61 protein-coding genes, 5 tRNA genes and 1 rRNA gene (1 of these 67 running past the window's edge) are annotated in these 57,671 nt (G+C 29.0%); 19 read left to right on the top strand and 48 right to left on the bottom strand.

From position 1 onward, the window contains the following. From ACUSRV_RS15130 to ACUSRV_RS15105, 6 genes are all read right to left on the bottom strand, one after another. Positions 1–315: the 5' portion of a HAMP domain-containing sensor histidine kinase gene (locus ACUSRV_RS15130; RefSeq protein WP_490142803.1), read on the bottom strand. Its footprint begins 1,512 nt before the window's first position; the window shows 315 of its 1,827 coding nt (coding positions 1–315); the start codon lies at positions 313–315; its stop codon lies beyond the left edge, outside the window. Between the two features lie 362 nt (positions 316–677). Beyond that, entirely contained in the window at positions 678–1,445 is a 768-nt protein-coding gene (locus tag ACUSRV_RS15125) for a nitroreductase family protein (RefSeq protein ID WP_490142802.1), read from the bottom strand. Between the two features lie 78 nt (positions 1,446–1,523). After that, complete coding sequence (gene speB, locus ACUSRV_RS15120) at positions 1,524–2,378, bottom strand: agmatinase (RefSeq protein WP_490142801.1); 855 nt, start codon at positions 2,376–2,378, stop codon at positions 1,524–1,526. Then, positions 2,365–3,219, bottom strand: coding sequence for a polyamine aminopropyltransferase (gene speE, locus ACUSRV_RS15115; RefSeq protein ID WP_490142800.1), 855 nt, complete (start codon positions 3,217–3,219; stop codon positions 2,365–2,367). Before speE ends, speB begins: the two co-directional genes overlap by 14 nt. Positions 3,220–3,298: 79 nt before the next feature. Next, a complete protein-coding gene (speD, locus tag ACUSRV_RS15110) occupies positions 3,299–3,721 on the bottom strand; it encodes an adenosylmethionine decarboxylase (RefSeq protein ID WP_490142799.1) in 423 nt (140 codons plus the stop codon). A gap of 329 nt (positions 3,722–4,050) precedes the next feature. Continuing rightward, positions 4,051–5,502, bottom strand: coding sequence for an aminotransferase class I/II-fold pyridoxal phosphate-dependent enzyme (locus ACUSRV_RS15105; protein WP_490142798.1), 1,452 nt, complete (start codon positions 5,500–5,502; stop codon positions 4,051–4,053). A 265-nt stretch (positions 5,503–5,767) separates the two neighbouring features. On the opposite strand from ACUSRV_RS15105, the gene ACUSRV_RS15100 reads away from it, so the two are divergent. From ACUSRV_RS15100 to ACUSRV_RS15085, 4 genes are all read left to right on the top strand, one after another. Next, a complete protein-coding gene (locus ACUSRV_RS15100; protein WP_490142797.1) occupies positions 5,768–6,739 on the top strand; it encodes an L-threonine 3-dehydrogenase in 972 nt (323 codons plus the stop codon). A gap of 137 nt (positions 6,740–6,876) precedes the next feature. Next, positions 6,877–8,088, top strand: a complete 1,212-nt coding sequence (locus ACUSRV_RS15095; RefSeq protein WP_490142796.1) for a glycine C-acetyltransferase — start codon at positions 6,877–6,879, stop codon at positions 8,086–8,088. Positions 8,089–8,117: 29 nt separating this feature from the next. After that, positions 8,118–9,080 (top strand): L-threonine 3-dehydrogenase, encoded by a 963-nt coding sequence (locus tag ACUSRV_RS15090; RefSeq protein ID WP_490142795.1) that lies wholly within the window; start codon positions 8,118–8,120, stop codon positions 9,078–9,080. Positions 9,081–9,240: 160 nt separating this feature from the next. Next, positions 9,241–10,470 (top strand): aminopeptidase, encoded by a 1,230-nt coding sequence (locus ACUSRV_RS15085; protein WP_490142794.1) that lies wholly within the window; start codon positions 9,241–9,243, stop codon positions 10,468–10,470. Between the two features lie 16 nt (positions 10,471–10,486). Here ACUSRV_RS15085 and ACUSRV_RS15080 read toward each other — a convergent pair whose 3' ends face one another. After that, a complete protein-coding gene (locus tag ACUSRV_RS15080) occupies positions 10,487–10,954 on the bottom strand; it encodes a methylated-DNA--[protein]-cysteine S-methyltransferase (protein WP_490142793.1) in 468 nt (155 codons plus the stop codon). Positions 10,955–11,063: 109 nt separating this feature from the next. After that, the gene (locus ACUSRV_RS15075; RefSeq protein ID WP_490142792.1) at positions 11,064–11,264 is read right to left on the bottom strand and encodes a hypothetical protein; all 201 of its coding nucleotides are present in this window, start codon (positions 11,262–11,264) and stop codon (positions 11,064–11,066) included. A gap of 170 nt (positions 11,265–11,434) precedes the next feature. Here ACUSRV_RS15075 and ACUSRV_RS15070 point away from each other — a divergent pair, with 170 nt between their 5' ends. After that, positions 11,435–11,980, top strand: coding sequence for a glutathione peroxidase (locus ACUSRV_RS15070; protein ID WP_490142791.1), 546 nt, complete (start codon positions 11,435–11,437; stop codon positions 11,978–11,980). A gap of 62 nt (positions 11,981–12,042) precedes the next feature. On the opposite strand, the gene ACUSRV_RS15065 is transcribed toward ACUSRV_RS15070, so the two are convergent. The 6 genes from ACUSRV_RS15065 to ACUSRV_RS15040 form a co-directional block, all read right to left on the bottom strand. Then, positions 12,043–13,035, bottom strand: coding sequence for an isocitrate/isopropylmalate dehydrogenase family protein (locus ACUSRV_RS15065; RefSeq protein ID WP_490142790.1), 993 nt, complete (start codon positions 13,033–13,035; stop codon positions 12,043–12,045). Positions 13,036–13,058: 23 nt separating this feature from the next. Next, the gene (locus tag ACUSRV_RS15060; RefSeq protein WP_490142789.1) at positions 13,059–14,984 is read right to left on the bottom strand and encodes an aconitate hydratase; all 1,926 of its coding nucleotides are present in this window, start codon (positions 14,982–14,984) and stop codon (positions 13,059–13,061) included. Positions 14,985–14,989: 5 nt separating this feature from the next. Then, on the bottom strand, positions 14,990–16,153 hold the full coding sequence (gene nifV, locus ACUSRV_RS15055; RefSeq protein ID WP_490142788.1) for a homocitrate synthase: 1,164 nt from the start codon (positions 16,151–16,153) through the stop codon (positions 14,990–14,992). Positions 16,154–16,528: 375 nt separating this feature from the next. Next, the gene (gene rlmH, locus ACUSRV_RS15050) at positions 16,529–17,008 is read right to left on the bottom strand and encodes a 23S rRNA (pseudouridine(1915)-N(3))-methyltransferase RlmH (protein WP_490142787.1); all 480 of its coding nucleotides are present in this window, start codon (positions 17,006–17,008) and stop codon (positions 16,529–16,531) included. A gap of 12 nt (positions 17,009–17,020) precedes the next feature. Next, entirely contained in the window at positions 17,021–17,812 is a 792-nt protein-coding gene (locus ACUSRV_RS15045; protein ID WP_490142786.1) for an MBL fold metallo-hydrolase, read from the bottom strand. Between the two features lie 88 nt (positions 17,813–17,900). Beyond that, complete coding sequence (locus ACUSRV_RS15040) at positions 17,901–19,370, bottom strand: M1 family metallopeptidase (RefSeq protein WP_490142785.1); 1,470 nt, start codon at positions 19,368–19,370, stop codon at positions 17,901–17,903. Positions 19,371–19,472: 102 nt separating this feature from the next. On the opposite strand from ACUSRV_RS15040, the gene ACUSRV_RS15035 reads away from it, so the two are divergent. Both ACUSRV_RS15035 and ACUSRV_RS15030 read left to right on the top strand, forming a co-directional pair. Then, positions 19,473–20,525: a DnaD domain protein gene (locus ACUSRV_RS15035; protein WP_490142784.1), complete on the top strand. Its 1,053-nt coding sequence runs from the start codon at positions 19,473–19,475 to the stop codon at positions 20,523–20,525. A gap of 8 nt (positions 20,526–20,533) precedes the next feature. After that, on the top strand, positions 20,534–21,529 hold the full coding sequence (locus ACUSRV_RS15030) for an ATP-binding protein (RefSeq protein ID WP_490142783.1): 996 nt from the start codon (positions 20,534–20,536) through the stop codon (positions 21,527–21,529). Positions 21,530–21,567: 38 nt separating this feature from the next. Here the strand turns inward: ACUSRV_RS15030 and ACUSRV_RS15025 are convergent. The 34 genes from ACUSRV_RS15025 to rpmH all read right to left on the bottom strand — a co-directional run bounded on the left by ACUSRV_RS15025 (position 21,568) and on the right by rpmH (position 46,274). Then, positions 21,568–21,642, bottom strand: a tRNA-Thr gene (locus ACUSRV_RS15025). Positions 21,643–21,667: 25 nt separating this feature from the next. Then, a tRNA-Asp gene (locus ACUSRV_RS15020) sits at positions 21,668–21,744 on the bottom strand. A 5-nt stretch (positions 21,745–21,749) separates the two neighbouring features. Continuing rightward, positions 21,750–21,825, bottom strand: a tRNA-Val gene (locus ACUSRV_RS15015). A gap of 6 nt (positions 21,826–21,831) precedes the next feature. After that, positions 21,832–21,906 (bottom strand) — tRNA-Glu (locus ACUSRV_RS15010). 17 nt (positions 21,907–21,923) lie between these two features. Next, positions 21,924–21,999: transfer RNA gene (locus tag ACUSRV_RS15005), tRNA-Lys, on the bottom strand. Positions 22,000–22,117: 118 nt separating this feature from the next. Further along, entirely contained in the window at positions 22,118–23,401 is a 1,284-nt protein-coding gene (locus tag ACUSRV_RS15000; RefSeq protein WP_490142782.1) for an adenylosuccinate synthase, read from the bottom strand. A 280-nt stretch (positions 23,402–23,681) separates the two neighbouring features. After that, positions 23,682–23,888 carry a DUF1858 domain-containing protein gene (locus ACUSRV_RS14995; RefSeq protein WP_490142781.1) on the bottom strand — a complete coding sequence of 69 codons (207 nt, stop codon included), beginning with the start codon at positions 23,886–23,888 and terminating at the stop codon, positions 23,682–23,684. A 179-nt stretch (positions 23,889–24,067) separates the two neighbouring features. Beyond that, complete coding sequence (locus tag ACUSRV_RS14990) at positions 24,068–24,556, bottom strand: ferritin-like domain-containing protein (protein WP_490142780.1); 489 nt, start codon at positions 24,554–24,556, stop codon at positions 24,068–24,070. A gap of 38 nt (positions 24,557–24,594) precedes the next feature. Then, positions 24,595–25,923 (bottom strand): replicative DNA helicase, encoded by a 1,329-nt coding sequence (gene dnaB, locus ACUSRV_RS14985; RefSeq protein WP_490142779.1) that lies wholly within the window; start codon positions 25,921–25,923, stop codon positions 24,595–24,597. Between the two features lie 21 nt (positions 25,924–25,944). Continuing rightward, entirely contained in the window at positions 25,945–26,394 is a 450-nt protein-coding gene (rplI, locus tag ACUSRV_RS14980) for a 50S ribosomal protein L9 (RefSeq protein ID WP_490142778.1), read from the bottom strand. A gap of 1 nt (position 26,395) precedes the next feature. Next, complete coding sequence (locus tag ACUSRV_RS14975) at positions 26,396–28,393, bottom strand: DHH family phosphoesterase (RefSeq protein ID WP_490142777.1); 1,998 nt, start codon at positions 28,391–28,393, stop codon at positions 26,396–26,398. A gap of 9 nt (positions 28,394–28,402) precedes the next feature. Continuing rightward, positions 28,403–29,344: a YybS family protein gene (locus ACUSRV_RS14970; protein WP_490142776.1), complete on the bottom strand. Its 942-nt coding sequence runs from the start codon at positions 29,342–29,344 to the stop codon at positions 28,403–28,405. A 6-nt stretch (positions 29,345–29,350) separates the two neighbouring features. Continuing rightward, a complete protein-coding gene (locus ACUSRV_RS14965) occupies positions 29,351–29,671 on the bottom strand; it encodes a MazG-like family protein (RefSeq protein ID WP_490142775.1) in 321 nt (106 codons plus the stop codon). An 87-nt stretch (positions 29,672–29,758) separates the two neighbouring features. Continuing rightward, complete coding sequence (rpsR, locus tag ACUSRV_RS14960; RefSeq protein WP_490142774.1) at positions 29,759–29,986, bottom strand: 30S ribosomal protein S18; 228 nt, start codon at positions 29,984–29,986, stop codon at positions 29,759–29,761. 18 nt (positions 29,987–30,004) lie between these two features. Beyond that, complete coding sequence (locus tag ACUSRV_RS14955) at positions 30,005–30,439, bottom strand: single-stranded DNA-binding protein (protein WP_490142773.1); 435 nt, start codon at positions 30,437–30,439, stop codon at positions 30,005–30,007. A 25-nt stretch (positions 30,440–30,464) separates the two neighbouring features. After that, a complete protein-coding gene (rpsF, locus tag ACUSRV_RS14950; RefSeq protein WP_490142772.1) occupies positions 30,465–30,749 on the bottom strand; it encodes a 30S ribosomal protein S6 in 285 nt (94 codons plus the stop codon). Positions 30,750–31,063: 314 nt separating this feature from the next. After that, positions 31,064–32,248 (bottom strand): aminotransferase-like domain-containing protein, encoded by a 1,185-nt coding sequence (locus ACUSRV_RS14945; RefSeq protein WP_490142771.1) that lies wholly within the window; start codon positions 32,246–32,248, stop codon positions 31,064–31,066. 103 nt (positions 32,249–32,351) lie between these two features. Then, on the bottom strand, positions 32,352–32,540 hold the full coding sequence (locus ACUSRV_RS14940; protein ID WP_490142770.1) for a DUF951 domain-containing protein: 189 nt from the start codon (positions 32,538–32,540) through the stop codon (positions 32,352–32,354). An 11-nt stretch (positions 32,541–32,551) separates the two neighbouring features. Further along, the gene (locus ACUSRV_RS14935; protein WP_490142769.1) at positions 32,552–32,815 is read right to left on the bottom strand and encodes a putative Se/S carrier protein; all 264 of its coding nucleotides are present in this window, start codon (positions 32,813–32,815) and stop codon (positions 32,552–32,554) included. Positions 32,816–32,866: 51 nt separating this feature from the next. After that, positions 32,867–33,457, bottom strand: a complete 591-nt coding sequence (gene yedF / locus ACUSRV_RS14930; RefSeq protein ID WP_490142768.1) for a sulfurtransferase-like selenium metabolism protein YedF — start codon at positions 33,455–33,457, stop codon at positions 32,867–32,869. Positions 33,458–33,549: 92 nt separating this feature from the next. Then, positions 33,550–34,578, bottom strand: a complete 1,029-nt coding sequence (locus ACUSRV_RS14925) for a DUF5711 family protein (protein ID WP_490142767.1) — start codon at positions 34,576–34,578, stop codon at positions 33,550–33,552. A 48-nt stretch (positions 34,579–34,626) separates the two neighbouring features. After that, complete coding sequence (locus ACUSRV_RS14920; protein WP_490142766.1) at positions 34,627–35,925, bottom strand: helix-turn-helix domain-containing protein; 1,299 nt, start codon at positions 35,923–35,925, stop codon at positions 34,627–34,629. A 153-nt stretch (positions 35,926–36,078) separates the two neighbouring features. Next, positions 36,079–37,227 (bottom strand): aminotransferase class V-fold PLP-dependent enzyme, encoded by a 1,149-nt coding sequence (locus tag ACUSRV_RS14915; protein ID WP_490142765.1) that lies wholly within the window; start codon positions 37,225–37,227, stop codon positions 36,079–36,081. A gap of 12 nt (positions 37,228–37,239) precedes the next feature. Then, positions 37,240–38,121: a ParB/RepB/Spo0J family partition protein gene (locus tag ACUSRV_RS14910; RefSeq protein ID WP_490142764.1), complete on the bottom strand. Its 882-nt coding sequence runs from the start codon at positions 38,119–38,121 to the stop codon at positions 37,240–37,242. A gap of 1 nt (position 38,122) precedes the next feature. Beyond that, positions 38,123–38,896, bottom strand: a complete 774-nt coding sequence (locus tag ACUSRV_RS14905) for a ParA family protein (protein WP_490142763.1) — start codon at positions 38,894–38,896, stop codon at positions 38,123–38,125. 51 nt (positions 38,897–38,947) lie between these two features. Continuing rightward, positions 38,948–39,739 carry a nucleoid occlusion protein gene (gene noc, locus ACUSRV_RS14900; RefSeq protein ID WP_490142762.1) on the bottom strand — a complete coding sequence of 264 codons (792 nt, stop codon included), beginning with the start codon at positions 39,737–39,739 and terminating at the stop codon, positions 38,948–38,950. Positions 39,740–39,915: 176 nt separating this feature from the next. Continuing rightward, positions 39,916–40,635: a 16S rRNA (guanine(527)-N(7))-methyltransferase RsmG gene (gene rsmG / locus ACUSRV_RS14895; protein ID WP_490142761.1), complete on the bottom strand. Its 720-nt coding sequence runs from the start codon at positions 40,633–40,635 to the stop codon at positions 39,916–39,918. Then, complete coding sequence (mnmG, locus tag ACUSRV_RS14890) at positions 40,628–42,523, bottom strand: tRNA uridine-5-carboxymethylaminomethyl(34) synthesis enzyme MnmG (protein WP_490142760.1); 1,896 nt, start codon at positions 42,521–42,523, stop codon at positions 40,628–40,630. The genes rsmG and mnmG overlap by 8 nt, the downstream gene beginning before the upstream one ends. 47 nt (positions 42,524–42,570) lie before the next feature. Beyond that, a complete protein-coding gene (mnmE, locus tag ACUSRV_RS14885; RefSeq protein ID WP_490142759.1) occupies positions 42,571–43,950 on the bottom strand; it encodes a tRNA uridine-5-carboxymethylaminomethyl(34) synthesis GTPase MnmE in 1,380 nt (459 codons plus the stop codon). Between the two features lie 149 nt (positions 43,951–44,099). Then, positions 44,100–44,735, bottom strand: coding sequence for an RNA-binding cell elongation regulator Jag/EloR (gene jag / locus ACUSRV_RS14880; RefSeq protein ID WP_490142758.1), 636 nt, complete (start codon positions 44,733–44,735; stop codon positions 44,100–44,102). A gap of 6 nt (positions 44,736–44,741) precedes the next feature. Continuing rightward, entirely contained in the window at positions 44,742–45,413 is a 672-nt protein-coding gene (locus tag ACUSRV_RS14875) for a YidC/Oxa1 family membrane protein insertase (RefSeq protein WP_490142757.1), read from the bottom strand. A 27-nt stretch (positions 45,414–45,440) separates the two neighbouring features. Next, the gene (yidD, locus tag ACUSRV_RS14870; protein WP_490142849.1) at positions 45,441–45,650 is read right to left on the bottom strand and encodes a membrane protein insertion efficiency factor YidD; all 210 of its coding nucleotides are present in this window, start codon (positions 45,648–45,650) and stop codon (positions 45,441–45,443) included. Between the two features lie 66 nt (positions 45,651–45,716). Beyond that, complete coding sequence (rnpA, locus tag ACUSRV_RS14865) at positions 45,717–46,067, bottom strand: ribonuclease P protein component (protein WP_490142756.1); 351 nt, start codon at positions 46,065–46,067, stop codon at positions 45,717–45,719. Positions 46,068–46,139: 72 nt separating this feature from the next. Continuing rightward, on the bottom strand, positions 46,140–46,274 hold the full coding sequence (gene rpmH, locus ACUSRV_RS14860; RefSeq protein ID WP_490142755.1) for a 50S ribosomal protein L34: 135 nt from the start codon (positions 46,272–46,274) through the stop codon (positions 46,140–46,142). 555 nt (positions 46,275–46,829) lie between these two features. Here rpmH and dnaA point away from each other — a divergent pair. The 12 genes from dnaA to ACUSRV_RS14800 all read left to right on the top strand — a co-directional run. After that, positions 46,830–48,149 carry a chromosomal replication initiator protein DnaA gene (dnaA, locus tag ACUSRV_RS14855; RefSeq protein ID WP_490142754.1) on the top strand — a complete coding sequence of 440 codons (1,320 nt, stop codon included), beginning with the start codon at positions 46,830–46,832 and terminating at the stop codon, positions 48,147–48,149. 243 nt (positions 48,150–48,392) lie between these two features. Next, the gene (dnaN, locus tag ACUSRV_RS14850) at positions 48,393–49,496 is read left to right on the top strand and encodes a DNA polymerase III subunit beta (RefSeq protein ID WP_490142753.1); all 1,104 of its coding nucleotides are present in this window, start codon (positions 48,393–48,395) and stop codon (positions 49,494–49,496) included. 93 nt (positions 49,497–49,589) lie between these two features. After that, a complete protein-coding gene (locus tag ACUSRV_RS14845) occupies positions 49,590–49,796 on the top strand; it encodes an RNA-binding S4 domain-containing protein (protein ID WP_490142752.1) in 207 nt (68 codons plus the stop codon). A gap of 13 nt (positions 49,797–49,809) precedes the next feature. Then, positions 49,810–50,916: a DNA replication/repair protein RecF gene (gene recF, locus ACUSRV_RS14840; RefSeq protein WP_490142751.1), complete on the top strand. Its 1,107-nt coding sequence runs from the start codon at positions 49,810–49,812 to the stop codon at positions 50,914–50,916. Between the two features lie 36 nt (positions 50,917–50,952). Next, on the top strand, positions 50,953–52,854 hold the full coding sequence (gene gyrB / locus ACUSRV_RS14835; RefSeq protein WP_490142750.1) for a DNA topoisomerase (ATP-hydrolyzing) subunit B: 1,902 nt from the start codon (positions 50,953–50,955) through the stop codon (positions 52,852–52,854). Positions 52,855–52,870: 16 nt separating this feature from the next. After that, positions 52,871–55,294 carry a DNA gyrase subunit A gene (gene gyrA, locus ACUSRV_RS14830; RefSeq protein WP_490142749.1) on the top strand — a complete coding sequence of 808 codons (2,424 nt, stop codon included), beginning with the start codon at positions 52,871–52,873 and terminating at the stop codon, positions 55,292–55,294. A 92-nt stretch (positions 55,295–55,386) separates the two neighbouring features. Further along, a complete protein-coding gene (locus tag ACUSRV_RS14825) occupies positions 55,387–55,665 on the top strand; it encodes a YtxH domain-containing protein (protein ID WP_490142748.1) in 279 nt (92 codons plus the stop codon). Then, positions 55,665–55,925 carry a DUF948 domain-containing protein gene (locus tag ACUSRV_RS14820; RefSeq protein ID WP_490142747.1) on the top strand — a complete coding sequence of 87 codons (261 nt, stop codon included), beginning with the start codon at positions 55,665–55,667 and terminating at the stop codon, positions 55,923–55,925. Before ACUSRV_RS14825 ends, ACUSRV_RS14820 begins: the two co-directional genes overlap by 1 nt. A gap of 15 nt (positions 55,926–55,940) precedes the next feature. Continuing rightward, positions 55,941–56,258, top strand: coding sequence for an STAS domain-containing protein (locus tag ACUSRV_RS14815; protein ID WP_490142746.1), 318 nt, complete (start codon positions 55,941–55,943; stop codon positions 56,256–56,258). A gap of 2 nt (positions 56,259–56,260) precedes the next feature. Next, positions 56,261–56,668, top strand: coding sequence for an anti-sigma B factor RsbW (rsbW, locus tag ACUSRV_RS14810; RefSeq protein WP_490142745.1), 408 nt, complete (start codon positions 56,261–56,263; stop codon positions 56,666–56,668). Next, complete coding sequence (locus ACUSRV_RS14805; RefSeq protein WP_490142744.1) at positions 56,668–57,438, top strand: SigB/SigF/SigG family RNA polymerase sigma factor; 771 nt, start codon at positions 56,668–56,670, stop codon at positions 57,436–57,438. Before rsbW ends, ACUSRV_RS14805 begins: the two co-directional genes overlap by 1 nt. Before the next feature lie 143 nt (positions 57,439–57,581). After that, positions 57,582–57,671: ribosomal RNA gene (locus ACUSRV_RS14800) — 16S ribosomal RNA — on the top strand; the annotation flags it as partial.

Genomic DNA, 57,671 nt, shown 5'->3' with positions numbered 1-57,671 from the left:
TCCTTCTTTGTCTTCTGTTATATTGTTATTTGCTATATTAAATGATTCTAAAAATAAAATATTGTTTTCATAAAACCTATCGATTCCATCTTTGGCATCAATATAAAGATATTCACTTGTAGCCATATGTTGAGCATTTAGATATCTCAACATATTTGTAGAAGCATTTATACTTTTATAGTTATCTACCATCAGGCCATCTATAGATTTACTCAAAGAATATAAATTTACTATAGATGATACTCCAATAGCAGCTATTGCAAGTATTAAAAAAATATAAAGAACTGTTATCTTACCTCTTAAACTCTTTATCATTTTATCTCCTTCTTTACAAAATTTTACATATTATATAATAATAAAAAAAATCAGCGATTATCAAGTCCCTGATTTTTTTACTGTGCCATATTAATACTTTTAAACTTTCGCTATTCATTTTTTTTCATAACTTCCACAATAATCTTTAGCGTGTCTAAAGATGTAATTACTTCTGCCCCAAATTCTTTAGCTAACCTTAAGTGATCCTTAGTTGACTAAAATTACAAGATTTACATTTTCTTCATTGAATATTTTCAAAGCATCTTTTCCATCGTCTCGTTCTAAAGCCTTATATTCATCTTGATCATTAATGGTTTAAATTAATTTATATTTTTTGGGGTATACGTGAAACATTTATTAAATCAATCTTTTAGTATTATGCTTGTTTCATAAGATTTACCTAATTTATCTTTTAATCCAAGTTTTTTTGTATATATATCCTTTTCGTAGTGATCACATGCTATATAAATATGTCTTAATACTATTCCCATATCTATTTTATTCATGTGTTCTGATTTATTTTTATGCATTCCTATTTTTCTGTATAAGTTTATACATCCATTTCCTTGATAAAAAGTCCATGGTTGTGAATTCTTAAAAGATGGAGCTAATCTAGCAGCTTCTAATATATCTTTCCACTTGTCCTCTATTTTTTTACATATATCTTTTTTGCTTCTTCTTTTAAACTCATCTATATCTTTTCTAAATAATTTTTCATTTTTATCTGCATAGCCAAAAGCTATCATTATGACAGGTATATGACCATCTCTTATATCTATACTTTCTTCTATAATTTTTTTATTAAAAGATGAATCTATCCAACATGTTCCTAATCCCAATGTTACTAACTCTAATAATACCTTTTGTAGTGTATATCCTGTATTTTGTAAATATCCATCTTTTTCTTCTGATGTTACAATCATATAATAGGGAGAATTTAACCTAAATGTTTTATTCTTTTTAACTTTATCTTCTCTCTCTACTATATGTACTTCTATATCTATATCTTTATCTAAACCATCTAAATTCTCTTTTATATCTTTTATTACTTGCATTAAATCATTATTTATTCTTTTATTAGAGTACTTTTTTATAGATTTCCTATAATAAATTGCATCATATATGTCCATACTTAGCCCCCTTAACCAAGTTATAATTGATTTTATTTAAAAATTTTCAACAAAAAGACGGGATTATAATCCCGCCTTTTATTTATCTATAGCTAGTACTAATTCTCTAAGCACCTTACACGCTACAGCAGTTGAAGTTCCACTTGGATCATAGTGAGGAGATAATTCTACTACATCCGCCCCAACTATGTTTAAATCTTTTATATCATTTATAGCATCCATCATTTCTTTAAATGTTATTCCTCCTGGTTCTATTGTTCCTGTTCCAGGGAATATAGATGGATCTAGTATATCTAAATCTATAGTTATATATACAGGTTTGTCTTTAAGTTCTTTTACAGCTTCCTTCAAACCTTCACATGAAAACTTTGTAAGTTTGGTATGTTTTTTTGCCCATTCAAACTCTATTTTTTCTCCAGATCTTATTCCAAATTGATATATCTTTCCGTCTCCTAAAAGATCCCACGCCATTTTTATTACTGCAGCATGAGATAGCTTTTCTCCCATATAGTTTTCTCTTAAATCTGTATGAGCATCAAAATGTATTATGTGTAAATCTGGATATTTTTCATATATTGCTTTTATCGGAGAATATGAGACTAAATGTTCTCCTCCTATCATAACAGTTTTTTTTCCATCTTCTACTATGTTTTTAGAAAAATCATATATTTCATCTAAAACCTTTTGAGGATTTCCAAATGGAAAATCTAAATCGCCTGCATCAAATACATTTACATCCTCTAAATCTTTATCTAGATATGGACTATAAGTTTCAAGCCCATATGATTCATTTCTCATTATGTTTGGAGCAAATCTAGTTCCTGGTCTGAATGATGTTGTTCCATCAAAAGGCGCTCCAAATACTACTATTTTTGATTCATTATATTCATTATCAAACCCTATAAAAGTAGATACATTTTTATTCAGCTTCATTTTCTAGCATCTCCCTAACATAGCTTGGTAATGCAAAACATCCTACATGTAAATCTGTGTTATAGTACTTAGTTTTTATTCCTAGTGAATTCCATTTATTAGCATCTAAATCTTTTATAGGATCTAAATCCTTAGATGCAAATCCAAATAACCAATGCCCTGATGGATACGTTGGTATATGACATTGATATACCTTTGATATAGGGAATATATCTTTTATTTTATTATGAGCTCTTCTCATTTCTCTAGCATTGTGGGCAAAGTAAGGACTTTCATTTTGGTTAACTAATATACCTTTTTCTGTCAATGCCTTAAAGCAGTTTGTATAAAATTCTGTTGTAAATAGCCCTTCGCCAGGTCCTATTGGATCAGTAGAGTCTACTAATATTAGATCATACATATTTTCTTTTCCCTTAACAAATTCTATACCATCTTCAAAATATAAGTTAACTCTTGGATCTTCTAATTTTTCAGCTGTTATTGGTAAATACTTTTGAGATACTCTTACAACCATCTCATCTATTTCTACCATATCTATCTTTTCTATTGTAGAATATCTAGTTATTTCTCTTACAGTGCCGCCATCTCCGCCACCTATAACTAATACATTCTTTATTTGAGGATTAGTTGCCATAGCTACGTGAGAAATCATATCATGATATACAAACTCATCCTTTTCGTTAACCATAACAAGTCCATCCAAAGTAAGCATTTTTCCGAATTCTACTGTGTCTATTACATCTACTTTTTGAAAGTCACTTTGTCCAGAAAATAAAGTTTCTTTAACTTTTGAAGAAAATCTAACATTTTCTGTCCATTCTTCTGTGTACCATAATTCCATGAGAAATTCCTCCGTCCATTAGTTTATACATTGGTTTTATAATTACTATATATATTATTGGTTATTATTTTGTATATTATTACTCATTTACTATTGGTTTATGACATACAACTACATCTTCTTGTATTCCAGAAAATCTCTTAACCTTATCAACTATACCTCTAGCAACTTCTGTAGTTTCACTTCTTTCAGCTTTTAATGTTCTTTCTAAATAATCAAATGCATCCCATGGATTTACTGTATCTCCACAAGTAAATAAGTCTACTGAAGCATATCCATACTCTGGCCAAGTGTGTATTGTTAAATGAGATTCTTGTATTATAACAGCCCCACTTACTCCCCATGGATTAAACATGTGGAATACACTTTCAACAACTGTGGCTTTAGATGCTTCAGCTGCTTCTACCATATATTTTTCTACTAATGTATGATTATTTAATATATCCTTATCACAGTTATAAAATTCAACTAATATATGTCTTCCTAATTGTTCTATTTTCATTTTTATTCTCTCCTTTACATTTATATAAATTTTATTCTTTTCATAATGTGTCTTAGTGTATTTATTATTTGAAATATTATAAAATTAATTATTGTATTATTTTCCACTTTTAAGTTATTAAACAAAATAATAAGCCCTATTATGTTATTTAACAAAGGCTTTTATTTGAAATTTATTTTGTTTCATTTTAGTAAACTAATAGTTATTTAATGTGTTTCATTTTGGTAAACTAAAAGTTTCTACATATTAAATATAATGTTTTTTGAAAATTTGTCAAGGGTTTTTACAAAAATAAAGGAATAAAGTTATAAAACTTTATTCCTTTACTTTTACATACCTAATACCTTTATAGTTTCAACATCTGGATCTTCTGTATCTGACAGCATACTATGCTGAGTTTTTAAGAATTTTATATAGCTTATTATTTCTTTATTTATTCTCTCCCCTGGAGTTACTATCGGTATTCCCGGTGGATAAGCCATGATTGATTCTCCGCTTATTTGTCCCTCTGCATCATCAAGCTTTATTACTTTTTTTCTAGTATAAAAAGCATCTCTTGGACTTACTACTATCTCTGGATTTTCTAAGGCTATATTTTCAAATTCTATAGGTTTAGTCTTATACTTACTAGATATATCCTCTAAAGCTTTAACTAATGCAATTATGCTTTCTTCTGTATCACCAACACTTATTATTGCTAATACGTTACATACATCTCCTAGCTCTAATTGTATATTATATTCATCTCTTAATATATCGTATACTTTAAATCCTGTAAGCCCTAAACCTTTTACACAAACACTTAACTTCGTTTCGTCAAAATTATATACACCAGGATTTCCTATTAGTTCTTTTCCAAAAGCATATAATCCATCTATTTTATTTATTTCTTCTCTAGCTTTTCTTGATAATTTTAAAACTCTATCTAAAATTTTATCTCCCTCTGTTGCAAGGGCTTTTCTAGCCACGTCCAAACTAGACATAAGAAGATAAGATGCACTTGTTGTTTGCGTTAGATTTAATGTAGTTCTAACATGTGTTTTATCTACAAGACCTTCATTTAATAAAAGTACTGAACTTTGAGTTAAAGATCCACCTGTTTTGTGTACACTAACAGCTGCCATATCTGCTCCAAGACTCATAGCTCCCCTAGGTATTTCCTTATGAAATCCAAAATGAGCTCCGTGTGCTTCATCTACTAATACAGCTAACCCATGATTATGAGCCCTTTTTATTATCTTTTTTAAGTCAGAAGTTGCTCCATAATAAGTAGGATTTATAAGAAACACAGCTTTCGCATCTGAATTTTCAGCTATAGCCTTTTCTATTTTTTCAACTGAAACTCCCATGCTTATTCCTAAGTTGTAATCTACTTCTGGTTGAACATAAACAGGTATAGCACCACATAATATAATTGCATTTATAGCTGATTTATGAACATTTCTAGGTATTATTATTTTATCACCAGGCTTACACATGGCCATTATCATAGCCTGAACACCTGATGAAGTTCCGTTTACTAAAAAGAATGCATGGTCAGCACCATATGCATTAGCCATTAAGTTTTCTGCTTCCTTTATAACACTTATAGGATTACTTAAGTTATCTAAACATTTCATAGAGTTAACATCTATTTCTAAAACAGTGCTTCCTACGTAATTTCCAAACTCTTTTAATCCATTTCCATGTTTGTGCCCTGGCACGTCAAAAGGTGTGACATTTCTCTCATGATAAGATTTTAATGCATCGAATAATGGAGTTGTATTTTGGTCTATAATCATCTTATCTTAACCCCCTTTGTGTCTAGAATTTTTCAAATTAGCTTTAATATTAATATTTCTGTACTCAATTGTCAATACTCATTAACTAAAATTAATATCATAGTTTGTATCATCCCTGTATAGTATGTATTCTTATAAATTTTTATTAATCTATTTGTATAAATATAGAATATTTTTGACTACGATTATTGTTTACAATCATCATTTAGGAAACTTACAATATATCTAAAGGCCTTATTTTTATTTTAGTGGGGGGATTAGTAATATGAAAAAAATACTTATAACTGGTGCACTTGGTCAAATTGGATCTGAGTTAACAATAAAATTGAGAAATGAATATGGTAAAGATAATGTTATAGCTACAAGCATAAGAATGCGTGAAGATAATGATGTTGTAAATAGCGGTCCTTTTGAAATATTAGATGTTGTAGATATTAAATCAATGGGAAATATAGCTAATAAATATAATGTAGATACTATTATACATCTGGCATCCTTGTTATCAGCTGTAGGTGAACAAAAACCTCTTCATACTTGGGACTTGAATATGGGCGGACTTATTAATGCCCTTGAAGTGTCTAAAGAACTTAACTGTCAATTTTTTACTCCAAGCTCTATAGCTGCATTTGGCCATAATTCTCCAAAAGATTACACTCCACAAGATTCTATACAAAGACCTAGCACTATGTATGGAGTAACTAAAGTCGCTGGAGAGCTATTGTGCGATTACTATTTTAATAAATTTGGAGTAGACACAAGAGGAGTCAGATTTCCAGGCCTTATATCTTATATGACACCTCCTGGAGGGGGTACAACTGATTATGCAGTAGATATATACTATGAAGCCCTAAAAAATAAAAGTTACGATTGTTTTATAGCTAAAGATACAAAAATGGATATGATGTATATGCCTGATGCTCTGCAAGCTATAGTAGATTTAATGGAATCTGACCATGAAAAACTAGTACATAGAAATGCATTCAATATAACTGCTATGAACTTTACACCTGAAGAAATATCAGATGAGATAAAAAAACATATACCAGACTTCGAAATAGCTTATAATGTAGATCCTATTAGACAATCAATAGCAGATTCTTGGCCTAATTCGATAGATCCAACTTGCGCTATGGTTGAATGGGGATTCAAGGTAAATTATGATTTAGCTAAAATGACTGATGACATGTTACAAAAGCTAAGAGAAAAAGGTATAAGTTCAGAAGTTAGTCTTGCTTAATAAATTAACATAGGATAGCGTTCTAGCTATCTTATTTTTTGTCGATATTAAAAGAAATAAAAATTTTAAAAACGTTTATTATTTTTTAATGTGGGTAATTATATAATAGATAATTAAATCTAAAAGGAGTGATAAAAATGGCTAATAATTCAAATTCAAAGCATAACGCTTTAGAGTTATTTTTAGATGCAAATCTGAATGACTTAAAAGATAAGGGCCTTTACAATACAATAGAACCTTTACAAGGACCTAATGGCCCTACAATACATATAAACGATAAAGAACTTATAAATCTATCTTCAAACAATTATCTTGGGTTAGCTAGTGATGATAGATTAAAAAAAGCTACTATAGAAGCTACTCAAAAATATGGTGCTGGTGCTGGTGCTGTTAGAACAATAAATGGAACATTAGACATACATGATGTTTTAGAAAAGAAAATAGCTCAATTTAAAGGTACTGAAGCAGCTATTGCTTTCCAATCAGGATTTAACTGTAATATGGGGGCTATTCAAGCTGTTATGGATAAAAATGATGCTATATTATCTGATGAATTAAATCACGCATCTATAATAGACGGTTCTAGATTATCTAGAGCAAAGGTAATAAGATATAAACATTCAGATATGAATGACTTAAGAGCTAAAGCTAAAGAAGCAGTAGAAAGTGGTCAGTACAAAAAAATAATGATAATAACAGATGGTGTATTTTCAATGGACGGAGATATAGCTAAACTTCCTGAAATTGTTGAAATAGCTGAAGAGTTTAATCTAATTACATATGTAGATGATGCTCATGGATCAGGCGTAACAGGAAAAGGTGCTGGGACAGCTAAACATTTTGGATTATCGGATAAAATAGATTTTCAAATAGGAACTTTATCTAAAGCTATAGGAGCTGTAGGTGGATATGTAGCAGGTTCTCAAAAGCTTATTGATTGGTTAAAAGTTAGAGGTAGACCATTCTTATTCTCTACTTCATTAACTCCAGGAGCTGCTGCTGCTGCAACAGAAGCTATAAATATTCTAATGGAAAGTGATGAATTAGTTAAAAAAGTTTGGGAAAATGGAAACTACCTAAAAGCAGGTCTTAAGAAATTAGGATTTAATATAGGAAATAGCGAGACACCTATAACTCCTTGCATAATAGGTGATGAAGCTAAAACACAACTATTTAGTAAGAAATTATATGAAGAAGGTGTTTATGCTAAAGCAATAGTATTCCCTACTGTTCCTCAGGGAACTGGTAGAATCAGAAATATGCCAACAGCAGCTCATACTAAAGAAATGTTAGATAAGGCATTAGTTATCTATGAAAGAGTTGGCAAAGAATTAGACATTATAAAATAAAATTAAATTTAACTTAGGAGGATATTATCATGAAAAAAATACTTGTAACTGGATCTCTTGGTCAAATCGGTTCTGAATTGACAATGAAATTAAGAAAAGAATATGGTAATGATAATGTTATAGCTACAGATATAAGAAAAATAGAAAATAATGAAGTTGCAAATAGCGGTCCATTTGAAATACTAGATGTTACTGATATGGATAAAATGGGAAGTATAGCTAAAAAGTATAATGTAGATTCTATTATTCATCTAGCATCATTATTATCAGCTGTAGGGGAAAGAAATCCCTTATTTGCTTGGCAGTTAAATATGGGCGGACTTGTAAATGCATTAGAGGTTTCTAAGGAAATTAATGCTCAATTCTTTACACCAAGTTCTATAGCTGCATTTGGTCCTAATTCTCCAAAGGATCTAACTCCGCAAGATACTATACAAAGACCTAATACTATGTATGGTGTAACTAAAGTTGCTGGAGAATTATTATGTGACTATTACTTCAATAAGTTTGGTCTAGATACAAGAGGAGTTAGATTCCCAGGTCTTATATCTTATGTAACTCCTCCTGGTGGTGGTACAACTGACTATGCAGTAGATATATACTATGAAGCACTTAAAAAGAAAAGTTATGATTCTTTCATAGCTGCTGGAACTAAAATGGATATGATGTATATGCCTGATGCACTACAAGCTATAGTAGATTTAATGGAAGCCGATCCTAAAAAACTAATACACAGAAATGCATTTAATATAACTGCTATGAGTTTTGAACCTGATGAAATAGCAGCATCAATAAAGAAATTTATACCTGAGTTCGAAATGAGATATGATGTCGACCCTGTAAGACAAGCTATAGCTAATTCTTGGCCTAACTCAATAGACCCATCTGCCGCTATAAATGAATGGGGATTCAAATATGATTACGACTTAGATAAAATGACTGAAGATATGCTTAAAAAGCTTAAAGAACAAGGTATAGGATCTGGTAAGTAATTTGTTATATAAAATAATTAAGGTAGCTTTTTAGCTACCTTTTTATTTTATATAACAATACTAAAACTTATAAATTATTTCCAATAAATGTATATAATCTATGACATTAAATTTAATTAATGTTATATTGTTTTTAATAATAATTTAAGGAGGTAGCTATATGAATTTTGAGAAAAATTTAGAAAAGTATGCTGAGCTTGCAGTTAAAATTGGTGTAAATGTTCAATCTGGTCAAACTCTTGTTATAAATGCACCTATAGAGACTGCAGAATTTGTTAGAAAAATAGTAAAAAAAGCCTATGAATGTGGAGCAAAAAATGTACATATAGACTGGGCAGACGAAGAATGTACTTTGATAAAGTATTTAAATGCCCCTGATGAAGCCTTTAATGAATATCCTATGTGGTTAGCTAAAGGATATGAAGATATGGCAAAGGAAGGTGCAGCATTTTTAAGTATATACGCTCAAAATCCAGATTTATTAAAAGATGTAGACCCTACAAGAGTGGCTAATGCTCAGAAGGCTTCTGGTATTGCAAGAAAAAAATGGAGAGAATATGTATTAGCTGATAAGTGTAGATGGAGTATAGTTTCTGTTCCAACTAAAGAATGGTCAGCTAAAATTTTCCCAGGACTTTCAGAAGAAGAAAGAACTCAAAAACTATGGGATGCTATATTCAAAGTAACAAGAGTAGATCAAGAAGATCCTATAGAATCTTGGAAAAATCATACTATTGATTTAGAAAAAAGAATGAATTTCCTAAATGAAAAGAAATTTAAAAAACTATATTTTAAATCACCTAAAACAGATTTAACTATAGAATTACCTAAAGGCCATATATGGAGTGGAGGTGCTTCTAAAGATCCTAATGATATAGACTTTATAGCAAATATACCTACTGAAGAAATATTCTCTATGCCTTCAAAATTTGGTGTTAATGGTGTAGTTTCAAGTACTAAACCTCTTATATACGGTGGAAATACTATAGAAAACTTTACTTTAACCTTTAAAGATGGCAAAATAGTTGAATTTACTGCTCAAAAAGGATATGAAACTTTAGCTAATTTAATAGATACAGATGAAGGATCTCATTATTTAGGAGAAGTAGCTTTAGTTCCATTTAGATCTCCTATATCAGATACTAATATAATTTTCTATAATACCCTTTACGATGAAAATGCATCTTGTCATCTTGCTATAGGCTCTGCTTATCTTGGTTGTATAGAAGGTGGTACTAACATGAGTAAAGAAGAAAAAGAAGCTAATGGAGTTAACGATAGCTTAACTCACGTAGATTTCATGATAGGTTCTTCTGATATGAATATAATAGGAGAAACTTATGATGGAGAAAATATACAAGTATTCAAGGACGGTAACTGGGCATTTTAACAAAAAAGACATAGGTTTATCTATGTCTTTTTTCATGTTCTAACAACCATTCTTTTCGCCACAATTCTCCTGCATATCCTACTAGTTTTCCGTTACTTCCTATAACTCTATGACAAGGTATAATTATACCTATATTGTTTTTATTATTTGCATTTCCTACTGCCCTACAAGCTTTTTCATTTCCTATTCTTATAGCCATATCTTTATATGTTGCTGTCTCACCGTAAGGTATATTACATAATTCATTCCAAACTTTATTTTGAAATTCTGTTCCATCAAAAAATAAGTCTAAATCAAAATCTTTTCTAATCCCTTTAAAGTATTCATCTAATTGCTTGTATGCTTCTTTAAGTATATTAGGAACATCTTTATTTATACAATCTTTATCTTCAACAAAATCTACTGATAATATTTTATCCTTTGATCCAGTTATCATTATTACCCCTATAGGTGAATCATAATATATTTCATAAATATTTTTCATATAGCACCTCTTCATTAATGTTATATTATTATATTATCAAATATATATAAAAAAAACTATATTCCTGAATAAGTTGATTATTACATTAAGTTACACTATATCTTAACTTTTAATATACTTTTTTTTCATGTCCATACAGTCTAATAACATGTTCGTTATTTAGTGTTAAATCATGTGTAATATGCTTTATTACAAAATTTTTCTTACCATCCTCTAGATGAATAAATATTTGCTCATTTTCCTTGAATTTCCATTCACTAGTAAATGTAGCTATTTTTTCCCCATTTATTAAACATACTATATAATTCATTTTATCATCTCCCCTGTTATCTTTATTTATTATATAATTTATCGCCCTTATACTATTTTACCTTTAGTTTATTTTATATCAAGTTGTTTAATTAATATTATATTGGGTAAATTATTAATATATGGGATTTTATTTATGTGCCCTTTAAAAAAATAAATGGAGGTATCGTTATGTCAGTTTATGATTTTAAAGCAACAACAATAGATGGAGATGAAATATCACTTGATCAATACAAAGGTAAAGTATTGATTATAGTTAATACTGCAAGTAAATGTGGATTTACTCCTCAATATGAAGGACTTGAAGCAATATATAAAAAATATAAATCACAAGGCCTTGAGATATTAGGTTTTCCAAGCAATCAATTTGCTGAGCAAGAACCTGCTAATAATAGCGAAGTAAAAAACTTCTGTTTAATCAACTATGGAGTTACTTTCCCATTATTTGAAAAGACAGATGTAAGAGGGGATAATGCTCATCCGCTATTTAAATATTTAAGCGAATCAGTTCCTTTTAAAGGATTTGACTTAAATCATCCAATTGGTCAAGGTTTATCTGATGTTTTAGAAAAAAACTTTCCAGAATTATTAGAAGGAAACTCAGTAAAATGGAACTTTACTAAGTTTTTAGTAGATAGAAACGGAAATGTAGTCGATAGATTTGAGCCTACTTCAGAGCCTAAGGACCTTATGGAGCATATAGAAAAGTTACTTTAAATAAAATTTGCCTTAAAATGATTTTAATTATTTTAAGGCAAATTTTTTATTTATATAATGTTTTAAATATACTTACAAATTTCATTAGCAAACTCATCAGTACTAGAACTACCTCCAAGATCTATTGTTAATTTTTCTCCTCTTAAAAATACCTCTGACAAAGCATCTTCAATCTTTTTTGCATTATCATACTCGCCTAAATATCTAAGCATCATAACTGCAGACTGAATAAGGGCAGTAGGATTAGCCTTATTTTGACCTGCTATCTGAGGCGCACTTCCATGTACTGCCTCAAATATAGCATATTCCTTACCAATATTAGCCCCAGGTATTATACCAAGTCCTCCAACAAGACCTGCACATAAATCAGATAATATATCCCCGTAAAGATTTGGCATTACCATAACATCGTATTTTTCTGGATTTAAAACAAGGTTCATAGCAGCCGCATCTACTATTAAATCATCCGATTCTATATCGTATTTTGATGCTACATCTCTAAATACATCTAAAAATAACCCATCTGATAACTTCATTATATTTGCTTTATGAACTGCCGTTAGTCTGTCTCTATTGTTATCTTTTACATAGTTACAAGCAAAGTCTACTATTCTTTCACTTGCTCCTCTTGTTATTATTTTTATGCTTTCAGCTCCATAGTTTCCGAGCCTGTGCTCTATTCCCGCATATAAGTCTTCTGTATTTTCTCTAACTATTACCAAATCTACATTTTCATATCTGCTCTTTATACCTTTAAAACTTTTTACAGGTCTTAAATTTACATATAAATCTAGTTCTTGTCTAAGAGTTACATTTACACTTCTAAAACCCTTGCCAACAGGAGTAGTTACTGGGCCTTTTATTGCAATCTTATTCTTTTTTATAGTGTCTATTACATGTTTTGGAAGGGGAGTACCATATTCATTCATCACACCTTCTCCTGCATTTACTACTTCCCATTCTATATTAACTCCAGTAGCTTCCACTACCTTTGTCATAGCCTTTGATACCTCTGGTCCTATTCCATCCCCTGGTATGAGCGTCACTGTGTACATACTACAATCCTCCAATCCTTTAGTTACTCTGTTTTCATCTTTGTATAGTTTAACTTTCCTCCAGATTTTAGTATCTCTACTTCCTTTGATGATAAGTCTAATTTAACCTTAAATGAATTTCTTTTAGTCGTATTTTTTATTTCTAATTCATTAGAATCTAGCTTATCTAATATATCTACTATTTCCAATTTATCTAAAAGATCTAATCCTTCATAATCTTTATCATCAGAAAATTCCATAGGAATTATTCCACTATTTATTAGATTTGCTTTATGAATTCTTGCAAAGCTCTTTACTATTACCCCCTTAACTCCAAGGTAAAGAGGTGCTAAAGCTGCATGTTCTCTACTTGAACCTTGACCATAATTTTCTCCTCCAACTATAAATCCTCCATCATTATCCTTTGCTCTTTTAGGAAATTCTGTATCTATAGTGTTAAAGCAATAATTTGAAAGATGAGGTATATTACTTCTAAATGGAAGTAATTTTGAATCAGATGGCATTATATGGTCTGTTGTAATATTATCCTCTACTTTTAATATAATTTTCCCTTCTAATCTTTCTCCTAATTTTGTATTAACAGGGAATGGTTTTATATTAGGGCCTCTAACAACTTCTACATCTTCTCCATTAGTTGATGGTTTTACAATCATACTATCATCTATTAAAAACCTATCTATATTTAAGTTTTCAAACTTAACATCAAATTTTGTTGGATCTGTTAATTTTCCATGTATAGCACTTACTGCTGCTACTTCTGGACTTACTAAGTATACATTTGCTGATAATGTTCCACTTCTTCCATAGAAATTTCTATTAAATGTTCTTAGGGAAACTGCATCTGTTCCAGGAGATTGACCCATTCCTATACATGGACCGCATGAGTTTTCTAAAATTCTAGCTCCTGAACTTATTATATCCGCCAAGGCTCCATTTCTAGCCAACATCTCCATAACTTGTCTAGATCCTGGTGCTATAACTAAACTAACATCTTTGTGTACCTTTTTTCCTTTTAATATCTGAGCTACCTTCATTAAATCTTCATAAGAAGAATTCGTACAACTTCCTATTGCAACTTGATCTATTTTAATTTCTCCAATATTTTCAATCTCATCTACATTATCAGGACTATGAGGTATAGCTGCTAATGGTTTTAGCTTAGATAAATCTATAGTAATTTCTTCATCGTATGTTGCATCATCATCTGCCTTTAATTCTGTCCATTCATCTTCTCTATCTTGAGACTTAAAGAATTCTAATGTTTTTTCATCACTTGGAAATATTGAAGTTGTAGCCCCTAGCTCTGCTCCCATATTCGTTATTGTCGCTCTTTGTGGCACTGATAATTTTTTTAATCCATCTCCACAGTATTCAAAAATCTTACCTACTCCACCTTTAACAGTTACCTTTCTAAGTACATCTAATATAATATCCTTAGAAGATACCATATTATTTAGTTTGCCTATTAAATTTACTTTGCAAACCTTTGGTGCATTTATATAATATGTTCCTCCAGCCATTGCCAAAGCAACATCAACGCCTCCTGCTCCAATGGCTATCATTCCCACCCCACCAGCAGTTGGAGTATGACTATCAGATCCTAGAAGTGTATCGCCAGGAGTTGAAAACCTCTCTAAGAATACTTGATGACAAATCCCATTTCCTGGTTTTGAGAAATATACTCCATGTTTGTCTGCAACTGTCTGTATGTATTTGTGATCATCTGCATTTTCAAATCCTTGTTGTAACATATTATGATCTACAAATGCTACACTCCTCTTTGTTTTTACCTTTTCTATATCCATAGCTTCTAGTTGAAGATATGCCATAGTTCCTGTTGAGTCTTGTGTTAGCGTTTGATCTATTTTTATCCCTATTGAATTACCAGGGGTAAGATTTCCTTCTACTAAATGTTTTCTTAAAATTTTATAAACCAAATTTTCTCCCAATGTTCTTACCCCCTATTCAAATTTTTATTATTTAGTAAGTCATAATATATCTGAACTATTTCTTTATCAAATAGACTTCTCTTAATTCCTATAGAAAAAGATCTAACCTTTTCTAATAATTCATTTGCTATAACATCTGAAATCTCAATATCGTATTCTTGAAATTTATTTACTATAGCAGCTTTTCCTGAATGTTTACCTATTACAATTTGTCTCTCAAGCCCTACTTCACTTGGATCAAATGCTTCGTAGTTTGTAGGGTTCTTCAAAGCTCCATCTGCATGTATACCTGACTCATGTCTAAACATATTGCTTCCAACTATTGCCTTCCATGCAGGAAGTTCTCTTCCCGATGCTCGTGAAACATATTCAGATAACTCTTTAAATTTTCTAGTATCTATATTTATTCCATATCCATAGACATGTTTAAGGGACATTAATACTTCTTCTAAAGCTGCATTTCCAGCTCTTTCACCTAATCCATTTACTGTAACACCTATATGGCTTGCTCCTCCTGCTACCCCAGCTAAAGCATTTGCAGTTGCCATTCCAAAATCATTGTGAGTATGCATCTCTATATCAAATTTAGTTCTTTCATATAATGTTTCTATATTTTTTCTAATTGTAAATGGCTCCATTACACCTACAGTGTCACAGTATCTAAATCTATCTGCTCCTGCACTTTTCCCAGCTTCTATAAATTGTGTTAAAAAATCTAAATCTGCTCTAGATGCATCTTCTCCATTTACAGATACATATAATCCATTTTTCTTTGCATACTCAACAGACTTTACCATGTTTTCTATTACCCATTCTCTAGATGTTTTTAATTTATTCTTTATATGAATATCAGATACTGATACTGATATAGCTACAGCATCTACACCACAATCAATAGATTGTTCTATATCTTTTATTACTGCCCTATTCCATGCCATAATACTAGGCTTTAAGTTTCTTTTACATATAGCTTTAATTGTATCCTTTTCATCTCCACCCATAGCTGGTATTCCAACTTCTAATTGATTTATTCCAAGGTCACTTAACATTTGCGCTATCATAACCTTTTCATGATTTGCAAATACAACACCTGCAGTTTGTTCCCCATCTCTTAACGTTGTATCTACTATTTTTATTTTCTTAGAATTTAACTTATTTATTATACACATACTTATCTTTACCCCCTTAGTTTTATTAGATATTATGTAAGTCATAAAATATACATATTTGGTCTTTAAATATTCAATTCATTATTTATTTTTGAATGTTTGTCTAAATTTCAATTCATTTTTCAGCTCATTTTGTTTCAAATTAATTTGCTTGTTTTTCCCTTAAACACATTATATTTCAGTTTTTCTAAATGTGCAATATGTTTTTTCAATTTTTTTAAAAATATAAATAAATGAATCTTATTTTAATAATCTTTCATTTTTAAAAATTCGACATTAAGAGATTATTAAACAAATAATATGATTTCTATATGCAAAAAGGGACTAACTTTATTAAAGTTAGTCCCTTTTAAATACAATATGTTTACATAAAAATTATTTATGATATGGTTCATTTTTAATTATTCTAAATCCTCTATACACTTGTTCTAACAAAATAAGTCTCATAAGTTGATGAGGAAATGTCATTTTTGAAAACGACAACTTAAAATCAGATCTATCTAAAACATCTTTAGATAAACCCAAGGATCCACCTATTACAAAGGCTATATTACTATTTCCACTTATACTTAAGTTACTCATTTTATGAGCTAATTCTTCAGACGATAAGTTTTTTCCATCTATAGCTAAAGCTATTACATAGCTGTTATTCTTTATATTACTTAATATTTTTTGACCTTCTTTATACTTTATTATATCCATTTCTTTTTCACTTAAGTTTTCTGGTGCCTTTTCATCATCTACCTCTACTATATCTAATTTACAGTATTTAGATAATCTCTTACTAAACTCATCTATACCTAATTTAATATATTTTTCCTTTATTTTTCCTACACTTATTATTTTTATATTCATATAGATACTCCTCTACACAGCATATAATCCCGATAGTTCTTCTCTTAATAAGACCTTAAGTCTTACATCTTTATCAACCTTTATATTATTTTCACTCAGTATCCCTTTAGATGTTTCATATGCTAGTTCAGGGAAGTTATTTTCTTTGCTTAAATGAGCAAGTAATATTGTCTGTGCTCCCTTATTTATTAATTCAATACAGAAATTTGCAGCATCTTCATTAGATAGATGACCTTTATTCGATAATACCCTTCTTTTGAGATAGTAAGGATAAGATCCCATCATTAACATATTTTCATCATAATTTGATTCTAAAATTACTAATTTAGAATCAAATATATTTTCCCTTATATTATCATTTATACAGCCTAGGTCAGTTGCTATTGATATTTTCTCTTTACCATTATGAAAGCTATATGCTACAGGTTCTGCTGCATCATGATCTATCGAGAAGGGTTTTATAAGAATGTCCTCTATTTCAAATGGTTTATTAGTTTCAAATATTTTTATATTATGCTCTTTTACATTTCCTATTTTATCTTTCATTGATTCCCACGTATTTCTATTAGTATATATAGGTATATCGTGTTTTCTAGACAATATTCCAGCGCCTTTTATATGATCTGAATGTTCATGGGTTATAAGTATTCCCTTTACAGTTTTTATATCTATATCAGCCTTAGATAAATTTGTTTCTATTCTTTTTCCACTTAATCCCGCATCTATTAATAAATTAGTGTTTTTATCTCCTACATAATGACAGTTACCACTGCTTCCACTTCCTACTGAACAATATTTAAACATAATGTTCTCCTTTCCGTCATGCCATAGGATATATTATACCAAAAAAACAAGCCCTTGAATAAAAATTCAAAGACTTATTAATGGAAATTTATTTATATTGACTTATCATTTTATTTATATCTATTCCTCTCTTGCTCCAAATTTTAACAAATTCATCTCCACTTACGTTTTTAAAAGAATACATTTTGTAGTATTGCTGAAGAGTTTCAAAAAACAGATCATCTCCAATATCTTTTCTTATATTATCAAATACTACTGCTCCTTTAGTATATACCCCTAAGCTATAATCTATAGAATCTTTGTACTCTGTAGTAGGTTTAAATATATCTTCTACTGAATGGTTTTTTGACTGGTAAATCATTTGATTCATTAGTTCCTGTTTTGCGTTTTTGCCATATTTCTGTTCAAAGTATAATACAGTAGAATACTCAGTTAAAGCCTCATCTATCCACGGCTCACTTATTTCATCATTACCTACAGTTGAATACCACCATTGATGAGCTGTTTCATGTGCTATTATATACTCTAAAATAAACTTACTCTTATCATTGTATAATGTTTTGTCTACCATAACTAATGTTGGATATTCCATTCCACCTATAAAGAAATCACTCGCTATAACAGAATAAGTTCCATATGGATATTGGCCAAATAATTTATTAAATACTTTTATCGATTCTTTTGCCATATCTAAAGATATATCTCCCATACCCTCATTTAAATAATAACTAAACACCTTCGTCTTACCTACATAGTCTGACTTTACCTTGAACTTATCGCTTAGTATAAATGCAAAGTCTCTAACATTATTTGCTTTAATTTTATATAATGTTCTTTCTTCACTAACCTTTTTATCTTCTATATTTCCAGTGGTGGCCAAAACATACTTTTTAGGAGTTAGTATGTCCACCTGATAATCACTTACATCACTATAAAACGGATCTCCTATAGGTTCATAGCTACTTGTATTCCAACCCCTCTCATCATAAACACAGGCTATAGGAAACCAGTTAGTAACATTTATCGTATCATCTCCATACCCAAATCTACCTACTGAGTTTGGTAATTTTACTGTATACTTTAATTCTATTTCTATTTTGTCTTTTGCTTTTAGATTCTTGTCTAACTTAACTTCTAATATATCTTCTTTAGATCCCATTATTTTATAATCTAATATATCATTTTTATTAGCTACTCTCTTTATATCTATGTATCCTTCATTAAATCCCTTTGGATATGCCTGTTTTAATTCACCTTTTTCAAAAGGTGCATATTCTGGTTTAGAAAAGGCATTAGGGTATATATGAAAATATATATTATTTAGATCTTCTCCTGTATTATTTACATATGTAACTACTTGACTAGACATAATTCGCTTACTTTCTTCATCAAATATTGCATTAATTCTGTAATTATTAATTGTTTCTTCTTTTAAGTTATTAAAAACAGATATCTCTTTCTCGCTTTTATTAAATATAACTAATCCACATATTAATATAGTTATACATACTAATAAACTAAATATTCTCCTTGCCCTTTTTGTTATTACAATGATCAAAATACTTTCCCTCCTTAATATAATAATGAATAATTTTTTTAATTTTTTATAACCTAATTTTGTACTGTATTTTATGTTATAATTTATGCTGAGGTGATTTGTATGTTCATTAAAGAAGTCAATGAGATAGATTTAGGCGAAACTCATGTTGACAATATATTCATAGATATATTTATGCCTATGGCAAATGGGTTATACGTCAAAGTTTATCTCTTAGGATATAGATATGCTTGTGACTCATCTTATAACCCTAATTTTAATAATAATTCTATCGCTAGAAATTTAAATGTACCTCTATCAGATGTGTTATCCGCTTGGGATTTTTGGGAATCCAAAGGTATTATAAGGAAACAGAAAAATTATGAAAAAAGTGAATATGATTACTCTGTTGAATTTCTAGATTTAAAGAAATTATATATAGAAAATATACTAAACCCTAACCAACCTAAAAAAGGAAATACAGACGATTTAGTATCTATAAATGAAAATCCAAAAGTCCAAAAAATGTTTAATTCTATAAATGAGACAATAAATAGACCTTTGGTTCCAAATGAAAAAATTCAAATATTAGATATGATGGATAAATATAATATGAATCCAGATATGATAAAAATGGCATATGAGTTTGCAAAGGAAAAAAGAGGAGTAAAAACAGTTAATTATATAGAAGGTATAATACGTAATTGGTATGATGCCAAGATATATACTCCCGAAGATTTACAAAACTCTTTATCAACGAAAAACGAAAGATATATTATATATAAAACTATATTTAATGAACTTGGTTTTTCTAGAGAGCCTTCTAAGTCAGAAAAGGAAATTATAGATAGTTGGATTGATAAAATGAACTTTGATATAGAACTTATATTAGAAGCCTGTTCAAAGTCTAAGAACACCTCAAATCCTTCTATAGCGTATATAAACGGAGTACTAAAAAGCTGGAATGAAAAAGGATTTAAAAAAGTAAAAGATGTAGAATCGAAGGACAATATTCAAAATAACCAATCGAAACAGTATAGTCAACCAAAACAATATAAGCAACAAAATACCTATACAAAAACTAAATTCCATAACTTTGAAGAAACTTTTACAAAGTATAGTCCTGAAGAGCTTGAAAAATTAATAGAAGCTAGCCAAAGAGAAAAATTTAAGTAGGTGATTAAATGAACGATAGTAAGTTGAGGCAAATACTCTTAAAATATGAAAGAAGAAGAGATAATAACGATTATGCACTTCAACGAAGAAAACAAGAAGTTTATGATAAAATACCAGAAATAAAAAAAATTGATGAAGAAATATCTAAAACAGGCCTGAAATTAACAAGAGCCGTTTTATTAGATCCTAAAAAACGAGAACATCTTGTACTTGAGTCTAAGAATAATATGGATAGTCTAAAAAAACAAAAAGAAGAAATATTATCTCAATATGGAATACCTCTTGAATACTTAGAATTAAAGTATTACTGTGATTCATGTAAAGATAAAGGATTTTTATCTAATGGGGAAAAGTGCAATTGCCTTAAGCAAGAAATAATAAATGAAGCTTATAAAATGTCTAATTTAGATAGGTTATTAAATAAAGAAAACTTCTCAAACTTTGATATATCTATATTTTCTAATGCAAAATCAGAAAATAGTACTATATCCCCTAGAGAAAATATTTTAACTATTTTATCTATATGTGAAAATTTCGTTTTACAGTTTGAAAATGATAATGAAGAAAATTTACTTTTTTATGGAACAACAGGATTAGGAAAAACATTTATGTGTAACTGTATAGCTAAGGAACTTCTAGATAAAGGTTTTGTTGTAATATATCAGACATCATTTAAAATACTGGATATATTAGAAAGTTACAAGTTTAAAAAAGGCAATAACATAATTAATGAAGAAAATTATAAAAACTTATTTGAGTGTGATCTACTCATAATAGATGATTTAGGGACAGAAGTTACTAATTCATTTACTAATAGTGAATTATTTAATATAGTAAATTCAAGATTGGTTGAAGGAAAAAAGACAATAATATCTACAAATTTATCACCTATGGAAATAGGTAAAGTTTATACTCAAAGAACCTTGTCTAGAATCTTAGATAGCTTTAGAGTGATTAAGTTTGTAGGAAATGATTTAAGATGGGAAAGCAAAATTAAACAATAAAAAATAACCTTAGGTATATACCTAAGGTTATTTTTTATTGGAGCTAGTGATAGGAATCGAACCTACAACCTGCTGATTACAAGTCAGCTGCTCTACCGTTGAGCCACACTAGCATGCACACTTTTGGGAAAGTTATTTTGGCGACCTGGAAGGGACTCGAACCCTCGACCTCCAGCGTGACAGGCTGGCATTCTAACCAACTGAACTACCAGGCCGCAAATGGTGGGATTAACAGGGCTCGAACCTGTGACCCCCTGCTTGTAAGGCAGGTGCTCTCCCAGCTGAGCTATAATCCCGGATTTTGGTGACCCATAGGGGAATCGAACCCCTGTTACCGCCGTGAAAGGGCGGTGTCTTGACCGCTTGACCAATGGGCCTTATTAAATTTATTATATGGTGACCCATCCGCGACTCGAACGCGGGACACCCTGATTAAAAGTCAGGTGCTCTACCGACTGAGCTAATGGGTCATATTATTTGTGCCACTCACATTTATATATATTACTAGGTTTATCGACATATGTCAACATATTATTATAATTTTTTTAATAAAAAAAGCTGTTAATAAAATTAACAGCTTTTAATACATTAAAATATATTTTTTCTAATTATTGTTTGAGTTCTCTTAGGACCTACAGATATCATATCTACACTTACTTCTACTATCTCTTCTATTCTTTTAATATAATTTTTTGCGTTTTCTGGAAGATCATCGTAATTTTCTACATTACATATATCTTCGTTCCATCCATCTAATTCTTCGTATACTGGTTCGCATTTAGCTAAGTCTTCTAATGATGCAGGATAATCTTTTATTATTTTATCTCCTAATTTATATGCTGTACATATCTTAATTTTGTCAAATCCTGTTAATACATCTAATAACATTAATGATATACTTGTTAGTCCATTTACCCTTGAGGCATATCTAACTATTACAGAGTCAAACCATCCACATCTTCTAGGTCTTCCTGTAGTAGTTCCAAATTCATGACCTTGTGTTCTTATTCTCTCTCCTGTTTCGTCAAACAATTCTGTCACAAAAGGTCCTTCTCCTACTCTTGTTGTGTATGCTTTTACAATTCCAACTACATCTTTTATCATATTAGGTCCTATTCCTGCCCCAATAGAGAAACCTCCTGATGTTGGATGAGAAGATGTAACATAAGGGTAAGTACCTAAATCTAAATCTAATAGAGTACCTTGAGCCCCTTCAAATAATACCTTTTTGCCAGACTTTATAGCTTCATATAATATTACGGATGTATCATCTACATATCCTCTTATTTTATCCGCATATCCTATGTATTCTTCATATATATCATCAAACTTAAATCCTTGTCCACCATATATCTTTTCTATTATTTGATTTTTACTTTCTATTTGTTGTTTAAGTTTAGATGCAAATATATCTTTATCCATTAAATCACAAATTCTTATTCCTGATCTTTCTGTTTTATCCATATAACAAGGTCCTATGCCTTTTTTTGTAGTTCCTATTTTGTTTTCTCCCCTTGCATTTTCAGATAATGCATCTAATTCTTTATGATAAGGGAATATAACATGGGATCTATCACTTATTTTTATATTCTTAGTATCTATCCCATCAGATTTAAGTTTCTTTAATTCTTCCAAAAATCCTTTAGGATCAAATACTACACCATTCCCTATTATGTTTATAGTTTCAGGGTTTAGTATACCTGATGGTATTAGGTGTAGAGCGTACTTTTTATCACCTACAACTAATGTATGGCCTGCATTATTTCCACCTTGACCCCTTACTACTACATTAGCTTGTCTAGCTAAATAGTCTATAACTTTACCTTTTCCTTCGTCTCCCCATTGAGATCCTACTATAGCAACAGTTTTCATATTATTCACCTCTATAATTAATTTCGAACACTATACTCATACATTTTATCAAACATTCGATATAACTTCAAACCTTTTAGTTATATTTATACATTTAGTATGTGTTTTTCAACCTTGTGCACATTTTTAAAACTCTTTTATACATACTTCATTATTTTTTACATAATAACTGAATGCTATTCTTATATCCTTTAATGACTTCGAACACTTTATAATAACTTCTTCTTTTGTGGATGTTTTCCCTCAAACTAAAATAAAGCAAGCATATTGCTTGCTTTATTTATTTTATTATTAAAAAATAGTTATTAAGATCTTCTACTAATTTGTTAACATCTACTTCATACTCTATTGATGCATGTTCTATACTTTCATCTTGTGATACTGGATAATCTAAACAATTTAATCCATTGTTTATAAATACCTGAGATGATCCCTTATCTTTAGCTAAAACTTCCGATACAGTCATATACTTCGTAACTTTAAACAATTGATTTTCCTCCATACTTTACAGTTTTTAACATATCATAAATATTTATCAACAGCTAATATGTGGATATTGTGTATAGTTTTTTGTGGATATTTCAATCTTTAGATAAAATTATAAAAAGTATCCACATATTATACAACAAATTTCAAAGTTTTTTATGTGGATAACTATATGGATATCTACATATTTTTGTATATTTTCATTAACTTCTCTAAGTGATCATTTTCTTCTTTTATAAGTTCACCTAGATATTTTTTAGTATTCTCAAATTTTGAAACTTGATACATCTTTGTATATAATAATATTGCGTCTTTTTCTGCTTGTATTCCCATAAGAAGAGCTTCTTTAGAATCTTTAACATCCTTTAGCTTCTCATTAGTTATACCCTTAGTGTTAAATAATGCTGAATCTGCTAAAGCTTTTAGATACGCTGAAGTAGTTTCGTCATATATATAATCATCATTACTTTGGCTTTCTTTTTTAGCTTCATTATATATTTTAGCAAATAATGTAGCATGGCCTTTTTCTTCATCTGCTAACATTTTAAAGGTATTTTTTATTTCATCATTTTCTGCTTTGTTCATAGCTTCTGTATAAAATCTTAAGCCTTCTGTTTCTATGTTTTCTGCAATTTTTAATGTTTCTAACTCGTTTAAATAACTATTCATAATATTAACCCCCTGTATTTTAATTTTTTATTATAAATTTACATTTCTCTAGCTTTATTAGCAAACTTCTGAATTTCTCCTAACCAAACTAATTCTGCTGTCCCAGTTTCTCCATGACGGTTTTTTGCTATTACAACTTCCCCTATATTCTTACGATCTGAGTCTGGATTATAATATTCATCTCTATATAAAAACATAACTATATCAGCATCCTGCTCTATAGCTCCTGATTCTCTTAAGTCTGATAACATAGGTCTATGATCTGATCTTTGTTCAGGCGCACGAGATAACTGAGATAATGCTACAACAGGACAATTTAATTCCTTTGCCAACATTTTTAAAGATCTTGATATCTTAGATATTTCTTGTTGTCTACTTTCATTTCTTCCATCACCCTCCATAAGTTGAAGGTAATCTATAAGTATTAAATCTAATCCCTTTTCTATTTTAAGCTTTCTACACTTAGATCTCATCTCTGTTATAGTTATACCTGGAGTATCGTCTATAAATATTTTTGCGTTTGATAATACAGCCATAGAATCTATAATTCTAGGCCAATCATTTTCATCTATATTTCCAGTCTTTAGTTTTTTTAATTCTACAGTTGACTGTGCTGACAACATACGTTGAACTAATTGGTCTTTAGACATCTCCAAACTAAATACTGCAGCTGATATTCCTGCTTGTAATGCTGAATTTTGAACTAGATTTAGAGAAAATGCAGTTTTACCCATAGCAGGACGAGCTGCAATTAATATTAAATCTGTTCTTTGTAATCCATTTATTTTTTTATCCAAATCTGTAAACCCAGTTGTTATTCCCGTTACTCCACCCTTGTTGTTATACAAGTCTTCTAATGAGTCATAGGCACTCATTAGAACTTCATTTATACCCTTAAAATCATCACTTGTTTTTTCTTGAGATATATCAAATATTTTCTTTTCTGCTTGTTCTAATATATCTTCTATCTTTGTAGCATTATTGTAGCCTAAATTTAGTATGTCGTTAGATGCCTTTATAAGCTTTCTAAATACTGACTTTTCCTTTACTATATCTGCATAATACTTTACATTAGATGTTGTAGGAACAATAGTTGATAAACTGGTTAAATAACTTATACCCCCTACTATATCCAAACTATCATCTTTTTTTAATGCTTCTGTTAATGTTATTAAATCTATAGGTTCACCCTTATTACTCAAAGACATCATAGCATCATATATTATTTTATGCGCTTCTTTATAAAAATCTTCTGGTTTTATAATCTCAGAAACTGTAATCATAGCATGCTTATCCAATAGTATAGATCCTAATATAGATTGTTCTGATTCCACACTATGTGGAGGAATCTTCATCCTATCCTCCATTATATCACCTCAGTATACTGTCTATTGTTTTTCTCTAACATCTACTCTTATCTTTGTAGTTACTTTTGGATGTATTTTCATTTCTACAAATCTTGAACCCAATGATCTTATAGGATCATCTAGTACTATCTTTCTTTTATCTATATTTATTTCATGTTTTTTCTTTAACTCATCAGCTATATCTTTAGCTGTTATAGAACCAAACAATCTTCCACCTTCTCCAGCCTTAGAATACATAGTTATATTTAGCTCTTCCATTTTTTTTCCTAATTCAACTGCTAATTCATATTCTTTTTGCTCTTTTATTTCCTGAGACTTCTTTTTCTCATTTAATACCTTTAAATTATTATTATTTGCCTCTGAAGCTAATTTTTTAGGAAATAAGTAGTTTCTTGCATATCCATCACTTACATTTATAACTTCACCTTTTTTTCCTGTTCCTTTTATATCTTTTAATAATATAACATTCATATTAGTTTTCCTCCTTTAAATATTCCATTATAATACTTTCAACTACTTTATATGCTTCTTCTAATGTAGTATCTTTCAATTGAGCTCCAGCTATATCTATATGGCCGCCTCCACCTAATTTTTCCATAAATATATGGACATTTATATTTCCTAGAGACCTTGCACTTATAAATACTGTATTATTGCTAGTCATTCCTAATACGAAGGATGCTTCTACTTCTTTTATATTAAGCAGTTCATCTGCTGCTTGTGCTACTACTATATTTATATTAGGTATATTGCTTTTAGAATATGCTAAACATATTTTATTATTTATTACCCTTGTATTTTTTATAACTTCTGCTTTAACCATAAAATTATCTAAATCAGACTTAAATAACTTTTTAACTTCTACTGTATCAGCCCCTAATTTCCTTAGAAATGAAGCTGCTTCAAAAGTTCTAACTCCTGTTTTGAATGTAAAGTTTTTAGTATCTAGACTTATACCAGATAACAATCCTTCTGCAGTTATATTATCTATTTCTAACTTATCATCTATATATTGAACTAATTCTGTTACCATCTCACAAGTTGACGATGCATATGTTTCGTGATATGAAAGTACAGTATCATTTATGAACTCTACACCTCTTCTATGATGATCTATTATAACAATTTTTTCTGATATTTCAAGAAGTTCTGGGCATTCTGTAAAGTTGGGTCTATGAGTATCTACAACTACAACCAATGTCTTTTTTGTACAATTTCTTATAGCATCTTCTCTTGATATAAATAATTCATCATAATAGCTAGATGACTTTAGCTTATCTACAAATATATCAATTGATATATTTGACGAATTTAATACTATACTTGTCTGTTTATTACACCATTTACATATATCAAATATACCAACAGCAGCTCCTAATGCGTCAAGGTCTGGATACTGGTGACCCATTATATAAACTTGATCACTTTCTAATATAAGTTCTTTAAGAGCATGAGCTATTAATCTAGACTTTACTTTCGTTTTCTTTTCTATTGCTTTTGATTTTCCACCAAAGAAGACAGACTTGTCCTTACTTTTTATTACAGCTTGGTCTCCACCTCTTCCTAAGGCTAAATCTAAAGCTCCTGCTGCATATTTTAGATTTTCTTTTACTGTATCTCCATCTACTCCTACGCCTATACTTATAGTTACAGGGAGGTTATTTCCATAATCTATATTTCTTATAGTATCTAATATGGTAAATTTTTTAGATTCTAATTCTTGTAATTTGCTTTTATTTAGAGTAAGTATATATTTATCTCTCGATGTCTTACTTATTGCCACCCCTAAACTTGATTCCCAGTTTTTTAATATCTTTTCTATTTCTGCAGATATAAGAGGTCTCATTTCTTCTCTAGCACTTTGTATTACTTCATCATATCCATCTACTTGTATAAGTGCCATAACATTTTTTTCATCATTATATTTTTTGAATAAATCTAGATATTCTGTCTTATCTATCCAGTACAACATCATAACATACTTAGCTTTTGACCCTTGGTCGCTTTTTATTATATTATATACAATAGTATAATTCTTTCCCTTATACTCTAGATCTGTATACAACTCATTACTTTCATTTAAAACCTTTCTCAGGTTTATATTTGGGACAATATCTTCAATGTTTATTCCTAATATATCCTTTTTATCAGTTATATTTAGAAACTTATTGTTATACCATGTTATACTACCATCAAATTCTAGTATACATAAAGGTATAGGTAAATTAAGTATAGCTTTTTTCGTTGTTTCATCGATATCTAAAGATAAACTTTCTATATATTTAGTCCATTCGTTTCTTCTTATATTAGTTACCTTCCAATTATGAAACACAATGTATGCAAACATAAAGAAAAAGAATATACCTATATATAGATTGTAGGATAATACAACAATACTTAATATACCTATTATTATTATATATACATTATTCTCAGGCATATTTAATTTAAAGGCTAGCTTGTCCTTCATAAAGCCCTCCTATTTAACTCTTCTTACCTTTCTAAAATCTACTATACTATCAACAACTCCAACTAATGAAAGTATATAAGTAATTGGCCCTAATAGTATAGAAAATATAAATACTATCGCTTTGGTAGATTTATTAATAAACCACTTATTTAGATAGTATATATATACTGATATTCCTTGAATTACAAACATACACATAAATATTAATTGAATATTTATCATTATATCTTTACTATTTATAGTTTCTATACTGCCTAAAAGTAATCCTATTAAGTATAATAAAAGTAAAATCATTAAAGTATTTCCTGGTAAATAAAAACTAGAGAATCTTGGAAGTTCTCCATTGTATTTATTAGTTCTTCTTAGTATAAATACGGATGTATAATAAGTTATAAAGGCTGACATAAATCCATACATAACTAAAATTGTAGGTATTATAGTACTTATAACGTCCATCATCTTATTTATATCAATATTATCTGCTTGTACAGAATTCATACTTTCCAATGTTTGTTTTTGTATTTGTAATCCCTCTTTAAAAGTTGCCATAAGTGACTCTATAGGATTTACATTTAATAAAAACTGTGAACTTCCAAGCAAAACTAATATAGCTAATATAGATGCTATTGTTCCCCAATATATTGGTTCAAAGTCAAGTCTTTCTTCTTCATTATTGCTCATTTTATACCCAATAACAGACCCAGGTATTATATATATTAACATTGATGTTGAAGCATTTATAAAATTAGTAGTTATCAATAATATAAAAAACGATACTACAGTTGCCATTGCTGTATACTTAATTCCACATCTACTGGCTATTACAACATAAGGCACAGGTATAACAAATGCTAACAGTGCGAAAAATGGTAAATATGTTACTGCTAAGCAAAGTATTATAGCTACTGCTGTTATTATTGAAGCTTCTGTCATTCTCTGCCTATTATTCAACAATTATCACTCCCTATAATCTATATGTTTTTTTAGGCTTGATAAGTCACCATACCATCTTTCTATACTATGATCTTCATTTATAGCTGTTTTTATCTTTTCTTTTATCTTATAATCTACATCTGAAAAGCTTACACCTAGCCTCTTTGATAATAAATATGTAACCATTATTATATTCGCTAATGTATCTTGTAATACTTCATCTAAAGGCTTTACTCCTTTATAAAGCAAATTGAATAAATCACCTATGCTTACTAGTATTTCAGTTTTCATCCATTCTATTATTTTTATGTTCCTAGTTACTTCTAAATTCCGATTTAATCTCAAATTGCCCCCCTCCTTAATATATAAACATTATATCACAAATTGTCCCATTATTAACCAACAAAAAAACGAGCCGTAGGCTCGTCCTCTTTAGTCTATAGTATATGGTAATAATGCTATGTTTCTAGCTCTTTTTATAGCAATTGTTATTTCTCTTTGATGCTTAGCGCAAGTACCAGATATTCTTCTTGGTAATATCTTGCCTCTTTCAGTAAGATACTTTTGTAATCTGTGAGTAGTTTTGTAATCTATCTTAGCATTTCTATCAGCACAGAATTGACAAACCTTTTTTCTTCTACGTCTCTTCTTGTTTATCATGACTTTTTCCCTCCTTTATTAAAACGGTATATCGTCATCGTCTATAGCCTGGAATCCTTGAGGATCTAGTCCAGAAGGTTCAAAACTAGGTTCGAAATTCGTATTGTTTGCTCTATATGAATTATCCGATTTATTTTTACTATCTAAAAATTGAACTCTATTAGCTCTTATTTTTGTAGCATTTCTTTTTTCTCCAGCTTGATTTTGATAGTTATCTACTCTTATAGAACCTTGAACCCCAACTAAGCTTCCTTTAGACAAATAGTTAGCACAGTTTTCAGCGGCTTTATTCCAAACCTCTATATTAATAAAGTCAGCTTCTCTTTGACCTTCTTTATTAGTAAATTCCCTATCTACAGCTATTGAAAAGGTGGCAACTGGTGTACCTGTTCCTGGGATGTATCTTAGTTCTGGGTCTCTAGTTAACCTTCCCACTAACACAACGTTATTCATTAAAACACCACCTCAGATATTTATATTACTCTTCTATTGCGATTATCATATGTCTTATTACGTTTTCATTTATCTTTAAGTTTCTATCTATTTCTTTTGGTAAATCTCTGTTAGCCTTAAAGTTAACTAATACATAATAACCTTCTGAAACCTTAGCTATTGGGTATGCTAATTTTCTGTTACCCCATGCGTCTATAGATATTATTTCACCATCTGTAGATACAACGTCTTTTATCTTGTTTGATACGACAGCTTTAGCTTCATCATCTAAATTTGGTCTTAATACATAAACTAATTCATAGTTTTTCACGATACTTCACCTCCCTTTGGACTTAGCGGCTCTGTTTTAACAGAGCAGAGAAATGAGAATTAAAATCTCATACTTTGTCATTTTAGCACAATCAAATATAAAAGTCAAATATTTAAAAATGAATTTCAAAAAATATATCAATAAATATATCTTTTAAAAATTTTTAAGTAAATATGTATATTAATTTCAAAAATTGTAGAAAATATTTTTAGATAACCCCCATAATTTAATATATTTCATCCCAATCTCCCCTTACATTATAAAAAGGAGTGGCTTACGCCACTCCCATTTTTTATATCAAAATTTACTTTTTATTACATGAATTCTTTTAGAACTTTACCTAATCTAGCTATACCGTCTACTATCTTTTCGTCAGGCATATTAGAATAGTTTAATCTGAAAGTATTTTCTTTTCCACCATTAGGGAAGAATGATCCTCCTGGAACATAAGCAACATTTTGCTCTAAACACTTAACCATTATTTCTTTTGCATCCATTCCTTCTGGAAGTTCAACCCAAGTGAATAATCCACCTTCTGGATAAGTGAATTTTGCTTCTGCTGGGAAAGTTTCTTTCATAGTGTTAATCATTAAATCTCTACGTACTTTATAAACAGCTTTGATTTTTTCTACATGTGCATCTAAATCATACATGTCTATAAATTTGCTAACTTCTCTTTGAGATATTGTTGATGCTTGAAGGTCAGCACCTTGCTTAATTGTTATGTACTTGTTTAATAATTCTGGCTCTGCACATACCCAACCTATTCTGTATCCTGGACAGAATATTTTAGAGAAACTTCCTAAGAATATAATTAAACCTTTTTCATCCATTGATTTTAATGAAGGTAATATTTCTCCTTCAAATCTTAATTCTCCATATGGATTATCTTCTAATACAGGTATTTCAAATTTGTTTATTAATTCCATAAACTTTGTACGTCTTTCCATTGGCCAAGTTCTACCTGTTGGATTTTGGAAATCAGGTATAACGTATATCATTTTTATATTTTCAGTTGTTTCTAATATTTTTTCTAATTCTTCCATTATCATTCCATTTTCATCTGTTGGAACTTCTATGAATTTAGGACCATATGCTTTAAATGCATTTAATGCTCCCATGTATGAAGGACTTTCACATAAAACAACATCGCCTTCATCTAAGAATATTTTACCTGAGAAGTCTAGTCCTTGTTGAGAACCACTAGTTATAGCTATGTCGTTAGCTGTAACTTTTGTGCTATATTTTACGTTCATTCTTTCTGCTATTTGCTTTCTTAAAGGAGCAAATCCTTCTGTAGCTGCATATTGCATTGCAGCTCTTCCATCTTCTTCTAAAACTTTAAGAGAAACAGCCTTCATTTCTTCCACAGGGAATAATTCTGGAGCTGGAAGTCCTCCTGCAAAAGATATTATTTCAGGTTTTTCAGTTAATTTTAAAAGTTCACGTATTTCTGAAGCTTTAAGGTTGTCCATTCTTCTAGCGTATTTTATAGCCATATTAAGCACCCCCGGTTTTATTTTTGATAATGTTTTCCTTATTATTATATCAAAGATTCTTTATAATATCAAATTATTCTGATTTTCGTTATAATATTACAAATTATTTTTTTATTATTACCTTTTTTATTCTTTTCTCTAACGTTTCCCTATCCAATATTAGTTGTTTTTCGCATTTTATGCACTTAATTTTAAAATCCATTCCACTTCTCATTATTTCAAATTCCTTGTTTCCACATGGATGTTGTTTTTTTAGTTCTACTATATCTCCTATGCTGAGACTCATCGGCATGAGAATACCTCCTAATCTATTTTTTTTATTTCTTTTTTTCCATTATCTAATCTTTCTACTTTAAATATTCCATTATAAAGAACTTCATTGCTTTCTAGTAAATTTTTTATGTTTTTTAAGCTTTCCTCAGGAAATCTCACTGATATACCACAACTTGAGCTAATTTCTCTAGGTGTTGGAAGTGTAGAAACCTTTATATCGTTTTCTATAAATATTTTTTCTGACCTTATTGCATGGTGAGTCGAGTCAAATGAAACAATATACATACAGTTCATATATATCTCCTTATTATAAAATATCAAATAAAGACTACAGATAATGTAGTCTTATATGGATATAGTATTTTGTGAATTTGTAAATATCTCTACTATATTATACATATTTGTTATACTTCCTACTTGAAGCTTGTCTTTTAAATCATAGTAATCTAAGCAAGTTCCACAAGACATGATATTCACACCATAGTCCTCTAATATTTTTAAGTTTTCTACAGTTGCTTCATTTACTGTAGCTAATTTAACTCCACTATTTACAAATATTATATTTTTTGGATAAGGTTTTACTTCAGTTAGTGTATATATAAATCCTTTAATTAATACTTGTCCTAATTCATCATTTCCTGTTCCCATTTTATCAGAAGATATATATATAGTTCTGTCATCTATATCTGGTTTAGATATTTCTTTTATAACTATATCTTCTTCTCCCTTTTTTATCTCTATGTAAAATAATTCGTCCTTTTTATTATGGGAAACATCACAGTTCATAGATTTGGCGAGCTTTAATATGTTTTCTTTTGCTATTTCATTATCAACTACAGTAATTACTACCCCACTTTTAATGTTATCTAATTCTTTTTTTGTTTTTATAACTGGTTGGGGGCAAGCAAGACCTCTAGCATCAACTTCTATTCTCATTGCACCATCTCCTTAGTTCAGTTTAATTTAATTTTAGCATAGTAATACAAACTAATGTTATAGAATATTTTTATGCTTAACAATTAAGTTATTTAATTTATATATATTAAACTTACCTTCTTATCTTGAAGTATGGCTATGGTTTTATCACTTATATTTATTATTTTATATATTTTAGAATCAAACTCATGCTTATTATTATCTATTGTATTTTTTATCTCATTATCATCATAAACTATATAACTATTGTCATAATAACTTATCCCTTTTATATTATTCATTACATTTTTCTTTTTTAATTCTAATTTATCATCTATATGCATTAAGTTGTTTTTATCATCTATTGCTACTATATATTTCTTCGTATTCCCTACAAAGTTTATATTATTATCTATGTTTATAATTTTTGTAGTTTTTAGATTGTCATTTAATATATATATACTATTTGTATCTACACAATAAAATTTATTATTTAAATATTCAGCTTCTATAAACAGCTTATCTTTAAATTTGTTTGTGTCTATAATATTTCCTTTTAGGTCATATTTGTCTACAATACTAACCAAATTATCCTGAGTATTTATATACGTTAAAACTATATTGTCTTTTACTATATCTAAATCGGTGAGAGTTCCCTTTATAGGTATTGTCTTTATTTTATTATTATTAATTTCATATAAGTCTATATATTCATTCTTGTCGTATTTATAGTGATATATAAATTTTTTCTCATTTATGCTTTTAAACGATATTGGTGTTTTTGTAAATTGCTTTTTAAAAACTATAGTTCCATTATTATCTATGCTATAAGCTATTTTGTTGTGTTTATCTAATATATCTATGTATTTATATGAATTTATATAAAACTCTTTTGATTCTATATTCAAATCAAATAACCTTTGTCCCTTTTCATCTAAAGCCTTTAAATATTTACCATCATATAATATTAAATTGTTTTTATAATTTAATATAGATGTCTTTTCATTTGAGTCTATATTAAATTCTTTTATAACTTTTATCTTATCCTTATTAAAATATACTTTTATGTTTCCCATCGTTTTAGGATTTACGAAAAACACAATTATTATAAATAATATGATAATAATTCTTCCCCTCTTCATTTATTATCCCCCTTATATCTTAATAAAAATAGACTCTTAATAAAGAGTCTATTTTTCTATTATATCTAAGTCTTTATAAATAGATACGGCTTTTTGATAATATTCTAATTCTTTATCCTTTGATATATTTGAATATACCTGTGCCATTTCTATATATAAATCTCCTAGCTGTTTTTTATCATTGGCCTCTTTTACTATTTCGAGGCACTTATTTAAGTTTTCTATAGATATATCATAATTTCCTTCTTTAGCATATATTATTGAATAATATTTTAAAGATCTATACTCTAGCGTTTTATTTTTTATTTTTATTGATAGAGAAAGAGCTATCTTTATATATTTTTTTGCGCTTTCAAAATTATTAATTCCAATTAAGCTTTTTATAATTTTAAATAATATTTTTATAGTATTTTCATCTTCATCATTTTTCTTTATTTCATAAGCCCTATTGGCATATTCTAAAGCTATTTCATATTTCTCAGAATTTATATATATTCTACACATAGTTATATATATACTCGCTAATTCATTTTTACTATTTTCCTTATTATATATATCTAGAGCTTTTTGAAAATGTCTTTTAGCTTCATCATAATTACCAGATTGTAATAATCCATTAGCTGTTAGTAATACTCTATCAGCCTCATCCTTATTGTTATTACCTTTTTCTAATTCCTTTATTTTATCTGTATATCCTAAAGCCTTATCGTTTTGACCTATTTTTATATAACTATAAGCTATACTACTATATAAATCTCTATATGTGTTTGTGTTTTGTAATGTATAATCACTCAATACATCTTCTGCAAAATCAAAGTGATTTATTGCTGCTTTATAGAAATTTTCTTTCATATATATTTTACCTATGTTTATATAACAATTTACTATACATTCTTTATTATTATTTTTTATATATAGAAATAAAGCCTTTTCAAAGTTTGTAACTGCCAAATCATAATCTCTTTGCTCTAAATGTATTAAACCTAATAAGAAATTACAACTTGCATAATTTTCTGTTAACTCATAAATCTTACATATATCCATGATTTTGCTTATTTCTTTTTTTGCAGTTTCTAAATTGCCTGCTTTAACATATATTTCACATTGAATTATCAAGCTATCAGTTATTTTTTTTGCTTGCATTTCCTTTGTTTCTAATAGATGGTCTATACTAACATCTAACTTTTTAGATAAATAATCCAATAATTCCTGGCTTGTATATGACTTATCCCTTTCTATATGGCTTATTTGCGCTGCAGTTATCCTATCTCCTGCTAATTCCTTTAAAGTTAAGTTTTTTTCTTTTCTTAACTTTTTTATTTTTTGTCCTAAACTTAAAATTTCCATATTAATCACCCTCGTGAAAACATTTTCTTACGTTTAATTATAGCTTACTTTGACAAATAAATATACATTTTTCTTTTAATCTACAAAAAACGAAATAATATGATTCCAAAATAAAAATAGCCTCATATGAGACTATTTTAAAATAAACCTTGATTATATATTTAACTCATTAACTATATCGTTTAGAGCACTTAGTGCTTTATCTATATCATCCTTTGTATTAAAATATCCTATACCAAATCTAACTGTACCTTGTTCAAATGTTCCTAATGTTTTATGAGCAAGAGGTGAACAATGAAGTCCTGATCTTGTTGCTATATTATAAACATCATCTAATATATAGCTTATTTCTCCTGAGTCTATATTTCCTATATTTATAGAAACTACAGATGCTTGTTTTTTACTATCTGCAGGCCCATATATCTTTATTTGTGGTAATTTTTTTAATTCTTGAATAAAATAATTTGTTAATTCTTCTTCATGCTTTCTTATATTATCTATTCCCTTTTCTAATATAAACTTAACTCCTGCATTAAGTCCTGCTAATCCTGGGGTATTATGAGTTCCTGATTCATACTTATCAGGAAATATATCTGGTTGAGTTAACTCTTCAGACTTACTTCCTGTTCCACCTTCTTTAAGTTGTTTTAATTTAATTCCTTCTCTTATATATAATACTCCTGTTCCTTGCGGACCTAATAAACCTTTATGCCCTGCTATAGCTATCATATCTATATTAACTTTTTTTATATCAATATCATATATCCCAGCTGTTTGGGATGCATCTATTAGATATAAAATATTATATGATTTAGCTATATCCCCTACTGCTTTTATATCTACTAAAGTTCCGCATACATTCGATGCATGTGTTGTTACTATAAGTTTTGTATTAGGTTTTATAGAATTTTCTATATCCTTAGGATTAAGATTTCCATATTTATCACATGAAACTATTGTATTTTTTACACCTATTTCTTCTAGAGATTTTATAGGTCTTATAACTGAATTATGTTCTATACTTGTAGTTATAACATGGTCTCCAGCTTTTAATATTCCCTTTATTGACAAATTCAATGAGTCTGTGGCATTGTGTGTAAATATAATATTCATAGGATTGTCTACGTTAAATAACTTAGCTATATTTTCTCTAGATTCATATATTATACGTCCTGCTGCTATAGCTAGTTTATGACCTGCTCTTCCAGGATTAGCACCGTAATTTTTCATACAGTCTAATACTGCATCATATACTTCATCTGGTTTTGGATAAGTCGTCGCAGCATTATCTAAGTATATCATTTATATCATCTCCTAAGCTTCTTTCATTTCTAATATAAGTTCAAGTATATTTTCTAAGTCCTCTTCATTGTAATATTCTATTTCTATTTTACCCTTTTTCTTTCCCTTAGATATATTAACCTTTGTGCCAAATACATTAGATAATCTACCTTCTATATCTGCTATAAATATATCTTTTTCTTCCTTCTTAGGCTTATCTATAATCTCTTTATTTTCTGATATTTTTTTTGCTATGCCCTCTGTTTCTCTAACTGATAGATCTTCACTTATAATCTTATTTGCTACCTCTAGTTGTTTATCCATATCAACTACTCTAAGTAGTGCTTTACCATGACCTGGAGTTATTCTACTTTCTTCTATCATTTTTATAACTTCATCACATAAGTTTAATAGCCTTAATGTATTAGTTATATGTGGTCTACTTTTACCTACAGCTTCTGATATCTCTTCTTGAGTAACATTATAATTATTTATTAAACTTCTATAAGCTATAGCTTCTTCTATAGCATTTAAATCTTCTCTTTGTAAGTTTTCTATAAGTGCTATCTCCATTATGTCTTTAATCGGGAGATCCTTTACAACAGCAGGTATTTTATTAAGCCCTGCAAGTTTAGATGCTCTATATCTTCTTTCTCCCGCTATTATCATATAGTTGCCTTTATCATCTTCCTTTACAACTATAGGTTGAAGAACTCCATATGTCTTTATAGATCTAGATAATATCTCTAGCTTCTCTAAATCAAATATTTTTCTTGGCTGATCTTCATTAGCATATACCTTATTTATATCTAGTGCTGTTATATCCTTTTTATCTAACTCTTCCTTGCTAGCGTTAGGAATTAGTGCACTTAATCCTTTACCTAATCTATTTGTTCTTGTTGAATTTCTTGCCATACTATATCACATCCTCTTCTAGTTCTATAAATTCATCGGCAAGCTCTAAGTAAGATATAGACCCCTTGCACTTAGCATCATAGTATATTACCGGCTTACCATGACTAGGTGCCTCAGCTAATCTAACGTTTCTAGGTATTAAAGTAGTATAAACACTTCCTTTAAAGTATTTTTTTACTTCTTCTACAACCTGTATAGATAGATTTGCTCTTCCGTCGAACATACTTAAAACTACTCCCTGTATTTCTAGTTTAGAATTAAGACTCTCTTTTATAAGTGATATAGTCTCCATAAGCTGACTTACTCCTTCTAGTGCATAATATTCACATTGTATAGGAATTAATACACTATCAACAGCAGTTAAACAGTTTATGGTTAACATACCTAATGATGGAGGGCAGTCTATAAATATATAGTCATATTCATCTCTTATTTCATCTATAGCATTTTTAAATACAAATTCCCTGTTTTCTACTGATGTAAGTTCTATTTCAGCGCCAGCAAGTTCAGTTGCTGAACCTATTATATCTATATTTTCAAATTCAGTCTTTACTATTGCATCTTTTGCACTTACTCCACTTAGTAAAACTTCATATATTGTATTTTCTAGTTCACTTTTATCTATACCATATCCACTAGTTGTATTTCCTTGTGGATCTAAATCTATAACTAAAACCTTTTTTCCATGTTGTCCTATACTAGCGCTTAAATTAACATTGGTAGTTGTCTTTCCAACTCCACCTTTTTGATTAAAAATAGCTATCATTTTGCCCATCTGTCTCGCCCCCTCATCTTTGAAAAAAGATTACCGCTAGGCAGTAATCTCTTATTGTTTTGGAATCTTAACTACAACTTCAACATAATCTCCCTTATCTGTTTCCTTATACTTAGCCTCTATACCTGTATTTAGTATAAAATCATAAGCCTGTTTCATAGTATTAAGATATATTTTTAAATTCATATTTCCTATTTTTACTATTTGTTTTTTTTCAGGCTCTTTTGCGTTTTCTATATCTTTTAGTAAATCCTTTATAAGTTTTTCTGTATTCTTAACTGTTAATTCACCTTTTATTACCTTATCTAAAACATTTCTCATTAATTCTTCATCTGGTAATTTTAATAAGGCCCTTGCATGTCTTTCAGTTAAATTACTTTCTACTAGATTATCCTTTATGTCGTTAGGAAGCCTTAATATTCTAAGTTTATTAGCTATCGTCGATTGGTTTTTGCCTAATTTTTCTGCTAATTGCTGCTGCGTAAAACTATGATCTTTTATTAAATTTTCGTATCCTAAGGCTTCTTCTATAAAATTTAAGTCTTCTCTTTGTAAATTTTCTAGTAAAGCTAATACGGCTGAATATTCATCAGACATATTATTTATTATAGCTGGTACTGTCGGTAAATCTGCTAGTTTTGCAGCTCTTAATCTTCTTTCTCCTGCTACTAACTCGTATTTATTATCACTTATCCTTCTAACTGTTATAGGTTGTAAAATCCCATAAGCCTTAATAGATTCACTTAATTCTTCAAGTGCAGACTGTGAAAATACCTTTCGCGGCTGATAAGGATTGGGATCTATAAGGTCAATAGGTATCTCCATAACTTTTCTTTCTTCCATAACATCCCTCTCTCGTTCAGAAGTAATATATTCAAATAAAAATTTCCCAATTAATAAGTATTTCCCATATAGTATTTCTGCACTACAACTCATAATCCTCTTAATTTCTAGTTTTTTTTATAAAACAAATTAAGTTATTTCTCGGGAAATAAAAAAGTTTTTTGACATTTTTCTATTTATTTTATAGGGCTTTTTGATGGTTTACCAGCTTTCCTAGGGTATTTATCAGGTGTATTTTTGACTTTTTGTAACACTAATATATTATGTTTTAATTCTGTATAAGGTAAATTTATGTCGATTTTTTCTACAAATTCGACTCCTAAAACATCCATGGCATTTTTTGATTCTTCAAGTTCAGCATTAGCATTTGGTCCTTTTAAACATACAAAATATCCTCCTACCTTTATAAAAGGTGTACAGTATTCTAAAAGTACAGGAAGACCTGCTACAGCTCTTGCTGTAGCTACATCATATTTTTCTCTAAAATCAGGATTTTGTCCAAAATCTTCTGCTCTTCCATGTATGAATTTAACATTATCTAAATTAGTTTGACTACAAACTTCCTCTAAAAAATTGATTCTCTTATTAAGGGAATCTAACAATGTTAAATTTACATTATCAAGACATATCTTAAGTGGTATACCTGGAAATCCTGCCCCTGTTCCGACATCTATTATAGATATATCATCTTTTATATATCCTTTCATTATAGAAGACACTGAATCTATAAAATGCTTTATATATATCTCTTTTTCATCTTCTATTGCAGTTAAATTTATTTTTTGATTCCATTCTAGAATCAAATCCTTATATTTTACAAATTTATTTATTTTTTCATCACTTATTTGTATTCCAAATTGATTTATACCATTTTTTAATATATCTATATTATTCATTCTTATCCCCCTTACTTCTTCTCATTTGTTCTAAGTATATAAGTAATACAGATATATCTGCAGGAGAAACTCCTGATATACGTGAAGCTTGTCCTATAGACATTGGCTTTATGTCATTAAGTTTTTGTCTAGCCTCTATCCTTAATCCCTCTATTTTAGAATAATCTAGGTCTTCTCTTAACTTTTTATTTTCTAACTTTTTAAATTGATCTATTTGTCTTAATTGCTTATCTATATATCCTTCGTACTTTATCATTATAGCACATTGTTCTTTTACTGAATCTAAAATGTCATCTCCAGCACCTTTTCCTATCCTATCTATTATTTCATATCCTACTTCTGGTCTTTTTAAGAAATCATATAGAGATATCCCCACCTTTATAGGTGATGAAGCTATTTCCTCTAAAATTTCATTTACTTCGTTAGGTGTTACTCTCTCTTCTTTTAGTCTTTTTATTTCATTTTCAACTTGTTGTTTTTTATCTAAAAATCTATTGTATCTTTCTTCTTTAACTAGACCGATTTCATATCCTTTTTTAGTCAATCTCATATCTGCATTATCTTGTCTTAAATATAATCTATATTCAGATCTTGAAGTCATCATTCTATATGGCTCATTAGTTCCTTTAGTTACTAAGTCGTCCAATAGTACTCCTATATACGCTTCAGATCTATCTAATATAAATGGTTCTTTTTCTTGTATTTTTAAAGCTGCATTTATTCCAGCTACTAGACCTTGTGACGCTGCTTCTTCATATCCGGATGTTCCATTAAATTGCCCTGCACTAAATAAATTGTCTACTCCTTTTATTTCTAGTGTTGGTTTAAGTTGAGTTGGATCTACACAATCGTATTCTATTGCATAAGCTGGCCTCATAAGCTTACAATTTTCAAGGCCTGTAATAGATCTATACATTTCTATTTGTACTTCATACGGTAAACTTGTTGATACCCCTTGTATATACATTTCCTTAGTGTCTAATCCTTCTGGTTCTATAAATATTTGATGTGAAGGCTTATCATTAAATCTAACAACCTTATCTTCTATAGATGGACAATATCTAGGACCTGTACCTTCTATTTCTCCTCCATACATTGCCGATCTATTTAAGTTATTCATTATTATTTCATGTGTCCTACTAGTTGTTCTTGTCAAATAGCAAGGCTCTTGTCTTTTATTTAATTTATCATTCATAAATGAGAAAGGAGTTATTTTTTCATCTCCTTCTTGTATCTCCATAACAGTATAGTCTATACTATCTCTATGAACTCTTGCAGGAGTACCTGTTTTAAACCTTCTCATTCTAAGTCCTAAATTCACTAACTTATCAGTTAAATGACTACAAAACCCTAGTGCATTCGGCCCTTCATAAAAAGTTAATTCTCCCATATAAACCTTTGAATTTAAATAAACTCCTGTAGCCAATATAACTACTTTTGAATTATATATAGCTCCTTGCTTTGTAATAACTCCCTTTACAATATTGTCCTCATGTAATATATCTATAACTTCGTCCATAACTAAGTCTATATTCTCTTCATTTTCAATGGTAGTTTTCATTTCTTTATGATATTTATATTTATCGGCTTGGGCTCTTAGTGAATGCACAGCAGGTCCTTTAGCTGTATTTAACATTCTACTTTGGATAAATGTCTTATCTATATTTATACCCATTTCTCCACCTAAAGCATCTATTTCCTTAACTAATTGGCCCTTACCTGTTCCACCTATAGATGGGTTACATGGCATTAATGCTATAGAATCTAGGGACATTGTTATAACTAGTGTTTTATGACCCATTCTAGATGTAGCTAAAGCGGCCTCACATCCTGCATGTCCTGCCCCTACAACTACAACATCATAATTTCCTGCGTTGAATTTTTGCATATTTATCATCCTTCCTACGTTTCACAAAATAAAGTTTCACGAAAAACCTATTTGCCTATACAGAAATTATTAAATATTGTATCTAATAAGTCTTCTGATATTGTATCTCCATTTATATATCCTAAGTAATCCCATATATTTTTAAAATCTACTTCCACAAAATCTAAAGGCATTCCACCTTCTATAGCATTTATTGCATCATCTATTGAATTAATGGCTTTACTTAATGCATCCTTATGTCTTGAATTAGTTATTATAACATCTGAACTATGGTTTATATCTCCACTATAAACCATATTTTCTATTTTGTTTTGTAAATCTTCTAATCCTTTATTTTCTATAGCTGATATTCTTATTATACTATCTTCAGCTATATATTCTTTTATTTTATTTTCTTCTAATTGCTGTTGCAAATCTGTTTTATTTATTAGAACTATAGCTTTTTTATCTTTTGCATCTTCTAATATGTTAATATCTTCTTCACTTAATTTTCTAGATGCATCTAAAACAATTATAACAAGATCTGCGTTACTTAAAGACTCTCTTGATTTTTCTACACCTATTTTTTCGACAATGTCCTCTGTTTCTCTTATGCCTGCCGTGTCAATAATTTTTAATGGAATTCCATTTATATTTATAAATTCTTCTATAATATCTCTTGTTGTGCCCGGTATATCTGTAACTATTGCTCTTGATTCACCTAATATTGCATTTAGTAATGAAGATTTTCCTACATTAGGCTTACCTACTATAACTGTCTTAAGCCCTTCTCTTAATATTTTTCCGCTTTCAGCGCTATTGTATAATCTTTTTATTTCTTCCTTAAGATCTAGTGATTTCTTATAAAGTGTTTCATATGTTATATGTTCTACATCTTCATCTGGAAAATCTATAGAAACTTCTATCTGCGCTAATATTTCTGTAACTTTATATCTTAAGTCTTTTATTTTATTAGATAAAGACCCTTCTAATTGATTTTGAGCAACATTGTGAGCTAAATCTGTTTTTGCTTTTATAACATCAATTATAGCTTCAGCTTGTGATAAATCTATTCTTCCATTTAAAAATGCCCTTTTAGTAAACTCACCACGATCTGCAAGTCTAGCACCTTTAGACAATATAAGTTGTAGTATTTTTTTTACTGATATAAAGCCACCATGACAATTTATTTCTATGACCTCTTCTTTTGTATAAGAATACGGAGCTTTCATATAAGCTACTAAAACCTCATCTACTATATTTCCATCATCTAAAATATGACCATATATTAATGTTCTTGGCTTATATTCAATAATCTTTTTACCAGACATAGATTTAAATATATCTTCTGTAATATCTAATGATTTTTCTCCGCTTAATCTTATAATCCCAATGCCACCTTCTCCAGGGGCAGTTGCAATTGCCGCTATAGTATCATCTATAAACATAATATATCACCTCTTAATTATTTAATTAAATTCTTATATATACCTTTATTCTAATTATTTCCTTAATCTAAATATTATATATAATAAATATAAAAGTCAAAATAATCAACTAAAAATAACCTCCTTGATATAGGAGGTTATTTTTTATATTATCTACCTTTATATTCTATAACTAATCTTCTATAAGGGTCTATTCCTTCACTGTAAGTGTTTACATAAGAATCATTTTGAAGAGCTGAATGTATTATTCTTCTTTCATATGGATTCATATAATCTAATTTCTTTGTTTTTCTTGTTTTAGCAACTTCTCTAGCAGTTTTTTTAGCATATCTTATTAAAGACTCTTCTCTTTTCGATCTATAGTTTTCAATATCTACTAAAACTCTCATGTGACTATTTTTCTTATTCTTATTAACTGCTAAACCAGCTAAAAATTGTATGGAATCTAGAGTCTCTCCTCTTCTTCCTATTAGACACCCTGCATCTTCTCCAAGTACGTCTATTTTTATAGTTTCATTATCTTCTTCTACATTAACTGTTGCATCTATTTTCATACTAGTTATTATGTCTTGCACGAAATTTTTAGCTATATCTACTATATCTAATTCTTTTTCCTTTACTGTGACTCTAATCTTACCTTCTTTATTTCCAATTATACCTAAGAAACCTTTGCTTGGATTTTCTAATATATCTATTTCTACATCGTCTTTTGATACATTTAACTGAGTTAATGCTTTATTAATAGCTTCATCTATAGTTTTTCCTGTTATTTCTAGAATTCTCATTCTTTTCTACTCCTCCCTAGGTTTATTAGCTTTAGCCTTTAAAGGATTTGTTATAAAATATTGTTGTGCTAATTGGAATACGTTACTTACTGTCCAATATAATGTTAATCCTGCTGGGAAACTTAACCCCCACCAAAACATCATAATTGGCATCATGTATAACATCATTTTTTGAGCTGGTTGTTGTCTAGCTTCTTTTGTAGTAGTCATAGCAGTAGTTATATAAGTTGTTAAACCTGAAAGTACTGCTAATATAATATCTCTTTCTGTTAAATTTGGTACCCATAAAAAACCTGCATCAGCAAGTTTAAAAGCTGCTTCACTTGCGAATACTTGATATTTAACTGGCTTACTTAATACGTTATATAGACCTATTAATATAGGAAACTGTACTAATAATGGCAAACACCCTGCCATAGGATTTACTTTATACTCTTTATATAATTTCATTATTTCTGCATTTTGTTTTTCTGGATTATTCTTATACTTTTCTTGTAATTCTTTTACTTTAGGTTGCACTTCTTGCATACCTTGCATTGACTTTAATTGGCTTAAAGATAGTGGTAGTAACACTAATTTAATAAGTAATGTAAATGCTACTATAGACCAACCGTAGTCGCCAATTATTTGATATGTAACTCTAAGAATGTGACCTAATGGAATATTTACTATGTCCAATTTAATACCTCCTATTTTGGTAACCTATTATTGTAGAGGATCATATCCTCCATGATGAAATGGATGGCATTTTAGTATCCTTTTTATAGATAAATATATTCCTTTATAAATACCGTACTTTTTAAAAGCTTCCAAGGAATATTGTGAACATGTAGGATAAAATCTACATGTTTGACCTTTTAAGGGTGATATAAATTTCTGATAAAATCTTATTAATAATATAAATAAATTAGATATAATTCTATTTATACCTCTTAATATTTTTATAAATTTCTTCAAATTATATCCTCCTTACATATGTATCTATAATGAGTTAGAAATTTTACTCTTTTTTATTACATTTATAATTGATTTATTTATAGTTTTATAATCAGATTCATTACAAGGAATTCTAGCAATGAATATTAAGTCATATCCAGATTCTATATTTCCATCACAACTTAATCTATACGATTCTTTTAAAAGTCTTCTTACTCTACTTCTTACTATACTTTTACCTACCTTTTTAGAAACCGAGAATCCTACTCTATTAGTATTTAAGTTGTTTTTTAATATATATACTACTAAGTATTTATTAGCAAAGGATTTACCATGTTTATATACTTTTCTAAAATCAGTATCTTTTTTTAATCCTAAAGTATTATTAAAATCCATATATATATCCTCCATGGTAAAAATATTACAGATTACACAAAAAGGCCGCTAAAAAGCAGCCCTTTTAAATTATTAATGAGTTAATCTGTTTCTACCTCTTGATCTTCTCGATTTTAAGATATTTCTTCCAGCTTTAGAACTCATTCTTTTTCTAAATCCATGTTCCTTGCTTCTTTGTCTTTTCTTTGGCTGATAAGTTCTTTTCATCCTTAAAACACCGCCTTTCAAAATTTTATTCCATTTATAATAATCACTTTACCCTCGAAGTAAGCATAACACATACAATTATAAAACCTTTTATATTTATTGTCAATTATTTTTGCAAAATATAGCCTGTTACTAGCTGTGTAAAATTATATCAACATATAGTTAGTATTGTGGATAAATTGTCGACAAAATATTGAAGTTTGTTGTTTATTCTGATATTATAGAAATACTTGTTGATAATGTTTATAACTTTTTCAACTAAATTAAAGTTATGCACATGTTGTGGATACAATTGTGAATAACTTTCGAAATCATTGATAATACTCTTGTTATATCCTAGATTATTTACTTGTTTATATTATTAATTAAGTTATTTGCATCCTGTTTATAAAATTTTTATAAATAAATAAATTAGTATTTTTTTTAGGTTATACACATACTTGTCCATATATAAATTTTATAATTTATTTCAATATACTTTTTTATTTATATATAGTTAATCTGTTAATTATTTTGTGGAAAATGTTAATTATTTTTTGTACGGAGGTTTGTATTATGGATATAGTTTCTCTATGGGATAAGGCTTTGCAGCTAATAAAAGGTGAGCTTTCTCCTCCTAGTTTTAATGCTTTTTTTAAACAAATAAAGCCTTTAAAAAGAACTGATAACCTTTTAGTTCTTCTAGTCCCAAATGACTTTACAAAAAGTATATTAGAGGATAGATATCTAAACTTAATTGAAAGCTCTATAAACCAACTTTCTTTTAAAAGATATAAGGTCAAATTTGTGCTTGATGAAGATGAAGTAAGAAATGAAGAAATGGAAAGAACAAGTGATAATCAAAAAAAATCCCATCCTAACCTTAACCCAAAGTATACATTTGATACTTTTGTTATAGGTAATAGCAATAGGTTCGCCCATGCTGCATGTGTTGCTGTAGCTGAATCTCCAGCAAAGGCATATAATCCTTTGTTCTTATATGGAGGAGTAGGTTTAGGAAAAACTCACTTAATGCATGCTATAGGACATCATATTTTAGATCAGAAAAAAGATGCAAAAATTGCATACGTTTCTTCAGAAAAATTCACTAATGAACTTATAAATTCTATAAAAGATGATAGAAACGAAGAGTTTAGAAACAAGTATAGAAATGTAGATGTTCTATTAATAGATGATATTCAATTTATAGCTGGTAAGGAGAGAACTCAAGAAGAATTTTTCCATACATTTAACACTCTTCATGAAGCTAATAAACAGATAATTATTTCTAGTGATAGAACTCCAAAGGAAATACCAACCTTAGAAGATAGGCTTAGGTCTAGATTTGAAATGGGCTTAATAACAGATATCCAAGCTCCTGATTTTGAAACTAGGGTAGCAATTCTTAGGAAAAAGGCTCAAATAGAGACCATAGATGTTCCTAATGAGGTTATGGGTTATATAGCTAAAAATATTAAGTCCAATATAAGGGAATTAGAAGGAGCATTAACAAGGGTAGTTGCTTATTCTTCTCTTACAAATAGAACAGCAACTCTTGAATTAGCTACAGAAGCTTTAAAAGATATAATAACTAGTTCTAAAACAGAGGAAATTACAGTAAATAGGATCAAAGAGAAGGTAGTGGATGTATTTGGAATAAAGATGGAAGATTTTAATTCTAAGAAAAGAACAAGATCTATATCATATCCAAGACAAGTAGCTATGTATATATGTAGAGAATTAACTGACTTGTCTCTTCCTAAAATAGGTGAAGCTTTTGGGGGCAGGGACCATACAACTGTTATGCATGCCCATGATAAAATATCTTCAGAGATTGAATCTGGGTCTGATATAAAAGATAAAATAAGTAAAATTATGTCTGATTTGAAGGGTTAGATTATTAACATATAGCGGTTAATATCCTGTTAATATCCTGTTTATAACTTTTCCTTCAAAAAACTTATACTCATTTTAGCCATATAAAAATAACACACATATTAACATTTTATCAACATGCCATAAACTTTGGAATCATTATTGCGATCATACTTATTAACATAATCAACAACACCTACTACTATTACTACTATTATTTTTTTATATTTATTTCCTATAAATCGTTTAAGGAGGTTATCCACAATGAAGCTTATTTGTAATCAAAAACTCTTATCTCATAAAATATCTATAGTCCAAAAAGCTATTAGTAATAAAACTACCTTAGATATATTAAAAGGGATTCTTTTAAAAACTGAAGATGGTAATTTAAAACTAACAGGATATGATTTAGAATTAGGTATCCAGACTTATACACAAGCTGAAATAATAGAACCTGGTTCAATTATTGTAAATTCTAGACTATTTGGGGATATAATAAGAAAGTTACCAGACTCTTTTATTGAAATAGAAACTGATGAGGATAATAATGTATATATTAATTGTGAAAATTCAAGATTTAATATAAAAGGGGATAGTCCAATTGAATACCCACAATTACCAGAAGTAGATGAATATTCGTTATATGAAATACCACAGGACTTATTAAAAAATATGATAAAACAAACTGTTTTCGCTATATCTCAGGATCAAACAAAACCGATTCTTATGGGTGAATTATTAGAAATAGATAATAATAATATAAATTTAATTGCAATAGATGGTTATAGATTAGCAGTTAGAGGTGGACAAATTAAAAACGATATAAGCAATAATAAGGTAATTATTCCAGGAAAAACACTTAGCGATATAAATAGCCTTATTTCGAATGAAGAAGACAACATAAAAATAGGAATAGATGAAAAAAATGCTGTATTTATAGTTAATGAAACAAAAATAATAACAAGACTCCTAGAAGGAGAATTCATAGACTATAAAAAGTTATTGCCAAGAGAATATAATTTAAGAGTTAAGGCAAAAACTAGAGATTTTCTAAATAGTATAGAAAGAGCATCATTATTAGCTCAGTCAGAAAAAAACAACTTAATAAAGCTATCAATCAGGGATGAGTCAATTGCTATAACCTCTAATTCAGAAAGAGGAAATGTTTATGAAGAAGTAAAAATACAATTAGAAGGTGAGTATTTAGATATAGCTTTTAATTCAAGATATCTCATAGAAGCTCTAAAGATTATAGATAGCGATGAAATATATCTTGAATTTACTACTAATGTAAATCCTTGTATAATAAAGCCAGTAGGTGAAATTAAGTACACATATTTATTACTTCCAGTTAGAATATCATCATAATATAAAATAAAGCCCAACAATTATGTTGGGTTTTTATGATATAATATATATTTACATTGATTTTATGTGAATTAATATAGGAGGATATGTTATATGCAAGAAATAAAAATAGAAACTGAGTTTATAAAACTTGATCAGCTATTAAAGTTAGTAGATGTAGCTTCTACAGGCGGACATGCTAAATATCTTATACAAGAAGGATATATAAAAATTAATGGAAATATAGAGTATCAAAGAGGTAAAAAAATAAAACCGGGAGATATACTAGAAGCTGAAGGTAAAAAAATAAAAGTGCTATAAAGGAGTGCTTTTTGTGCATCTTAATAATTTAAGAATTATAAATTTTAGAAATTATGAAGAACTATATTTAAATTTTAATGAAAAAATAAATTTATTTATAGGTAAAAATGGACAAGGAAAAACAAATATTATCGAAGCAATATTTTTATTATCTATTGGAAAGTCATTTAGAACCAACAAAGATAAAGAGATGATAATGTTTGATAAAGATAATGGGTACATTGGTGGAAGTTTTATAAAGGAAAACAGGAATAATTTGATAGAAGTTTCTCTAAATAAAAATAATAAAAAGGGCATAAAAATAAATAAAATATATATAGAAAAAATATCTCAATTACTAGGTAACTTAAACGTAGTAATATTTTCACCAGAAGATCTAAAGTTAGTTAAAGAGGGGCCAAAAGAAAGAAGAAATTTTATAGATAGAGAAATAAGCCAAATAGTACCTAGGTATTACAGTTGTATAACAAACTACAATAAAGTATTATTTCAAAGAAATAAACTTCTAAAAGAAACATTTATTGATGACAATCTACTAGATGTATATGATGAAAGTATGGCTAACTATGGGAGTTATATATATATATACAGAAGAGACTTTATAGAAAAAATAAAAAGTATTTCAAAAGAAATACATTATAAATTGACAGGTGAACTTGAAGATTTAAATATAATTTATAAAAATCAAATAAATATAAGTTTTGAAGATAATTTAGAAAAAGTAAGAGAAAAATTCTTAGAAAAATTAAAAAAAAGTAGAAAAAGTGATAAAATTACAAGGACTACTAAAATTGGATCTCATAAAGATGATATAGAAATATATATAAATAACTTAGATGTAAGGCTTTATGGATCACAGGGACAACAAAGAACAGCATCTATATCATTAAAATTATCAGAAATAGAACTTATAAATAAAGAAGTTGGAGAATATCCAATATTACTATTAGATGACATATTTAGTGAACTAGATGAAAATAGACAAAAATTATTGGTAGATAATCTAAAACAAGTGCAAATGTTTATAACTACAGCTGAACATTCTCATAAGGGTATATTTAACAATAAGAATGTAACTGTGTTTAATATAGAAAAGGGAAATGTCTTAAGTATAGAATAAACTAAAAATATATTCTTCAGAAAAGGAGGAAATACAATGAAACAAGAATACGGTGCAAGCCAGATTCAAGTATTAGAAGGACTTGACCCTGTTAGAAAAAGACCTGGGATGTATATAGGTTCTACAGGACCTAGAGGATTACATCACTTAGTTTATGAAGTTGTGGATAATAGTATAGATGAGGCTCTAGCAGGTTATTGTTCAGAAATATATGTAAGTTTAAACAATGATGGAAGTGTATTAATAAAAGATGATGGTAGGGGTATACCTGTTGAAGTCCATCCTCAAACTGGAAAATCTACACTTGAAACTGTATTAACAGTATTACATGCTGGAGGTAAGTTTGGTGGCGGAGGATATAAAGTTTCTGGAGGACTACATGGAGTAGGTATATCTGTAGTTAATGCTTTATCTGAATGGGTAGTAGCTGAAGTTCATATAGAAGGAAAATCATATGTTCAAAAATATGAAAAAGGAATCCCTTTAGCTCCAATACAAGAAACAGGAAAGTCAAATTATAGAGGTACTATAATATCATTTAAACCTGATGCTACAATATTTGAAGAAGTGGATTACAAATATGAAACATTAGAGCATAGACTTAGAGAATTAGCATTTCTAAATAAAGGAATAAAGATAATACTAGAAGATAAAAGGGATGAAAGAGAAAAGAAAAAAGAGTTTATGTACAATGGAGGATTAGTAGAATTTATAAAACACTTAAATAAAAGTAAAAGTGCTATACACGATGATATAGTTTATATTGAAAAAAATGTAAATGATTATATCGTTGAAATAGCAATGCAATATACTGATGGTTATACAGAGAACATATATTCTTTTGCTAATAACATAAGTACACACGAAGGTGGTACTCATTTAAGCGGATATAAAGCAGCACTAACGAAAGTTATAAACGAATACTCTAGAAAAAACAACTATATAAAAGAAAAAGACCCTAATTTATTAGGTGAAGATATAAGAGAAGGTCTTACTGCTATAATTTCTATTAAGCTTCCAGAACCGCAATTTGAAGGTCAAACTAAAACAAAATTAGGAAACATGGAAGTAAGAAGTATAGTTGATGGTATAACTGTAGAAGAATTTGGAGGATTTTTAGAAGAAAATCCATCTACAGGTAGAATAATAGCAGACAAAGCATTAAGAGCTCAAAGGGCTAGAGAAGCTGCAAAAAAAGCAAGAGAGTTGACAAGAAGAAAAAGTATATTAGAAAGCACATCACTTCCAGGAAAACTAGCAGATTGTTCAGAAAAAGATCCTGCTAAAAGTGAAGTATACCTAGTCGAAGGAGATTCAGCTGGAGGTTCTGCTAAACAAGGTAGAGATAGAGTAACACAAGCTATTTTACCTCTAAGAGGTAAAATTTTAAATGTTGAAAAATCTAGATTAGATAAGATATTATCATCAGATGAAATAAGAAATATGATAACAGCATTTGGATGTGGGGTAAGTGATGATTTTGATGCTTCAAGACTTAGATATCACAAAATAGTAATAATGACAGATGCAGACGTAGATGGAGCCCACATTAGAACTTTACTACTTACATTCTTCTTCAGATATATGAAGCCGCTTGTAGAAAATGGATATGTGTATATAGCACAGCCTCCATTATACAAAATTAAAAAACAAAAACAAGAGCATTATGTTTATTCGGATAAAGAATTAAATAAATTGTTAGAAGAGATAGGAAGAACTGGTGTAGAATTACAAAGATATAAAGGTCTTGGAGAAATGAACGCAGAGCAACTTTGGGATACAACTATGAATCCAGAGACAAGAACATTATTACAGGTTTCTGTACAAGATGCAGCAGCTGCTGATGAAATATTCTCTATGTTAATGGGAGATAAGGTAGCTCCTAGAAGAGAATTTATAGAAGAAAATGCAAGATACGTTAAAAATTTAGATGTATAGGAAGGAGATGTTATAAATGGATGAAAAGAATAGGGTACTCCCTGTTGAAATAGAAGATGAGATGAGAAAGTCCTATATAGATTACGCGATGAGTGTTATAGTGGGACGTGCTCTTCCCGATGTTAGAGATGGACTTAAACCTGTTCATAGGAGAATATTATATTCTATGAGTGAGTTAAATATGACTCCTGATAAGCCATATAGAAAGTCTGCTCGTCTAGTCGGAGATGTTTTAGGTAAGTATCACCCACATGGAGATACTGCAGTTTATTTTGCAATGGTTAGAATGGCTCAGGATTTTTCTACTAGATATCCACTTGTTGATGGTCATGGTAACTTTGGATCTGTAGATGGAGATTCTCCAGCAGCTATGCGTTATACAGAAGCAAAAATGAGTAAGTTATCACTTGAATTACTTAGAGATATAGAAAAAGAAACTGTAGACTTTATACCTAACTTTGATGAATCATTGAAAGAGCCTGTGGTTTTACCATCTAGATTTCCTAATTTATTAGTAAATGGATCAAGTGGTATAGCTGTTGGTATGGCTACATCTATACCACCTCATAATTTAGGAGAAGTAATAGATGCTACAATACATCTTATGGATAATGAAGATTGTAGTGTAGAAGATTTAATGATGTATGTAAAGGGCCCAGACTTTCCTACTGCTTCAATAATAATGGGTAAAGAAAATATAATTGATGCATACAAAACAGGTAGAGGAAAAGTAAAAGTAAGAGCTAGAGCAACTATAGAAGATATGGGTAAAGGAAAACAACAAATAATAATAACGGAAATACCATATCAAGTAAATAAAGCTAAATTAGTAGAAAAAATAGCTGACCTTGTTAAGGAAAAGAAAATAGAAGGCGTATCTGACTTAAGAGACGAAAGTAATAGAAATGGTATGAGGATAGTTATAGAACTAAAAAGGGATGTAAATGCAAATATAATACTTAACAAGTTATATAAACATTCTCAAATGGAAGATACTTTTAGTATAATAATGCTTGCACTAGTAAATGGAGAGCCTAAGGTATTAAACTTAAAACAAATGTTATATCATTATATTCAACATCAAAAAGATGTTGTAACTAGAAGGACTAAATTTGACCTTAATAAAGCAGAGCAAAGAGCTCATATATTAGAAGGATTAAAAATAGCATTAGATAACATAGATGCGGTTATAAGAATTATAAGAGCTTCTAAAAATGGACAAGAAGCAAAAGATGGTTTAATGAACAACTTTAATTTAACAGATGTACAAGCTCAAGCTATACTTGATATGAGACTTCAAAGACTTACAGGTCTAGAGAGATCAAAAATTGATCAAGAATATGAAGAATTAATAAAAAGGATAAATAGATTAAGAGAAATATTAGGTGATGAGAGAATTCTTTTAAATGTTATAAAACAAGAGATAACAATAATAAAGGAAAATTATCAAGATGAAAGAAAAACTGAAATAAGACATGCTGAAGGGGAAATAGATATGCGTGATCTTATAGAAGTTGAAGAAATAGCTGTAACATTAACTCATTTTGGTTATATAAAGAGACTTCCTGCTGACACTTATAAGAGTCAAAAAAGAGGTGGAAGAGGTATTTCAGCTTTAACTACAAGAGAAGAAGACTTCGTTCAACATTTAATAACTACAACAACCCATAATAGTATTTTATTCTTTACTAATAAGGGTAAGGTCTATAAATTAAATGCATACGAACTACCAGAAGGAAAGAGACAAGCAAAAGGAACAGCTATAGTAAATATACTACAATTAACAGGTGATGAGAAAATAACTACTCTTATACCTATAGATGAGAAAAATGAAAATGTGTATTTATTATTGGCTACTAAAAATGGTATAGTTAAAAAAACTAAAATATCTGAGTTTAAAAATATAAACAAATCAGGATTAATAGCTGTAGGATTAAGAGACGAAGATGAACTTATATCTGTAAAACTTACAGACGGAAACCAAGAGATACTATTAGCAACAAGAAATGGTATGTCTATAAGATTTAGCGAAAAGGATATAAGATTTATGGGAAGATCTGCTATGGGAGTTAAGGGTATAAATCTAGGTGAAGATGATAATGTAATATCTATGGATTTATGCAAAGATGGAACCGAATTATTAGTAGTTAGTGAAAATGGATATGGTAAAAGAACATCTATTGATGAATACAGACTTCAAACTAGAGCTGGAAAAGGAATAAAAACATATAATATAAACGAAAAAACAGGAAGCCTTGCAGGTGTTGATATAGTAAATGATGAAGATGAAATAATGATAATAAACTCTAATGGAGTTTTAATAAGACTTAGAGTTAATGAAATCTCATTATTTGGAAGAGTTACAAGCGGAGTTAAGCTTATAAAAACTGCCGGTGAAGTTAACGTAGTATCAATATCTAAAATAAAGGGAGAAGAATAGGATTATTCCTATTCTTTTTCTTTTTATTTAATTAGTATATAATATAGCTGTATGGTAAAATTAAGTAATAAAATTTAGAAAGGGGATAATTTATGGGAGGTAAGAAGAGATATTTTATATTTGGTTCCATAGTTGGAGCTATATTAGCTTTATTATTTTCACCTAAAAAAGGTTCGTCTTTAAGGGAAGATATAAAAGATAAATATAAAGAATATAAAGATGATCCTACTGAAGGCATAAATAATACATTGAAAATAATAGGAAAGAAATTATCTGATGTTATAGAAAAGTTCAATGAAGAGGATATAGAGATACAAGAAAAAGAATTAATTATAAGCAAGAGTTTTGATGAAGAGGGAGAGAATAGATAATGAACGCTATAGGTTGGCAAATAGCAGTTGTACTTATTGGTATAGGAATATTAGGGGTATCTATATACCTATGTATATTAATAAAAAGTGCAACTAACATGGTAAACAAAGCTTATAAAATAGTGGATTATAATGAAAGACATATACATGAAACAATAGAGAATTTAGCTGGAATAACTAAAAATACAGACAAGTTTATAGATATACTAAGCAGTATAACGAATATAGGAAAGTTATTAAAAATCATAGCTAGAAGGTAATAAGGAGGTATTAATATGTCTATAAGTATAAAAAGTAAGTTAAATGAAAGTGATAGTTTATGGAATGTGTATTTAAGTGGTGAAATAGATGTATCTACAGCTAATGAAGTAAAGGAAAATTTAATTAATTTAATCTCAAAACAATCTGCTGATATAAATCTAGACATGGCTAACTTAGATTACATAGACTCAACAGGATTAGGGGTTCTTATAGGAGTATTAAAAAGATTAAAAGAAAATGATAAGGATATATATATAACTAATACAAAGAAAAATGTTAGAAAGATATTTAATATAACAGGATTAGATAAAATATTTAAAGTGGAGGGATAACTTTGAGTTATGAATCATTAAAAATGGAAGTACCTGCTAAACCAGAATACGTAGGAATTATAAGACTAACTGTTTCTGGAATAGCAAATAAGATTGGTTTTAATGTAGACGATATTGAAGATATAAAAGTAGCAGTATCAGAAGCTTGCACAAATGCTATAAAACATAGCTATGATGATAAATTTAACATAGCATTTGAAGTTTTAGATAATGGAATAGTAATAAATATACAAGATAAGGGTAAGGGCTGTGATATTAATTCCATAGGAGAACCAGATTTAGAAAATCCTAAAGAAAGTGGACTAGGGCTGTTTATAATAAAAACTTTAATGGATGAATTAGAAATAAAATCTGAAGGAAACAAAGGAACAAATATAAAGATGATAAAATACTTAGGAGATGATATTTAATGAAACGCGTAGCTAATGCTACAGATTATAACAGTCTAGATACAAAACAACTCTTTGGAATTTATAATAATAATAGAGATATAGAAATAAGGAATATATTAATTGAGAGACATATGTATCTAGCCAATATACTTTCAAAAAAATATATGAACAAAGGTGTAGAATTTGAAGACATTTATCAAGTAGCATCATTAGCTCTTATATATGCTATTGATAGATATAATCCTGAGAAGGGATATGAATTTTCAAGTTTTGCTACTCCTACAATAATGGGAGAAATAAAAAAGTATTTTAGAGACAAAGTATGGACATTAAAGGTTCCTAGAAGAATACAAGAATTATCAAAGAAGGTAAATGAAGTAAAATTAGAGTTACAACAAAAAAATCATAGAACGCCAAAGCCTAAGGATATTGCAGAAGTATTAGATTGTACAGAAGAAGAAGTTTTAGAGGCAATGGAAGCATCTTATGGATATCAACCTATGTCTTTAGATATTTCAAATAATAATGAATCAGAAGATAAAGATATAGCTCTTATGGATACAATAGGACAAGAAGATTTAAATTTCTCTAACTTAGAAAATAGGGATTTTATTAATAAGTTTATAAAAAATTTAAATGATGTAGAAACTAAAATATTTAAAGATAGATTTATTGAAGATAAAACTCAAGCAGCTATTGCAAGGGATTTAGGTGTATCTCAAATGACTGTATCAAGAGCAGAACGCAAAATAATAGAGAGATTAAAAAAGGAATATGAAAAATTATAAAAAATAAATAAATTGTATTGACTTACTTTATATTAGATGGTATAGTATTACTTGTCCTTAGGAAAAGGGACAAGATAATTGAACTTTGAAAATTAAACAGTAGGTCAATTAAACACCATTTATTTATAAAGTAATGCCAAGTTTATCATGAGAGTTTGATCCTGGCTCAGGATGAACGCTGGCGGCGTGCCTAACACATGCAAGTCGAGCGAGGACTTCGGTCCTAGCGGCGG

This window comes from Sporacetigenium sp. TC11 (assembly GCF_058146105.1).
This window is presented reverse-complemented; position numbering and strand designations above follow the sequence as displayed.

Bases quoted from the DNA above. Each gene is read 5' to 3' on its own strand.
- ACUSRV_RS15125 (WP_490142802.1), bottom strand. From the start codon at position 1,445: ATGGACATATATGATGCAATTTATTATAGGAAATCTATAAAAAAGTAC.
- speB (WP_490142801.1), bottom strand. From the start codon at position 2,378: ATGAAGCTGAATAAAAATGTATCTACTTTTATAGGGTTTGATAATGAA.
- speE (WP_490142800.1), bottom strand. From the start codon at position 3,219: ATGGAATTATGGTACACAGAAGAATGGACAGAAAATGTTAGATTTTCT.
- speD (WP_490142799.1), bottom strand. From the start codon at position 3,721: ATGAAAATAGAACAATTAGGAAGACATATATTAGTTGAATTTTATAAC.
- ACUSRV_RS15105 (WP_490142798.1), bottom strand. From the start codon at position 5,502: ATGATTATAGACCAAAATACAACTCCATTATTCGATGCATTAAAATCT.
- ACUSRV_RS15100 (WP_490142797.1), top strand. From the start codon at position 5,768: ATGAAAAAAATACTTATAACTGGTGCACTTGGTCAAATTGGATCTGAG.
- ACUSRV_RS15095 (WP_490142796.1), top strand. From the start codon at position 6,877: ATGGCTAATAATTCAAATTCAAAGCATAACGCTTTAGAGTTATTTTTA.
- ACUSRV_RS15090 (WP_490142795.1), top strand. From the start codon at position 8,118: ATGAAAAAAATACTTGTAACTGGATCTCTTGGTCAAATCGGTTCTGAA.
- ACUSRV_RS15085 (WP_490142794.1), top strand. From the start codon at position 9,241: ATGAATTTTGAGAAAAATTTAGAAAAGTATGCTGAGCTTGCAGTTAAA.
- ACUSRV_RS15080 (WP_490142793.1), bottom strand. From the start codon at position 10,954: ATGAAAAATATTTATGAAATATATTATGATTCACCTATAGGGGTAATA.
- ACUSRV_RS15075 (WP_490142792.1), bottom strand. From the start codon at position 11,264: ATGAATTATATAGTATGTTTAATAAATGGGGAAAAAATAGCTACATTT.
- ACUSRV_RS15070 (WP_490142791.1), top strand. From the start codon at position 11,435: ATGTCAGTTTATGATTTTAAAGCAACAACAATAGATGGAGATGAAATA.
- ACUSRV_RS15065 (WP_490142790.1), bottom strand. From the start codon at position 13,035: ATGTACACAGTGACGCTCATACCAGGGGATGGAATAGGACCAGAGGTA.
- nifV (WP_490142788.1), bottom strand. From the start codon at position 16,153: ATGTGTATAATAAATAAGTTAAATTCTAAGAAAATAAAAATAGTAGAT.
- rlmH (WP_490142787.1), bottom strand. From the start codon at position 17,008: ATGAATATAAAAATAATAAGTGTAGGAAAAATAAAGGAAAAATATATT.
- ACUSRV_RS15045 (WP_490142786.1), bottom strand. From the start codon at position 17,812: ATGTTTAAATATTGTTCAGTAGGAAGTGGAAGCAGTGGTAACTGTCAT.
- ACUSRV_RS15035 (WP_490142784.1), top strand. From the start codon at position 19,473: ATGTTCATTAAAGAAGTCAATGAGATAGATTTAGGCGAAACTCATGTT.
- ACUSRV_RS15030 (WP_490142783.1), top strand. From the start codon at position 20,534: ATGAACGATAGTAAGTTGAGGCAAATACTCTTAAAATATGAAAGAAGA.
- ACUSRV_RS15000 (WP_490142782.1), bottom strand. From the start codon at position 23,401: ATGAAAACTGTTGCTATAGTAGGATCTCAATGGGGAGACGAAGGAAAA.
- ACUSRV_RS14990 (WP_490142780.1), bottom strand. From the start codon at position 24,556: ATGAATAGTTATTTAAACGAGTTAGAAACATTAAAAATTGCAGAAAAC.
- dnaB (WP_490142779.1), bottom strand. From the start codon at position 25,923: ATGGAGGATAGGATGAAGATTCCTCCACATAGTGTGGAATCAGAACAA.
- rplI (WP_490142778.1), bottom strand. From the start codon at position 26,394: ATGAATGTTATATTATTAAAAGATATAAAAGGAACAGGAAAAAAAGGT.
- ACUSRV_RS14975 (WP_490142777.1), bottom strand. From the start codon at position 28,393: ATGAAGGACAAGCTAGCCTTTAAATTAAATATGCCTGAGAATAATGTA.
- rpsR (WP_490142774.1), bottom strand. From the start codon at position 29,986: ATGATAAACAAGAAGAGACGTAGAAGAAAAAAGGTTTGTCAATTCTGT.
- ACUSRV_RS14955 (WP_490142773.1), bottom strand. From the start codon at position 30,439: ATGAATAACGTTGTGTTAGTGGGAAGGTTAACTAGAGACCCAGAACTA.
- ACUSRV_RS14945 (WP_490142771.1), bottom strand. From the start codon at position 32,248: ATGGCTATAAAATACGCTAGAAGAATGGACAACCTTAAAGCTTCAGAA.
- ACUSRV_RS14940 (WP_490142770.1), bottom strand. From the start codon at position 32,540: ATGCCGATGAGTCTCAGCATAGGAGATATAGTAGAACTAAAAAAACAA.
- ACUSRV_RS14935 (WP_490142769.1), bottom strand. From the start codon at position 32,815: ATGAACTGTATGTATATTGTTTCATTTGACTCGACTCACCATGCAATA.
- yedF (WP_490142768.1), bottom strand. From the start codon at position 33,457: ATGAGAATAGAAGTTGATGCTAGAGGTCTTGCTTGCCCCCAACCAGTT.
- ACUSRV_RS14925 (WP_490142767.1), bottom strand. From the start codon at position 34,578: ATGAAGAGGGGAAGAATTATTATCATATTATTTATAATAATTGTGTTT.
- ACUSRV_RS14920 (WP_490142766.1), bottom strand. From the start codon at position 35,925: ATGGAAATTTTAAGTTTAGGACAAAAAATAAAAAAGTTAAGAAAAGAA.
- ACUSRV_RS14915 (WP_490142765.1), bottom strand. From the start codon at position 37,227: ATGATATACTTAGATAATGCTGCGACGACTTATCCAAAACCAGATGAA.
- ACUSRV_RS14910 (WP_490142764.1), bottom strand. From the start codon at position 38,121: ATGGCAAGAAATTCAACAAGAACAAATAGATTAGGTAAAGGATTAAGT.
- ACUSRV_RS14905 (WP_490142763.1), bottom strand. From the start codon at position 38,896: ATGGGCAAAATGATAGCTATTTTTAATCAAAAAGGTGGAGTTGGAAAG.
- noc (WP_490142762.1), bottom strand. From the start codon at position 39,739: ATGGAAGAAAGAAAAGTTATGGAGATACCTATTGACCTTATAGATCCC.
- rsmG (WP_490142761.1), bottom strand. From the start codon at position 40,635: ATGAATAATATAGATATATTAAAAAATGGTATAAATCAATTTGGAATA.
- mnmG (WP_490142760.1), bottom strand. From the start codon at position 42,523: ATGCAAAAATTCAACGCAGGAAATTATGATGTTGTAGTTGTAGGGGCA.
- mnmE (WP_490142759.1), bottom strand. From the start codon at position 43,950: ATGTTTATAGATGATACTATAGCGGCAATTGCAACTGCCCCTGGAGAA.
- jag (WP_490142758.1), bottom strand. From the start codon at position 44,735: ATGAGAATTCTAGAAATAACAGGAAAAACTATAGATGAAGCTATTAAT.
- rnpA (WP_490142756.1), bottom strand. From the start codon at position 46,067: ATGGATTTTAATAATACTTTAGGATTAAAAAAAGATACTGATTTTAGA.
- rpmH (WP_490142755.1), bottom strand. From the start codon at position 46,274: ATGAAAAGAACTTATCAGCCAAAGAAAAGACAAAGAAGCAAGGAACAT.
- dnaA (WP_490142754.1), top strand. From the start codon at position 46,830: ATGGATATAGTTTCTCTATGGGATAAGGCTTTGCAGCTAATAAAAGGT.
- dnaN (WP_490142753.1), top strand. From the start codon at position 48,393: ATGAAGCTTATTTGTAATCAAAAACTCTTATCTCATAAAATATCTATA.
- ACUSRV_RS14845 (WP_490142752.1), top strand. From the start codon at position 49,590: ATGCAAGAAATAAAAATAGAAACTGAGTTTATAAAACTTGATCAGCTA.
- gyrB (WP_490142750.1), top strand. From the start codon at position 50,953: ATGAAACAAGAATACGGTGCAAGCCAGATTCAAGTATTAGAAGGACTT.
- gyrA (WP_490142749.1), top strand. From the start codon at position 52,871: ATGGATGAAAAGAATAGGGTACTCCCTGTTGAAATAGAAGATGAGATG.
- ACUSRV_RS14825 (WP_490142748.1), top strand. From the start codon at position 55,387: ATGGGAGGTAAGAAGAGATATTTTATATTTGGTTCCATAGTTGGAGCT.
- ACUSRV_RS14820 (WP_490142747.1), top strand. From the start codon at position 55,665: ATGAACGCTATAGGTTGGCAAATAGCAGTTGTACTTATTGGTATAGGA.
- ACUSRV_RS14815 (WP_490142746.1), top strand. From the start codon at position 55,941: ATGTCTATAAGTATAAAAAGTAAGTTAAATGAAAGTGATAGTTTATGG.
- ACUSRV_RS14805 (WP_490142744.1), top strand. From the start codon at position 56,668: ATGAAACGCGTAGCTAATGCTACAGATTATAACAGTCTAGATACAAAA.